Genomic DNA, 54731 nt, shown 5'->3' on the forward strand with positions numbered 1-54731 from the left:
AGCCCTGTCCTTCGGCAGGGCTGCCACCCCGCATCCCGCCCAACGCAGGCGTGGGCAGAAGGGGGGAGGCTGGGGAACAGCCAACAGCCAACAGCCAACAGCCAACAGCCAACAGCCAACAGCCAACAGCCAACAGCCAACCGGGTCAGGGCTGGATCGGCGTGATCACCACGCCGGTGCCTGCGGGGGCGTCTTCGCCGCCGGGCAGGGCGGGTGTGGCGAGGGGGGCTTCCTGCACTGCGCGCTGGTCCGTGGGGCCCAGCGTGCCCTGGGTGAGTGGGATGCTGGGTGCGGGCAGGGCGGGGGTGCTTTCTATGATTTCCTCGCCGGGTGACAGGCCCGGGCCGGGTGGCTCCGTGGGCTCGGGTGCGGGTTCTGGAGCCGGTGCTGGCTCCGGGGTGGTGGGTTGGCCGGGCTGTGCGGGCGGCGGCTGGTCAGGCCACCAGTCCTGCATGCGTTCGCGCAGGCGGCCGACCATGTCGGACCACCAGTGGCTTTGTTCGGGCGGCTCGAAGCGGGCCTTGGCGTCGATGACGGGGCTGCGCAGGGCGCGGGACATGAAGTCTCCCACCATGGGCAGGGCGCTGCGCGAGCCCTGGCCCCAGCGGTCGCTGCGCAGGGTGATGCGCGGGTCGTTGAAGCCTGCCCAGGCGCCGGTGACGATTTCCGGGTGCATGAGGATGAACCAGCCGTCGGCATTGCCCTGGGTGGTGCCGGTCTTGCCGGCCACGTCTGCGTGGATGCCGTAGCGCTGGCGCACGGCCACGGCCGTGCCTTTGTCCACCACGGCGCGCAGCATGTCCACCAGGGCGTAGGCGTGGTCTTCGTCCAGCGCGCGCTCGGGCTTGGGCGGGCTGAATTCGGCAATGACTTTGCCCTCGGCGTCCTCGATGCGCGTGACCATCATGGGCGGCAGCCAGCGGCCACCGTGGGCCAGGCTGGCATAGGCGTTGACCATTTCCAGAAGCGACACCGGGCTGCTGCCCAGGGCCAGGGCGGGTACTTCGTCCAGCGGGCTTTGGCGCACACCCAGGGCGCGCGCCAGGCGCGCCACGCGGGCGGGGCCCACGGACTGCATGACTTCGGCGGTGATGGTGTTCTTGGAATAGGCCAGGGCGTCGCGCAGCGTCATCTCGCGGCCCGAGGGTGGCGTGGCGTCGGTGGGGCGCCAGACTTCGCCGCCGGGCAGCTTGATTTCCACGGGGCCGTCCACGCGCTTGTCGTCGGGGGTGGCGCCCTGCTGCAGCGCGGCGCCATAGACAAAGGGCTTGAAGGTCGATCCGGGCTGTCGCCGTGCCTGCTGCACATGGTCGTAGGCGTCCTGCGTGAAGTCGCGGCTGCCCACCCAGGCCAGCACTTCGGAGGTGGCCGGGTTCAGCGCCACAAAGCCTGCCTGCACGCGGGTCTTGTCCTCGCGCAGCTGCTTCATGAAGGCCTTGTCGGCCAGCAGGGCCTTGAGGGTGTCTTCCTCGCTGTCCTTGTCCGTTGCCTTGTCCTTGCCTTGGCCGTCCGCGCGTTTGCGCGCCGCGCGCCAGGCGGGGGTCTCTCGCACCAGCTGTTGCACCAGCGGGTTGGCGGCATTCCAGCCGTCGCGCTGGCTCCAGGCGCCGTTGGCCACGCCCTGCAGCGTGCGCGTCTGGCGCGCCACGGCCTGGTTGGCCCAGTTCTGCAGGCGCGAGTCGATGGTGGTGTGCACCACCAGGCCGTCGGTGTAGATGTTGTAGTCGTTGCGGTCGGCCCAGTCGATCAGCCACTTGCGCAGCTGCTGCGCGAAGTGGGGCGCCATGCCCAGGGGCTCTTCCTGGCGCTCGAAATTGATGCGCATGGGGCGCTTCTTGAGCTGGGCGAACTCGGCCTCCTGCAGCACGCCGCGCTTGACCATTTGCGACAGCACCGTGTTGCGGCGGTACAGCGCGCGGTCGGGGTTGAGCACCGGGTTGTAGTAGCTCGTGCCCTTGAGCATGCCCACCAGCGTGGCGCTTTCCAGCACCGTCAGCCGCGCGGCCGGTTTGTCGAAATAGGTGCGCGCCGCCATCTCTATGCCGAAGGCGTTGTAGAGGAAGGGGACGGTATTCAGATAGGTTTCGAGGATCTCGTCCTTGGTGTAGAGCGCCTCGATCTTGAAGGCCGTGATCGCCTCCTTGAGCTTGCGGTTGAGCGTGGGCGCGCGGCCGATTTCGGTCGGGTACAGATTGCGTGCGAGCTGCTGGGTGAGGGTGGAGCCGCCCTGCGGATCGCCACGCAGCGTGTGCACCACCGAGCCCAGCGTGCGCCGCCAGTCCATGCCGTGGTGCTCGTAGAAGCGGTGGTCCTCCGTGGCGATCAGCGCCTTGATCACCGAGGGCGACATCTCGTCGAGCTTCACCCACTGCCGGTTGCTGCGCTTGAACTGCGCGAGCTGCTTGCCATCCGCGCTCATGATCTGGGCGGGCTGCTCCAGCTTGGCCTTGCGTATGTCGCGGATGCCGGGCGTGAACGGGATCAGGGCCAGCACATAGAGCGCGAACAGCAGCGGCAGCGCGGCGGCGAACAGCAGCCATTCACGCCGCGTGGGCCAGCGGTGCCACCAGGGCAGGGCCGCCACGCGCTGGCCGATGCGGCTGGCCAGCAGCCTTTGCCAGGCTGCGAGCACAGCGTCGGGCAGCTTCAAGTCATTGAAAGAAAAGCGCATATTGCAAGACGGCCCTGATGACAGGACATCAGGGCCGATAGGGCGGGACCATTTCCGCGAAGCCGAGAGAATGCCCAAAAAAACGGCACCCCGCTCGCGCGGGGTGCCTTGCCTATGGGCCAAGCCCCGGTATTGTCGGGCTGGCGGGTACTGGCGGGAAGTGCTTATTTCTCCAGCCAGTCGGACAGCTCGTCCGCATGCTCCTGCTCCTGCTCCAGGATGGATTCGATCAGCCGGCGCGTGGTCGGGTCCTTGTCGCCGATCAGGTCGATCATCTGGCTGTAGGCCTCGATGGCCACGCGCTCGGCGATCAGGTTGGTGCGGATCATGGCCTTCAGGTCCATCTCGCCGTTGTAGTCGGCATGGCTGCGCTGGGTCAGCGTCTGGGGGTTGAAGTCGGGCTCGCCGCCCAACTGCACGATGCGCTGGGCCAGCTTGTCGGCGTGGGCCATTTCCTCGTTGGCATGGACCAGAAACTCGTCGGCAATGGCGGGCGAAGCCAGGCCCACGGCGGTGAAGTGGTGGCGCTTGTAGCGCATCACGCACACCAGCTCGGTGGCCAGCGAGTCATTGAGCAGCTTGATGATGTCCTCGCGCCAGGGCCCGAAGTGCGGGGTCACGGCGCCATCGTCCAGGCTGTGCTTGGCGGCCTCCAGGGCCTTGGGGTCCAGCGCCAGATGGCCGTTGCCGGCGTTGGATTTGGCTTGCTTCGTGGGGGTGCTGTTGGGGTTCATACGTGGTCTCTTCATCGTGGGACGGAAACTACGGCAGGCATGCGCCTATGCGGCTTGTAAACACCTGCCAGCGAAACGGGACCAGGCGGGCCGATGTGCCCGCCTGTTGCCTTCCAAGGTAAGTTTTTGGCCGCCTGCTGTCTGTGAGACAAGTCCGCATCCCCATGCCCGGCCAGCGCGCCCCTGGGTGTCCCGGCGCTACCATGGGCGCTCCACTCCAGGAGCACCCGCATGAATGACACCGCCGCCGCGCCCCGCTCGGCCTACGACTTCGAGGCCACCTCCATCACGGGCCAGGCCGTCCCCCTGTCGGACTACCGCGGCAAGGTGCTGCTCATCGTCAACACCGCCAGCGCCTGCGGCTTCACGCCGCAGTACGCCGGCCTGCAGGCGCTGCATGAGCAGTACGGCGAGCGCGGCTTGGTGGTGCTGGGCTTTCCGTGCAACCAGTTCGGTTCCCAGGAAAAGGGCAGCGAATCGGAAATTGCCAGCTTCTGCGACCTGAACTTTGGCGTGCGCTTTCCGCTCATGGGCAAGATCGACGTCAACGGCGCCAACGCCCACCCGCTGTACCGCTGGCTCACGGCCGAGGCGCCGGGCGTGCTCGGCACCAAGGCCATCAAGTGGAACTTCACCAAATTCCTCGTTGGCCGCGACGGCCAGGTCATCCGCCGCTATGCGCCGCAGGATGCGCCGGCCAAGCTGTCCACGGACATCGAGGCCGCGCTGGCGCTTTGATGCGTTGATGCGCGTTGATGTGCGCTGATCGCGCCTGTCCATCAGGGTTTCACGCAGGGCCGGCAGCGCGGGCCGGCCGCACGCCATGGTTAGCATGCTCCTTGACATCACAACAAGGAGACAACACCCGTGAAAGCCTTCCGCCGCACCGCCCTCGCCCTGCTCACTGCCTGCACATTGCCCATGATTGCTACCAGCGCCGCCGCCCAGGAAAAGCCCGTGGTCCAGTTCATCGCCACGGGCGGCACCATCGCCATGAAGATCGACCCGGTCAAGAACGCGCCCGTGCCCGCGATCTCGGGCGACGACCTGCTGGCCACCGTGCCCGACGTGGGCAAGTACGCGCGCATCCAGGTCAACAACCTGTCCAACGTGCCCTCCGACTACATGGACCCGGCCCGCTGGGTGCAGCTCACCCAGGCCGTACAGGCCGCGCTGGCCCGCCCTGAGGTGGCTGGCGCCATCGTCTCGCACGGCACGGACACGCTGGAGGAAACCGCCTTCTGGCTGGACCTGACCGTGCAGTCGTCCAAGCCCATCGTGCTCATAGGCGCGCAGCGCAATGCCTCGGTGTCCGACTTCGACGGGCCGCGCAACCTGCTCAACGCCGTGCGCATCGCCGTGGACCCCAAGGCGCGCGACAAGGGCGCCATGCTGGCCATGAACAACCAGATCAACGCCGCGCGCTACGTCACCAAGACACACACGGCCAACGTGGAGACCTTCCGCTCGGGTGAATTCGGCTTTCTGGGCGAGGTCTACCCGGACCGCGTGAACTTCGCCTCCGCCCCCGCGCGCCGCCAGCACCTGCCCATCCAGGCGCAGACCATGCCCGAGGTGGAGATCTTTCCCATGTACGGCGGCGCCAACGGCCAGGCCGTGCGCCAGGCGGTGGACCGTGGCGTCAAGGGCATCGTCATCGACGCCCTGGGCATGGGCAACATGAACATCGCCATGCTCGATGCCGCCAAGTACGCCATCGGCAAGAACGTGCCCGTGGTCGTCAGCACGCGCGTGCACAACGGCCGCGTCATGCCCAGCTACGGCTTCGAGGGCGGCGGCAAGACCTCGTTCGAGGCCGGCGCCGTCATGGCCGACGATCTGCGCGCGCCCAAGGCGCGGATCCTGCTGATGCTGGCGCTGCAGTCCGGCGTGACGGGGCAGAAGGACCTGCAGGCGGTATTTGATCGATAGTTCGACCGACAGGCCGCCGCAACCCTGCCGCGCAGGCCCTGGCCTTGCGCGGCATTTCTGACGGGGCACCGAGGTGGCACACTGGCAGCCTCATATGCCAACCAGGGCGCACCATGCAGGATGACGATCTCGAATACGTGGGCTTCTGGGCCCGCACCGGCGCCGCGCTGATCGACACCGTGATCCTGCTCGTGCTCATGCTTCCGGCCCTGATCTCCATCTATGGCTGGGAATACCTGGAGTCCGAAAAACTGCTGCACGGCCCGGCCGATTTCGTCATCTCCTGGGTGCTGCCTGCCATTGCCGTCGTCATCTTCTGGATCAAGAAACAGGCCACGCCGGGCAAGATGCTCATCGCCGCCAGGATCGTGGACGCGCAGACCGGCGCGGACATGAGCACACGGCAGGCCATCATTCGCTACCTGGCCTACTTCGTGTCCATCATCCCGCTGTGCCTGGGGCTGATCTGGGTGGCCTTTGACCCGCGCAAGCAGGGCTGGCACGACAAGATTGCGGGCACCGTGGTGGTCAGGCCTAAGCACCGGGGCGTGCAGCCGGTGAAGTTCCGCTGACACGCACCTCAGGCGCGCCCGCATCGGGCGCTCCGTGCTATTTCAACGGCAGCTCGGATGTGGCGTCGCGCAGCTGCGCGGCTCGCCCGAAGTTCAGTGCTGCAGCACAGGACAGGCGCCTGATCTCCGTCGCGTTGCCGGCTGCGCCGCCAGCCAGAGAAGCAAGCCAGCTGCATTGGGCATCGCGGTACTGCGTGAATTCCTTGCCGGAGGCGGACAGCCTGGCCTTGGCCTGTGCGGCATATTTGGCATCCTCATCCCATTGCCCCAGTGCGCTGGCTGCCTGTTCCTCGGCCTGCTTCAGGGCCTTGTGGCTGTCTGCGAGCCTGCGCGCCAGGCAGTCTCGCATTCCGGCCTGGGAGTGGGCACTGCATTCCTCGCGCAAGGCGCGTTCATCGGGTTGAGAAATGATTTCCGTGGCGAGGCTCCACAGAGGAATGCAGGCTGCCAGTGCCAGGATTGTCAGCTTTATTGTGCGCATGCGACCGCCTTTGCGCTGCGAACCAGCGATAGGGTGTGGTTGAGTTTACGTGCGTAGTTGGGATCGCCGCCGCCGTTGTAGCGTTGCGCCACCATGTTGGCGGAAATGGAGCGCCAGCCTGTAATGACGCGCTGGACGGACGCCTTCTGGTACCTCAAAACCTGCCCCGGCTGTAGCGTGGCCGCTTTGGGGTTGAGTCTCTTGAGTGTCTCTGGGGTGCTGCCCTGCGCCTTTGCAATCTTTTCCAGGCTGTCACCGCGTTTGACTGTGACTTCGTACATCTTCGGATCTGAAGCAGGCACAGCCTGGAACTCGAAATTGGCCATGCGCATGAGCAGATAGCCAATGCCTGCATGAATATTGTGCGTGGGTATGGAGCGAACAGATCCCGTGGTCAGACGGCCCTTCCAGGCGGGCGGCAGAATCAGGTCGCTGCCTTCGTCATTCGACAGAAATGATGACAGCCCAGGATCTCCCGTGACACCGATTTGCATGGGCTTGGAGTTCCATTGTGAGTTATTGGCGCCAGTTTCAACCCATAGCATAGCCTTGATGAGTTGCCAGTCGAGGGACACGTATCCTGCTGTACTGGAAAGATGGCGGTTGTACTCGTTGACTGCCATTTGAATGTCACAGTCCCAGGCGTTCCACTTTGGGTCACCGACAGCTTTCGTAATGCCTTCTTTCCATTGCTCAAAATCCATTTTTTGAGGTGCTTGAGTCGCCATATAAGTCCTGCCTAAGAGTTTCCCGGTTGGTGTCCGGTATTCTGGCATACAGGAGTTGAGGCCCTTCATTGCAATCCGCGGCGATATGCTGCGGGTGGAGCTATAGCTGCTCATGATCTGGTTGTTGTTTCAATTAAATACATATTGATCTGCTGGTTTTATTGATCCTTTGAGTCCGGCGGCAAGCAAAGGTCTTTCGAGTAAAGATGAACTTCCACCGTTGCATCGGTTGGTATACGAAGCGCAGGCCGTGGCCGTCAACTGTGCTGTTGCTGCGGTCCTGCCAAGAGACCCGCATTCCAGCGTCCATGCCTTGTTCTGCGGCTCGGTCGATGGGGGTCTTTGGTGATGCCTGAAGACAGGAGCGGCACGAAGTGAGAGTCTGCGTGCAGACCTTGGACCAGGAGTACGGCCGCCCAGCAGAGTTCAGTTGGGTCAAGACCAAGCCGCAGCGATGCTGATGGCTTTGGTGGAAGGCGCCGGGTGCTATTGAGGCTCAGATCAGCGAACTGCTACTCAATCAGTTGACCATCGGTGTGTGCATGCTGGCTGCCGCGCTATTTCGAGTTGGTAGCGCCGGGCAGCACCCGTCCGCTCCCCGTGGCTCAATCCTCTTCCAACCCCGGCTCGTCCACCACGAAGCCCGAGCCGTCCTCGTCGCAGAACACGCATTGCTGCACGAAGCTGTCCATGCTGCTGGCGTGGAACCAGATCAGGCCCTGGTCTTCGTCGCAAAGCATGTCGGTCTGCTCGTCCACGCTGGCGGCGGCAAAGCCACTCAGTTCCATTTCTTCGAGGAACTGCTCCAGGTCCTCGCAGCCTGCAAACAGTTCATGGTCCAGGCTGCCGATGCGGCCCTTGAAGGCGCCGTGCAGCACTTCCACGAAGGGGTTGCCGCCGGGGTCATGGCCAATGACCATGAAGTGCGCGGCAAACAGGTTCTCGCGCTGGTGGTCCTCCACGTCGCAGTGCTCCGAGCCTGCGCGGAAGTGGTGCAGGGTGCGCAGCCAGGCGTGGTTGTCGCCGGTCTCGTCGTCGGCCTGCAGGTAGTCCTCGCGGTCGGGCGCCGCTTCGAGCCGGTCGAAGTCCAGGCCGTTCTGAGTGATCAGGAACTGCGCGTAGGCGTCGGAGAAGCCTTGCGCAGCCTGGTACTCGCGCACCGCCTGGGCGTCGGGCAGGGCCAGGCCGAAGGGATTGGGAAAGTGCACTTGCATGGAACGGTCCTTGAAAAGGAGTGAACGGCGGCCAGGCAGGCCGTGCCCGCAGGATGGTGCAGGCGTTGGGAGGCAGTTTGGTGACAGTTCTGTAGTGACTCACAGCCCCGCAAGCAGAGTCGGGCGAAGCGGTAGCACGCAACAACTTACCGGCAGAAATCGAAAGAGCCTTTTTCGGTACGTTTCTCAAAAAACCAGAAACGTACCGAAATTCTTTTAAAAACAACAACCTAAGAGATTTTGAAACGCTTCGGATCACGAAGAAACCACCAGCCTCGAATGCCCCACGCCACCGCCTTTCTCCACCCGCACCTGCACGGCGATGCGCTCCTTGAGCGCCTCCACGTGGCTGATGATGCCGATCATCTTGCCGCTGTCGTTGAGCCGGTCGAGTGCGTCGAGCGCGATCTCCAGCGTGTCGGCATCGAGCGTGCCAAAGCCTTCGTCGAGGAACAGGGAGTCGATGGAGGTCTTGTGGCTGACCAGATCGGACAGCGCCAGGGCCAGGGCCAGGCTGACGAGGAAGGCTTCGCCCCCCGACAGCGTGCGCGTGTCGCGCGGGGTGTCGCCCTGCCAGCTGTCGACGATGTCCAGTTCCAGCTCGCCCTCGGGCTTGCGGCGCAGCAGGTAGCGGCCGTGCAGGCGCGCCAGGTGGAGGTTGGCCAGGTGCAGCAGGTGGTCCAGGGTGAGGCCCTGGGCGAAGCGCCGGTATTTGTCGCCCTTGGCCGAGCCGATGAGGCCGTCCAGGTGCTGCCACAGGTCGCTGTCGCTGGCCTGGGCGGCGATGTGCTCGAACAGGGCCTGCTGACCCTGGCGGCGGCGCTGGTCGTCGGCCAGCTGGGCGCGGGCGCCGCCCAGCTGTTCGCTGAGTGCCGTATGGCGCTCCTGCAGTGTTTGCAGCAGGGCCTGGATGGCTTCGGGTGCCAGGTCGGTCAGGGCCTGGGCCTGCAGATCCGCGTGCTCGCGCTGTGCGGCTTCCAGCAGGGTGGCCGCGCGCTGTTGTGCCGCCTGCAGTTGCTGGCGCAGCGCGGCCAGGCGCTGGCGTTCGGGTGCGGGCAGCAGGGCCTGCAGGAAGGCGGGCTCGTCAGCAAAGGGGCTGGCGGCCAGGGCGGCCTGCCATACGGATTCGGCCTGGGCCGCTTCCTCGCGCTGGCGGGCCAGCGTGGCCTGGGCCTGTTTCTGCTGGCCTTGCAGGGCATCCTGCTGGCGCGTGAGAGCGGCGATGTCGCTGGCGCATTCGGCCAGGGCCTGCGGCAGCTGTTCCACGGGCGGCAAGGGCAGGGAAGGTGGCTCTGCCACAGCCGTATCGGCGGGATGGTGCTGCGCCGTTCTCTGTACCTCCCACTGCGCCTCCCACTGTGTTTCCCACTGTTTTTTCCAGCGCTGCGCATCGGCCTCGGCCGCCTCACATTCCTTGCGCTGCAAGGCCATGGATTGGGCCAGTTGCTGCAGGTCGTGCCGGGCCTGTTGCCAGTGCTGCCATTCGGCTTCGCGCGCTTCAAGCCAGGGCTGGGCCTCATCGGGCACCGTGTGGCCGGCCTCGCCGAGTGAAGCCTGCAACTGCGTGTTCAGCGCCTGGGCTTCGGCCAGCAGGCCGGCGATGGATTGCTGCAGTTCTTCGCGGCGTGCGCTGTGGTCGGCCAGGGCCTGCTGCTGCAGCGCAAGCTGGCCTTGCGCGGTCTGCAGTGACTGGCGGCTGTGCTGGGCGGCGTCCTTGGCCTGTTGCACGGCCTGCTCGCCCTGCTCGGCGGCCTGCACGGCGCGCTTGAGCGTGTCCAGCTGGCGGGCGCAGGCCTGGGCCGATGCGGCGAGGGTGTCGGCCTGTTGCCAACTGTCTGGCGCGAGTTGCAGGGGTTGCGTGAGGCCCTGCCATGTGTCGTTCCATGTGCCGTGCCAGCGTGCGATGTCTTGTTCCAGTTCGTCGGCCTGGCGCTGGCGCGCAGCCTGTGCGGCCGTGGTGGCGGCCAGCGTGGCGCGGGCGGTTTCGCCCTGGGTTTGCAGGGCGTCGAGTTCATCCTGCTTGCGGCGCAGCGCGGCTTCGGTGGCCGAAGCGTCCAGCGCTTCGTAGGCGGCCACGGCCGGGTGCTCTTGCGCGCCGCACAGCGGGCAGGGCTGGCCGGGCTGCAGGGCGTGGCGGTGCTCGGACAGGCTTTGGATGCGCTGCTCCTGGGCCAGCAGTTTTTGCTTGTCGCGGACCTGTTCTCGCACGTCTATGTAGCGCGTGCGCAGTGCTTGCCAGGTGTCCGTCTGCTGCTGCGCCAGTGCTGTGCCTTCGCGCAATTCCCGGGCCAGTGTCTGTTGCTGGCGCGCAAGTTCGCGGCGCTGCGCGGCCTGGGTTTCTGCCTGGCGCCACAGGTGCAGGCGGTCCTGCTCTGCCTGCTCGCGCGCGCGCAACTCGGCCATGCCGCCGCTGCCTTGAAGGCGCTGCGCCTGTTCGTCCTGCGCGTGCTGGAGTGCGGCGCTGGCGCGGGCCTGGGCGTCTGTGGCGGCCTGGACCTGGGCCGCGCCGGCTTCGGCGCTTTGCGCCATGCGGGCCTGTTCGGCATCCAGCTTGCGCAGGGCCTGCTGCTGGCTGGCCGCTTGCTGTTGCTGGCTGGCGCGCAGCTTGAACTGCTGGCGCCAGCTGCCCAGGCGCTCGCCCAGCAGGGCATGGGCTGCATGGTGGGTGCAGAACTGTTCCAGCGTTTGGTGCTCGGCCTGCTGGCGGGCCAGGGTGTCTTGCGCGGCCTGGGCCAGGCGGGCGGACAGGGCCTGGGCATGGCGGTGCTGCAGCAGCAGCCGGGCCTGGGTTTGCTGTTCGTGCTCGCGCAGTTGCTGCAGTTGCTGGCGGCTGTCATCGCAGGCGGCGGTGTTGCGCTGCCAGGTCTGGTGCAGCGGCTGCAGCGCCTGCGCGGGCTCGTCATGGGCCAGGCTTTCCAGTTCGGGCGCGGCCTGCTCCAGTGCCTGGGCGGCGTCTGCGCAGCCGGTGCGGGCGGCCTGCAGTGTCTGGGTGGCCTGGGCCAGTTGCTGCTGCCATTGGTGCTGGGCCTGGGTGCGCAGATAGTCGGCCTGCAATGTGGCCTGCTCCGTCACCAGGCTGTCGGCCTGGGCCTGCAGGGCATCGCGCGCCTCGGGCGTCAGCAACTCCACGCCATCGGCCTGGGCCTTGAGCTGGTCCAGGCGCTGGCGCGCATCGCGGGCGCGTTCGAAGACTTTCTGCGAGATGAGGCCGTAGATCTCGGTGCCTGTCAGCTCTTCCAGCAGGCCGGCGCGCTCATTGGCATTGGCTTGCAGAAAAGCCGCAAAGCCGCCCTGGGCCAGCAGCATGGACTTGGTGAAGCGCTCGAAGTCCAGGCCGGTGATGGCGGCGGTCTGCTCCAGCTTGTCGCGCGTCTGGCTGCTGAGGATGCTGCCGTCGCCACGGGCCAGTTCCACCTTGGGCGCCTGCAGTGCGCCATCGAGCCTGTCGCGTGCGCGGCGCTGGCTCCAGAAGGCGCGGTAGACCTGCCCCTTGACCTCGAATTCGACCTCGGCCAGGCAGTCGGCCGTGTGGCGCGTCATGAGGTCGTTGGCCGATGCCGAGATGTTGTTCAGCCTGGGTGTCTGGTGGTACAGCGCCAGGCAGATGGCATCGAGCAGGGTGGACTTGCCCGCGCCTGTGGCCCCGGTGATGGCGAACAGGCCGTTGCCCGCGAACGGTGCCTGCGTGAAGTCGATGCGCCATTCGCCCTTGAGCGAGTTGAGGTTCTTGAGCCGCAGCGTAAGGATCTTCATGCGCGGGCCTCCTCGCCGTGTTCGCCGGCGCCTGGCTGGGGCGCATCAAGCCCGGCCACCACTTCCTGGTAGCGCCGGGTAAGGGCCCGGGCCAGACCGGGCTCCAGTGTTTCCAGCGCCAGGCGGCGCTCGAAGACGTCGGCGGGGCTGATCTCGTGCAGCGACTCGCCAGCGGCGGCGGCCATGCCGGCCACCGCCCGGCCGCGCTGGCGCCGCACGCGCAGCAGTTCCACGGGCAGCTCATCGGCCAGGGCCTGCACGCGGTCGGTGAGCTGGGGCAGGTAGTCGTCCTGCTCCACCACCACCTCCAACCACACGGGCCGTGCAGGGCTGCCGGCCTGGGCGGTGGCGCGCATCAGATCCGTCAATGCGGTCAGGCTGCCTGCCACCGATGCCATGGGCTGAAAGCAGGGCACGGGCAGCGGCGTGACGGCCTGCAGCCCTTCGGGGCCCAGGTCCACCAGCAGCATCTGCTTGGACTGGCGGGCCTCGTCAAAGCTCAGCGCAATGGGCGAGCCGCTGTAGCGGATGTGCTCCAGGCCGCCCACTTTCTGCGGCTGGTGGATGTGGCCCAGCGCCACGTAGTCGGCGGGCGGAAAGGCCGAGGTGGGGAAGGCGTCCAGCGATCCCACGTAGATCTCGCGCACGGACTCGCTGCTGCTGGCGCCCACGGTGGTGAGATGGCCCGTGGCGATGATGGGCAGGCGCTGGCCGGATGCGGCGGCCAGCGCGTCACGGCGTGCCATGGCGGCGTCGTGCACGCTGCGGTAGCAGGACTCGATGGCGGCCTGCAGCGCCTGCTGCTTTTGCTCGGCGCTTTGGCCGGGCTGGCTCAGCACCAGATCGCGCGGGCGCATGAAGGGCAGGGCGCAGACGATGCAGCCGGGCGCGGCCGGCTGCCCCGGCCGGCGCCGCAGCGGCAGCTCGACCACGTGGCTGGCCGTCTCGCCCACGGCGGCAACCACGGTGGTGTCCAGGCAGGCCAGCAGCTCGCGGTTCTCTGCCAGCGTGGCCACGGAGTCGTGGTTGCCGCCCAGCAGCAACAGGGCCACGCCCGCCGCATGCAGGCGCACCACCAACTGGCTGTACAGCTCGCGCGCATAGCTGGGCGGCGCGCCGGTGTCGAAGATATCGCCCGCGATGAGCACGGCATCCACCGCCTGGGCATCAACCTGCTCCAGCAGCCAGTCGATGAGCGCAGCGTGCTCGGCCTGGCGGCTCTTGCCCATGAAGTGCTGGCCCAGGTGCCAGTCGGAAGTGTGAAGAAGGCGCATGGTTTCGGTATCGCGGTATCGGTGCAATGTCCGCCGGCTGTGGCGGGGGCGACAGTATGGTCGCTGGCGCGCATGGGTGACAGCAGGACGGCGTGCCGCAGCTAACATCCCGGTTCGCATCAACCAAGGAGACACAGGCATGTTCAGCCACGTCATGGTCGGGGTCAACGACCTCGAAAAATCCAAGCAGTTCTACGACGCATTCCTGGGAGCGCTCGGCATTGCGCCGGGCATGGCCAACAAGAACCGCTATTTCTACCGCAGCGCGGGCGGCACGTTTGCCATTTCCACACCGATCAACGGCGAGTCTGCCTGCCACGGCAATGGCGCGACCATCGGCTTTGCGACGCAGTCGCCCGAGCAGGCCGACGCGGCCCATGCCGCCGCCGTGGCAGCCGGGGGCGTGACCTGCGAGGATCCGCCCGGCTGGCGCGAGGCTTCGCCCGGTGGCCGGCTGTACCTGGCCTATGTGCGGGATCTGGATGGCAACAAGCTGTGCCTGTTGCATCGGCCGCCGAAGGCCTAAGTTTCTGACCGTGCCGGACGGTGTTTTTTCGGGGCTGGAGCCCTGACGTCGAAACGCCAAAATGCAAACAGCCGATGTGCCATAGCTGCACTCGGCCGTTTTTTATTGCGGTTGGCCAACGTGGTCCACGCCAGAATAATCACCATTGAAATGGCTTGAACTTGCATTTTGGGCAGTGCAATACCGTCTTGTCCCTGCCCTCCAGGAACAGCGCACCGCCCCGGAACTGGTTGATGCTCCAACTTCCACGGCTGCCATCGCTGAATGCGATTTCGCCGCTTGCATAGCAGGGCGACCAGTCTAGCGTGTAGTGTGCGTCGTTTTCGTTGGTGGTTTTTGCCTGTTGAAAATAACGGCGCACCTGGGAGATGGTCAGGACAAAGTTGGCGCAACTCACCGCTGGGTCTTTTTCGACGGGCGATTTGGCCGCGTTTTCCTGGATGGTGATCTGGCTGATCTTGGGAAGTATCAGTGGGCACAGTGGCGGCTCGAACTCTGAGCCTTTTGTGCATTGATTGGCGGCGGAGGCGGTGCTAGCCATAACAACTAGCAGGGGTAAGGTTAATAGTGATCTCACCATTTTGCTGAAATCGCTTCCGTAGGATTTTTTCTAGAGACTTCTGGGTGCCTGAAAACTTCGCTCATAGATATTCTTAGTGTCAGCGTTAATTCCGCGATAAGCCACTGTAGTGCATTATTCTGCTCGCTTGTAACGGCCTGATAAGTTTTCTTTTCGTCTGGTATGTTCCCGCCACGAGGAAGTGCTTCACCTACCAATTCAATGCCAATGCTGTCTTGGTTGGCCGGAAATCGTGCTGGAACCTTTTTAAGCATCTCGCGCTTGTTCTCTTGGGTTGGATTGAAGCGTTGTAACGATTTTAATTCAACTGGCGTGCATCGCTTTTCCAGTAAACAACGCGCTTTTATTTTGCCAATGTGCCATGTTTGTTTGTAAAGGGAAGCGGTTTGATATATTGTTCCATCTTTCTCTATCAGGAAATGTGCTCCATTTGCTGATGGGTTTTTGTAACTATCAATTGAAGACTGTGCTGTCGATCCTCCAGTTTGATGAACAATGATGCCATGAATTTCCTTCATTTCACCACGTTCAATGGTGGGTGCGATGGCTCGCTTTATAAGGGAGTGGATTGCTATTCCATTTCTATCAATTATTAGCATTTTAGTACCGATGATGTAGGCCTGCCGATGGCCCATGGATGTTAATTTAGTATTTTGCTGGATATCGTAATTGCCGTTGATATGTTAGCCATGATGGGTATTGAGTGGGTGGGTTGAATTTGTAAAATTATGCAATCCTGATCTTTTTGTCATATCTCGCAATTTTTTAGATGTTTGGGCGGCTGTTGTTGTGATCTGATATGCAAATCAGTCTGTCTGACGGAGTAGCAACTGTCTTGGCTTATGCGGGCGATCAAGAAATTGGTCGACAACTGGACAGGCCCGGCCTCGGAAAAAGCATCACCCGGCAGGGGCAAAAAACACGCGTGCCCATACCCACTGCCCTCTGCGCCATACTCCCGCCCGAACGCGCCCGCCGGGCGCTCACCCCCAAGGAGAATGCGTGCAATCAGCAAGTGACCAGTGGTTCGACGAGGCGTACTACCAGCGCTACTACTTCGACAAGAAGACCAGCGTGGTCGATACCGAGCATGTGAACCGTCTGGGCGCTTTCGTCTGTTCCTACCTGAGTTATGTGCGCGTGCCCGTGCGCCGCGTGCTGGATGTAGGCTGCGGCATCGGTCTGTGGCGCGAGGCGGTGCAGCGCCACTTCCCCGGTGCCAGCTACCACGGCGTGGAGTTCAGCGAGTACCTGTGCGGGCGCTTCGGTTGGGAGCGCGGCTCGGTGGTGGACTATGCGGCGCATGATCCTGCAGAGCCCTTCGATCTGGTGATCTGCCAGGGCGTGCTGCCCTATCTGAGCCCGCCGGATCTCAAGCGCGCGCTGGCCAATCTGGGGCGGTTGAGCCGAGGCGGTCTGTATGTGGAGGCGGTGGCGCGCGAGGATTACGAACGCGGCGTGATCGATGAGGATCTGACCGATCCGCGCCTGTTCCGCCACCGGGCCGATCTGTACCGGCGCGGGCTGGCCGAGCATTTCAAGGAGCTGGGCGGCGGCGTGTGGCTGAGCCGCCGCGCCGAGCTGCCGCTGTTCGAGCTGGAAAGCGTGGGATGAGCCTGGAAATGTCAGCTGTGCCTGCTTCGGCGCAGGATGCCTGCGTGCCTCTGTCCTATCTGCGCGGCGTGGACTCCGGCGTGGCGCCGCATGCGGTCTCGCGGCTGCGCACGCAGCGGCTGGCGCGCAGCACGCGGCCCTTTCTGTCACGCGGCGGGCCGCGCGGCGAGCGCTGCGAGGGTTGCCGGCTGCGGCCTTCGCACTGCCTTTGCGCGCTGCGGCCCATGCTGCCGACGCGGGCGGGCTTTTGCCTGTTGATGCACGATGCCGAGCCGCTCAAGCCCAGCAATACGGGTTGGCTGATCGCCGATGTGGTGGAGCAGACGCATGCCTTCGGCTGGGCGCGCACCGAGGCCGATGCGGGCCTGCTGGCCTTGCTCGATGATCCGCAGTGGCAGCCCTATGTGGTGTTTCCCGGCGAGTTCGTGGAGCCGCCGCAGCGCGTGGTGCATGCGCTGCCGGCGCCCCGAGCCGGGGTCGAACCGAACCAAGGCCGGCGCCCGCTGTTCATCCTGCTGGACGCGACCTGGCCCGAGGCGCGCAAGATGTTCCGCAAGAGCCCTTACCTGGACCGCTTTCCGGTGCTGAGCCTGCACCCGGACCAGGTCTCGCAGTACCGTCTGCGCCGCTCCCAGCGCGAAGACCATTTCTGCACCAGCGAGGTGGCGGCCCTGTGCCTGGAGCTGACGGGCGACGGCGGGGACCGGCGCGCAGGCCGCGCGCTGGAGAGCTACCTGGCGCTGTTCACCGAGCACTATCTGCGGGCCAAGAACCAGCAGCCGGTGCAGACAGACAGTGACGCGCGCCGTGGTCTGCAGGACGCGATCTCTTCCGTTTGTCCGCCTGCTTGTTAAAAACGATAGCGGAAGAAGCTGGTGTTCATTGGGATTGGTGGCGTTTTGTTCCAAATTGTTGACGGCGCATCCAACACCCCTTGCCCTGTGTTCGCCATTGGCTCAACAGGGCGGCGCAGGGCGACGTGAGGCCGGGCGCAGCAGCGTCGGCGACAACTTCCTGTTACGTTCCGGCCGCGGTGCGCTGCCCATACTCGCGGCGTGCGATGAGAGGTGGACAGGCGGCGGGGCGGGGTGACCCAGGACTCCAGGCCGAATGTCCATCGAACCTGGCCCGCAGGCGGTGATGGCTAAAATCGGATTTCGCTGAAATTCATCAGCCATTGCCCTGCACTGCAGGGCATGTTCGTGCACGCAGGGCCGCCCGTAGAGGCGGCCCGCATCCTCCAGGTGCGCCGCAGCCGCGGCTCGCGGATTGCTGGTCACAGCATCCGCCGGGAACCTTGGGGCGTGCCGTCTCTCTTATCGCGCTGGACCATGCGTTGCGACCCTCCCGGGGACGGCTGCGCCATGTCCGCGTGCTCCATTTTTCATGGGGTTTGTTCATGGCCCGGGGCGTATGCCCCGGCGTTGGAAAGGTGTCCGGTTTTGGTGGTCAAGGATTTCAAACTGCACTACAACCCCGCCCTTGACGGGCTGCGGGGCGTGGCGATCCTGTTGGTGATCTTGTCGCACTCCCATGCGCCTTTGTTCGATGGCGCATTCTTCGGGGTGGACCTGTTCTTCGTGCTCAGCGGCTATCTGATCACCTCGCTGCTGCTGATGGAGAACGAATCCGAAGGCCGCATCGGCTTCTGGCGCTTCTATCGCCGCCGCTTCTATCGCCTGATGCCGGCGCTGGCCCTGTTCCTGGGCGCGTACTGCATCTTCGCGCCCTTTCTGTGGCCGGACCTGAACGACATCTACACCGATGCGCTGGTCTCCATCCTCTATCTGGCCGACTACGGCATCGCCTTCTTCGACAGCCCGGACACGCTGCTGCACATGTGGTCGCTGTCGGTGGAGGAGCATTTCTACCTGATCTGGCCGCCGCTGCTGGTGCTGCTGCTGCGCTTTTCCAAGCCGGGCCGTCTGTGGCGCCCGATTGCCCTGCTGTGGGCGCTGAGCTGGCTGTGGCGCGTGTACTGGGTGGACCAGGGCCAGCACTTCTATGAGATCTTCTTTCGCTTCGACACCCGTGCCTCGGGCCTGTTCGCCGGTGCGCTGCTGGCGGCGGTGATGATCGAGCGGCCCGACTTCATCGCTGCACTGAAGGCGCGCATGCACCACGCCATGTGGGTGCCACTGGCCGTGCCGCTGTTGATGGCGCTGCAATGGGACAACCAGGACGCCATGGTCTGGGGCATCACCGTGGTGGAATGCGCCGCCGTGGTGCTGCTGGTGGCGGCAAGCCAGGGCTCGGGCCTGGTCTTCGACATGCTGTCGTCGCCCACGCTGGTGAAGCTGGGCCGCCTGTCCTATGGCGTCTACCTCTGGCACTACCCGGTGGTGCGCTATCTGCGCGCCGACTTCTCGTGGCCCGTGGTGGTGGCGCTGGGCCTGGCGATCTCGGTGGCGCTGTCGGCGCTGTCGTTCTACACGATCGAGCGCTGGGCGCTGCGCATGCGCGATGGCGAGCGCAAGGGCGGCGAGCGCCAGCCGCAGGCGCAGCCGGCCTGAATGCCGGCAGCGCGCCGAAAGCAAAAAAGGGAAAGTTGGCACGTTCCCTTTTTTGTGGGTGAAGGAGATCCGCTGCGCTCTCAGAACCCTGAGCCGGGCTGGGACAGGTACTGCAGTTCCTCGGGCGTGCTGGTGCGCCCCAGGATGGCATTGCGGTGCGGAAAGCGGCCGTAGCGCACGATGACGTCGCGGTGCCGGTGGGCGTAGTCCAGCGTGCCGGCGAGGAACTCGCGCACGCCCTCGCCGCCAGCGTCACCGGCCTGGTCGGCCAGGGCCTGGAAGGCAGCCACGCTGCGGTCCTGCAGGGCCAGGTCTTCGGCATGCTCCAGCGGCAGGTAGCAGAAGATGCGCGCCACGGCTGGCAGGTCGGCATGGCGGTCATGGCCCAGGGCGATGCCGTCCAGCGCCAGTTGCAGCGCCTGCGGGTCGCCTGCAAAGCTGCGTGCCGTGCCCCGGAACAGGTTGCGCGTGAACTGGTCCAGCAACACGATCAGCGCCAGCCGCCCCAGCGCCGTGCCGGCCCAGCCGTCCAGTTGGCCGGCCAGTGCATCTTCGACCAGGGCGCCGAAGCGCTCGCGGATCTGGTCGTCAGTGGCATCGGACTTGATGAACCACAGGTTCTTGCAGGCCAGGGCGCCCGCGTTGTCGGGATGCGCGGAGCCCAGCCAGTAGCTGAGCACGTCGGCGATGCGCGGGTCTGCGGCGTGAGAAGGGGCAATGCTTGTCATCGGTGGCCAGGCTCTTGTCGGATGAGGAAGCCTTCGATTGTGCAGGCGGTGGCGTACTGCCCTTGTGGATGGCAGGTTTTGCGCAGAAAAAGCACAGCTTGTGCAAATGCTTTTCAATAGAATGTGCACAGGTTTTTCAAGAGAAATTACCGGTGTTATCCACAGATTTGTGTTCGGATTTCATTGATGGTGCCTGTCAATCAGGCACTCATGAATTCAAGATTTCGCGCAGCGATGCTGCGAAATTCCCCGGAGATGCGCGCATCCTGCGCCACGGTCTGCCAGAAGCGGTGTGCCAGCGCCTGGGCATGCGGCCATTCGGCCAGCGTGGCGGCCGTGGGTCGCTGGGACTGGGCGCCGAAGTCGCGCTCCACGATCTCGCCGTTGATGGGCATGTAGAGCATGGGCAGCATGTCGTAGGTGGGCGACAGCGCCCAGTCGCCATGGGGCTGCGGCAGCACGAAGGAGATGTTGCCGTAGTGCCGGTCGGTGTTGGCGATGAGCTGGCCGTAGGCTTCGAGCAGGCGCAGGCTGCGCGCGTCGGCCTCGGTGATGAGGCCGCGTGCGGCCAGGCGGTTGGCCGTGGCTGCCCAGTTGTCCACCTCGCCCACGTACTGGGCATTGAGCACCTGCAGGGACACCATGCCGATGCGTCCAGGGTTGCTGCCCGGGTGGGCCTGTGAGACGGGCATATCGCCCGGCACAACGCTTGGCACATCGCCCGGCGCCGGCTGGCTGCGGTCGAACCGCTCCGATTCGAGGAAGGCGCGGCCGCCATCGAGGAACAGCCGCGTGCGCGCTGCGGGCAGGCCGTCTTCGGCCAGGGTCTGCAGTGCCAGGTGCTCGCAGACCAGCAGGTCGCGGATGCGCTGCTCGGCCGGCGCGTTGCCTGCCGGGGAGAACTTGACGATGACGCTGCGCCCGGCCGTGATGCAGCAGAACTTGGGCTGCTCGCCGCCCGCCGACGAGCCCGGATGCGTGCCCTGCATGGCCTGCATGGCCAGGCGCGGATAGTCGGCCGCAGAGGCGGCGCGCAGCGTGCGCGCGGGCAGGGAGTGGAAGCGCTCGAAGGCGGCTTCGCCCACGATGAGGTTGCCCGGCAGGTCTTCGCCAAAGCGGGCCAGGGCGCGCAGCACATCGTCCTCGCCCCACTGGCGCGGGTCGCCGCCCAGCTGCAGTTCGGGGTGGCTGTGCGCAAAGCTGCGGCCGATGAAGCCCTGGGGCCGCATGTCGTCCAGGAACCAGGGCAGGCCGTCGTGCTGCTCGCTGAGGCCGTCGGCCTCATCCACCCAGAAGCCGCCGCCGTGCAGGGCGATCATGCGGCCGAAGGGCGATGCATGGCCTTCGGTGTCCACGCGCATGATGGCCACCTCGGCGCCCACGCCCGCCACCTGGCGCGGCAGCACATAGCGCTGCGTGCGCGCCGCCCCCACCTTGCGCACCTGGCCCGACTGGATCAGCGGTGCCAGCGCGCGCGACACCGTGGGCTGGCTCACGCCCAGCATCTGCTGCAACTCGCGCGCCGCCAGCGCACCGCCCTGGCGGCGCAGCGCTGCCAGCACCTGCAGGGAGAGGTCTTCAGTGGGCATGGGGAATCAATTCATGAATGGATGAAACAAGGGGTTAATTTATTGAAAATCAAGGATTTATGCAAATCCATGAATGGATATATGAATAGATAAAAAAACCGCGCCCAAGGGCGCGGCAAAGCTGGATTTCGCGGCGGCTTGCAGGTCTGCGAATCACGATCACAGCCTGTGAAACTGGCGTGCTCCAACTCAGAGACGCCGAGCAAGAGCCGCCTCGCGGCGGGGGCGCCTAGCCGAGGGCGTCGTCCCCTGGGGGAAGCGGCGCCAGCCGCTCAGGGGGTCAGAAATTGTGCGTGATACCCAGGCTGATGCCGCTGGCGCGTGTCTTGTTGCCTGCGCCCTGGTAACCGTTCTTCCACTTGGTCGTGTCCAGTTCCAGGAACAGGCTGGTGCGCTTGGACAGCTGGTAGTCCACAAAGCCGATCAGGCGCTGGAAGGCGTCGTCTCCCTGGCCCGTGCGCTCGCGGTCCACCTTGTAGTAGCCGCCATTCAGACCGATGACGGGCGTGACGGCGTAGCGCGCGCCCAGGGCCAGGATCTTGTTCGTGGTTTTCGCGGTGTCGCTGGTCTCGGCCTTGTTGCGGCCGTAGTTGAGCATCAGGCGCAGGTCGCCACGGCTCCAGGCGCCACCGATGTTGGCGGCGTCCAGCGTGCGTCCGCTGGCGTCGTGGAACTGGGTGTAGGCGCTGGTCAGCACCAGGTCGTCCTGGCGCCAGTCCAGGCCCAGGCCGCGCGTGTCCAGGCGCGAGGCCGACACGCCGGTCTCCCCGAAGCTGTACATGGCGCGCGCCGTGAGGCCGCCAAAGCTGCCCGAGTACTTGATGGAGTTGTTGACGCGGTTGGAGCCCACCTTGGTGTTGGTGGCGCCCCATTCGTTGTTGAGGCCGTGGCCCGTGAGGCTGGTGACCTGGATGTTGGGGTTCAGGCCCGCAAAGCGCAGGGCGATGGGATCGACCAGGCCCACGGAGTCGGAGATCAGCGTGTTCTGCCGGCCAGCCGTGACCGCGCCCCAGTGGCCGGCCAGGCCCACGATGGCCGCCCGGTCGAAGGTGCCGGCCACGCCGCCGATGCCGCCCACGTCGGCGCCCAGCGTGGATTCGAGGTTGAAGATGGCGCGCAGGCCGCCTCCCAGGTCCTCGCTGCCGCGTATGCCCCAGCGGCTGGTGGGACCCACGCCGCTGTTGACCGAGCCCATGCTGCCCGCAGCCGGCGCATTGGCGCCCGACAGGCCGCTTTGCGCGCGCACCGACACGTCGATGATGCCGTACAGGCTCACGCTGCTGGTGGACTGCGCCAGGGCGGGGCCGGCCGCGCAGCCTGTGGCCAGCAGGGTGAGGGCGATGTTCTTCTTCATGGTGTCTCCTTGATTTCTTCTGGAAGGCGGGAACTTTGCGAGCGGCCGAGTTTCCGTATGGGAGCCGGTACTGCCTATGTCCGGCGGGCACTAGCTGCTATGTCGTTTCGTTCTCGAAGTGGCTGCGCGCAGGTGCCGGGCAACACCCACTGCCGGGACAGGGAATAGCCCCTGGCGGGACAATGTCGCTCTCAAAAAACATAGCGCCATGCGTATGGCATGCATGGTGCTTCAGGGTTTCGTGTCGGGCTTTCTGAGGCTTGTGCTGTCGTGATGAATCGCCGCTTTTTGTTGATGGTCGTGGCAGCGGGCTGGAGCCTGGCCGCGACCGGATGTTCGGGAAAGTCCGGACCTGGGAATGTCTCGGTTTCGCGGCAAAGGCTGCAGGAGGTGGTGGCCCAGCGCTTTCCCCGGCAGTTCCCCGTGGCCGGCATGCTGCAGCTCAAGCTGCATTCGCCGGTGCTGGGATTGCTGCCCGAGCGCAACGCGCTCAATGCGGTGCTGCAGGCCGATCTGTCGGGGCCCGTGCTCAAGCAGGGCTATGGCGGCCATCTGAACCTGGACTTCGCGCTGCGCTACGAGCCCACGGACCGCACGCTGCGCGCCCACCAGATCAAGGTCAACAGCCTGGTCATCAATGACCTGGCGCCCGCCATGAGCGACATGCTCACCACCTACGCCAGCGCGCTGGCCGAGCAGGCGCTGGGCCAGCTCGTGCTCTACCAGCTGCAGGACAAGGAACTGGCCCTGATGGACTCGCTGAACATGGAGCCCGGCGCCATCACGGTGACGCCGGACGGCCTGAGCGTGGCCCTGGTCCAGAAGCCCGTCGCGCCGCGCTGAGCGCAGCGGCGCACCTTCGTCCTTCCCTTCACCTGCGCCTCAGTCCGCGCGGATATTGGCGGCGCGAATCACCTCGCCCAGCTCGGCACTCTCGGCCTGAATGAAGGCGCCGAACTCGGCCGGCGTGCCGCCCATGGGCGATGCGCCGATGTCGGCCAGCTTCTGCTGCACGGCGGGCTGGGCCAGGCTTTTGTTCAAAGCCTGGTTCAGCGCCTGCACCACGGCCGGCGGCGTGCCGGCCGGCGCCACCAGGCCCCACCACACGGTGGCCTGCACGTTCACGCCCAGCGAACGTGCCGTGGGCACGCCCGGCAACAGGCGCGAACCATTGTGGTTGAGCACCGCCAGGGCGCGCAGCGCGCCGCTGCCCACATGGCCTGCCACCTCCAGCGGGTTGATGGCCATGAAGTCCAGCCGCCCGCCCAGCAGGTCGGTCACGGCCGCCGAGCCGCCCTTGTAGGGGATGTGCACGGCCTGGAAGCCGCCTGCGCGCTCCAGCAGGGCGCTGGCCATGTGGCCCGAGCTGCCCACGCCAGCCGTGCCATAGGACAGGGCGCCGGCCTTGGCCTTGCCGGCGGCGATCAGCTCGGCAAAACTTTTGTGGGGCGACTTGGCGTTGACCACCACGACCAGCGGCGCCTCGCCGATGCGGCCCACCGGGATGAGGTCCTTGAGCGGATCGAAATTGAGCTTGGCGTACAGCGCCTTGTTGGTGGTCAGCGTGTTGGAGGCCGTCAGCAGCAGGTAGCCGTCGGCCGCGCCGCGTGCCACCGCGCCCATGCCGATGTTGGTGCCGCCGCCGGGCTTGTTGTCCACCACCAGGGACTGGCCCAGCAGCTCGGCCATGGGCGGCGTGACCAGGCGCGTGATGATGTCCACGCCGCCGCCGGGCGAGTAGGGCACGACCACGGTCACGGGGCGCTCGGGGTAGCCGGCCGCTGTGGCGACCAGGGGCAGGGCCGCCCAGGCGGCGGCGGTGGTGCCGAGCAGGGCCAGTGCGTGGCGGCGGGTGGAATGTCTTGTCATGCATGTCTCCGTTGATTGTTATGACCCGGCGGCAGGGCCGGGTCTGCCATTATTTAGCGTGCCAAGCATGGCTGGGCGCCGAACGTTACGATGCAGCGGCCATCGATTTCTTGGCGAACCCGTCCAGCCTTCAAGGTGCCCCATGACTTCACAGAATCCGCTTTCCGCCTTTTCCGTCACGCGCAAGTGGCCGGCCACGCAGCCGGACCGCATCCAGCTGTATTCCCTGCCCACGCCCAACGGCGTCAAGGTGTCGATCGCTCTGGAGGAGATGGGCCTGCCGTATGAGGCGCACCGCGTGGGCTTCGAGAGCAATGACCAGCTCTCGCCCGAGTTCGTTGGCACCTTTCCCAACAACAAGATCCCGGCCATCCTGGACCCGCAAGGCCCGGGCGGGAAGCCGCTGGCGCTGTTCGAGTCGGGCGCCATCCTGGTCTACCTGGCCGAGAAGTCCGGCAGCCCGCTGCTGCCCGCCGACCCGGCCGCGCGCTATGAAACGCTGCAGTGGCTGATGTTCCAGATGGGTGGCGTCGGCCCCATGTTCGGCCAGCTGGGGTTCTTCCACAAATTCGCGGGCAAGGACTTCGAGGACAAGCGCCCGCGCGACCGCTACGTGAACGAGTCCGTGCGCCTGCTGGGTGTGCTGGAGCGCCGCCTCGCAGGCCGCGCCTGGGTGATGGGCGAGCAGTTCACCATTGCCGACATCGCCCTGTGGCCCTGGGTGCGCAACATGGTGGTGGAGCAGGGCTACAACGCGGCCGAACTGCTGGGCTGGGAGCGCTTTCCCGAGCTGCAGCGCGTGCTGGCCGCCTTCGTGGCGCGCCCGGCCGTGCAAAAGGGCCTGGTGACTCCGCCGCGCAACTGACCTGGCGGGCGTTGCATTCCTGGGCCGCACTGTCCCAGCCATGGTGGCTTTCAAAACCGGCGCGGGGGCCGCATCTGTCCGAGAATGCAGCGCCCCCTTTTTTCTTGCGGGCGCAGCCTCACAGGAGCCACGATGACCGCAGCCACCACCCCCGTCCTCCAGAGCCAGCCGCTGGGCCCGCTGTGGCCCACCATGGACCCTTTCCTGTTCTGTGCCCACCATGACGATGCCTATCCGCCCAGCGATGGCCGCCTGGGCGTGCAGGCCGTGGACCTGGAGGGCCGCCAGATGGGCAGCGACTTCAGCCGCAAGGACGGCTTTTCCATGTACCACGGCGATGGCGTGCCGGGCTTTCCCGGCCACCCGCACCGCGGCTTCGAGACCGTGACCCTGGTGCGCAAGGGCCTGATCGACCATTCCGATTCGCTGGGCGCGGCCGCGCGCTTTGGCGGGGGCGACGTGCAGTGGCTGACGGCCGGCAAGGGAATCCAGCATTCGGAGATGTTTCCTCTGCTCAACAGCGACGCGGCCAATCCGCTGGAACTGTTCCAGATCTGGCTGAACCTGCCTGCGCGCTCCAAGATGGTGGAGCCGCACTTCACCATGTTCTGGAACGAGCGCATCCCGCGCCTGGAGCACGCAGACGACGCAGGCCGCAGGACCGTGGTCACCGTGGTGGCAGGCAGCCTGCCCGGCACGGCGGCCGCCCTGCCGCCGCCGCCCGAATCCTGGGCCTCGCAACCCGAGGGCGATGTGGCCATCTGGACGCTGCGCCTGGAGCCCGGCGCGCGCTGGACGTTGCCGCGCGCGGCCGGTGCGGACACGCAGCGCATGCTGTATTTCTTTGCAGGCCAGGCACTGCAGGTCGGGCCCACGGCGCTGGCACAGCATGCGGCCCTGCATGTGGATGCCACGCAGGACTGGGAGCTGCACAACAGCGGCGCCGACGTCGTGGAATGCCTGGTGCTGCAGGGCCGCCCCATTGGCGAGAGCGTGGCGCAGTACGGCCCCTTCGTGATGAACACGCAGCAGGAAATCATGCAGGCCATGCAGGACTACCGGCGCACCCAGTTCGGCGGGTGGCCCTGGGCCGAGCAGGACCCGGTGCATGGCGCAGAGAGCCGGCGCTTTGCGCGCTACCCGGGCGCTGCGGCCGAGGAGCAGCCGCCGGCCGCCTGAGTCCGGTCAGGCCGCGTCAGGTCGCGTCAGGTCGCGTCTGCGGGTGGATGAAAGCTGGCCGGCGCGGGCGTGCGCCCCAGCTCCTTGAGGATCTTCAGCGTGATGGCCATGCCGGTGTTGCCTGCGGGCACGCCGGCATAGACGGCGGTCTGCAGCAGCACTTCGCGGATGGTGTCCAGATCCAGCGGCGCGGCCTCGGCGTCGGCCGGGTCGGCCAGCAGGCCCGTGCGGATGTGCAGCTCGAACTCTTCCCAGCGGCCCATGGAGGCCGTGATGGCCAGCACCATGATGCGGCGCGTGCGGCGCTCCAGGCCGGGGCGGCTCCAGATGCCGTCCCAGGCATAGGCCGTGATCATGCGCTGGAACTCCACATTCAGTTCGTTGGCGCGCGCCACGGATTGGTCCACCCATTCATCGCCCAGCACGCGGCGGCGGTTGGCAAGGCCGCGCTGCAGGGCGTCGGCGGAAGGTTCGGTCATGGCGGGGGTTCCTGTGTCAAGCATGGGAATGGGCATTGGCGTGGGTCTGCGGCGCTGCCAGCAGCGCCAGGCACGCATCATGCGATGCCTGCACGGCGCGTGCCGGGTCGCAGGCCCGGGCCAGCGCATCTTGCAGCGCCTGCAGGGCCGCTGCGTCCAGCCGGGGCGCGGCCCATTCCGCCAGCAGCAGGCGCAGCTCGCGCCTCTGCTCCAGCGCCTGCGGGGCCAGCAGCTCCACGGCGGCCAGGGCCTCGGGCTTGCCCGTCCAGGGTGCCATGGCGTGCACGCAGGCCTCTGAAAACACCAGTCCGTGCAGGCCCCGCACATGGCCCAGCATGCGCTGCGGATGCACCTGCAGCGACTGCGCGGCCTGGCGCAATGCGGCGGCGGCGCCATGCACATGGCGCCACAGGTCGGGCCAGTGCGCGACCTCGGCCTGCCACTCGCCCAGCGCGCGCTCATGGGCCTGGGCCATGCAGCCCAGCAGCAGGGCCGCAAGCTGGGGCACGGCCTGGGCCTGTGCCACCGCCTGCATCAGGTGCACGGGATTGCGCTTGTGCGGCATGGCGCTGGAGGTGCTGCCGCGCGGCGCCTCGCTGACCTCGCCCACCTCGTACTGCGCCATCAGCGACCAGTCCTTGGCCAGCTTGGCCAGGCTGCCGCCGCATACGGCGGCCTCCATGGCCAGGCGCATCCAGTCGTCGCGCTGGGTATGCCAGCTGCGGCCGCAGGCCGACAGGCCCAGGCGCCGGGCCAGTGCCTGCTCCACCTCGGCACGGCGGTTTCCCAGCACGGCGCCATTGCCCACGGCGCCGCCCAATTGCACGCACAGCGCAGCGGTGGCAAGCCTTTCGAGCTGTTCGATGCTGCGCCCCACGGCGGCAGCCGACTGCGCGCACTTGAAGCCGAAGCTGGTGATCTGCGCGGGCTGCAGCAGGCTGCGCGCCAGCATGGGCGTGGCCGCGTGCGTGCGAGCCAGGGCCTGCAGTGCGGACTGCAGCGCGCCCAGCTCGGCCAGCAGCGCCTGCAGGGCCTGCTGCGTGAGCAGGGCCTGCGCCGTGTCCACGGCGTCCTGCGTGGTCGCGCCCCAGTGCAGCCAGGGCAGGCCTTCCGGGGCGTGGGCCTGCAGCCACTGCTGCAGCGGCCGCATCACGGCCAGGCCCAGCGCGCCGCTGGCGCGCGCCTGCTCCACCACGCCTTCGCACGTGAGCGGCGCCTGCGCGCAGGCGCGCGCAATGGCCTCGGCGGCCGGGCGCGGCACCAGGCCGCAGTCGGCCTGGGCCTGGGCCAGCGCGCTCTCGAAGCGCAGCAGCGCGTCCAGCCAGCGCGCGTCTGCAAACCAGTGGCCGCTGTCGGCCGGGCCCAGATAGTCCTTCACCAATGACATGCTGTCCTTGCCGGTCTCAGGCCGTGGCGCCCGAGGCCTTGATCACGGCGGCCCACTTGGCGCTCTCCACCTGGATGCGGGCCGCGTACTGCGCGCCATCGCCCAGCAGCGGCACGGCGCCCTCGATGCCCAGGCGCGACTGGAAGGACTCGGCAGACGCCACCTTGAGGATGTCGCGCCCCAGCGCGCGCACCGTCTCGGCAGGCGTGCCCCTGGGCGCGAGGATGCCGTAGGTCAGCGAGCTCTCGAAGTCGGCCAGCGCACGCACGCCGGACTCGGCCACCGTGGGCACGTCGGGCAGCTGGGGCTGGCGTTTGGCGCCGGTCACGGCCAGGGCGCGCAGCTTGCCGGCCTTCACCAGGGCCATGGCCGCGGGAATCACGCCAAAGCTGAAGTCCACATTGCCGCCCACCAGGTCGGTCAGCGACGGTGCCGTGCCCTTGTACGGCACGTGGATGGCCTTGGCGCCCAGCGCGTGGGCGAACATCTCGCCCGTCAGGTGGCCGCCCGTGCCCGAGCCGCTGGAGGCGTAGTTCATCTCGCCGCTGCGCTTGCGCATCTGCTCGGCCAGATCGGCCACGCTGCGCGCAGGCGAGGAAGCCGGCACCACCAGCAGCAGGGCCGACGAGGCGAACATGGCCACCGGCTGCAGATCGGTGGCCGCATTGAACTTGAGGCCCGGATACAGCGAGGGATTGATGGACACCGTGCCCGTGTGGCCCAGCAGCCAGGTGCTGCCGTCGCCGGCCGAGCGCACCACGGCTTCCGTGCCCAGGTTGCCGCCCGCGCCGGCCTTGTTCTCCACGATCATCCCGTAGCCGAAGGACTCGTTGAGGCCATGCGCCATCTGCCGCGCAAACACATCGTTGCCGCCGCCCGGCGCAAACGGCACCACCAGGCGGCTGCCGCGCTTTTGGGCCCAGGCCGGCAGCGCACAGGCGGCCAGCGCGGCGGCGGCGGTGGACAGCCACATCCGGCGCGGCAAAGAGGTCTGAGAGGCTTGAGAGGTTTGAGAGGTTTGAGAGGTGGGCCGGGAATCCATGCGTCTGTCTCCTGAAATAGTCGTTGTCACGCAGTGTGGTGCAGCGCAGCCTGGGAAAACAGCAGTTGCATCTGCGTTGTGATTCAAGAAAATGTGTGAAATGGACGTGAGATACATACACAATTTCTTGAGAGTGGTGGACACCGGCTCCATGTCCGAAGCCGCTCGCCAGCTGGATCTGAGCCCCTCGGCCATTGCCCAGCAGATGCGCGTGCTGGAGGGCGAGCTGGGTGCGCCGCTGCTGGTGCGCCATGGCCGCAGCGTGCGCGCCACCGAGGCGGGCGAGCGGCTGTTCGAGCGTGGCCGCCAATTGCTGCAGGACTTCGAGGGCCTGCGCGAATGGGTGGCCTCGGACGCGGACGGCGGCGAGCTGCGGCTGGGCACCGTGAACACGGCGCTGCACGGCTTTGTGCCCGCCGTGATGCGGGCCTTCGTGGCGCGCCACGCCGAGGTGCGCATCAGCGTGCGCGCCGGCCTCACGCCCGAGCTGTACACGGCCCTGGTCCAGTCCGAGCTGGACGTGCTGATCTGCCTGCAACCCTCATTCGACCTGCCCAAGACCGTGTGCTGGGCCGAGCTGCGCCAGGAGCCTTTGGTCGTGCTGTGCCGCGCCCGGGATGCGCAGCAGGACCCGCTGGCCCTGCTGCGCACCCGGCCCCTGGTGCGCTACGACCGCTCCCTGGCCGGTGGCCGGCTGGCCGACCGCTACCTGCGCGCCCAGGGCATTGCGCCGCTGGAGCGCATGGAGCTGAACTCGGTGCTGGCCGTGGCCATGATGGTGGACCAGGGCCTGGGCGTGGGCCTGGTGCCCGACATCGGCCCCGTGCTCTCCCAGGGCCGCGACGTGCGCGTGCTGGCGCTGCCCGAGCAGGGCGCCGCTGCGGACGGCGCCGGCTCCCGCCCCGCCGATGCGCGCAAGGTGGGCCTGCTGTGGCTCAACACCTCGGCCCGCGCGCGCTGGGCGCGCAGCCTGCTCGAATGCGCGCGCGAGTGCCTGGCTTGAGGTCGGGCGGCCGGTGAACCCACGGCCGCGACGCTGGAATGCCCCAGGTCGCCGACAATGGCAGCTTTGCGCGGCGCGCCTTCTGCGCTGCGGTTTTCCAAGGCCTTTGCCATGAACATCACCAAAGACACCGCCGTCACCATCAACTACAAGATCACCGACAAGCTGGGCAAACTGCTCGACAAGGGCGACGTGGCCTATCTGCACGGCGGCTACGACAACATCTTCGCCAAGGTGGAAGCCGCCCTGGACGGCAAGGCCGTGGGCGACACGCTGACCGTGGACCTGGCCGTGGAAGACGCCTTCGGCGCGCGCGACGAGAGCCTGACGCGCACCATTCCCAAGGGCGAGTTCCCGCCCGGCGTGAAGGTCGGCGGCCAGCTGCGCGGCACCGATGACCAGGGCCAGCCCCAGATCTTCCACGTGGTCAAGATCAAGGGCCCCGTGGTGCTGCTGGACGGCAACCACCCGCTGGCCGGCATGGCGCTGCACTTTGCCTGCAAGGTGACGGAAGTGCGCGCGGCCAAGCCCGAGGAAATCGAGCACCGCCACGTGCACGGCGGCCACGGCCACCACCATTGAGAGGCAGGGCCGGGATTACACCCGGTCCGCACGGCTCCGCAAAGCACAAAGGCCGCCTGGCATGCCCGGCGGCCTTTGTGCTTTCCGACTAGACCGCCTCCAGCGCCAGCAGCGCCGTGGCGGTGTTGGAGATCGGTATGTGGTAGTTGCCGTGCACGCGGCGCACGCCGGGCGCAGCCGCGGACAGGGCGCCGCGCATGGCCAGCCACATCAGCAGTTCCACGCCCTGGGTGCCGGTCTTTTCCACCAGTTCATGCACGCTGAACTGCGTGGCCCATTCGGGATTGGTGGCCATGCTTTCAAGGAACTGCAGGTCGAAGGCCTTGTTGATGAAGCCCGCGCGCTCGCCATCGAGCTGGTGCGACAGGCCTCCTGAGGCAATGACGGCCACGCGCTGGTCGCTGTTCCAGCGCGCGATGGCCCGGCCCACGGCCTGGCCCAGCGCATAGCAGCGGCGTGCCGAGGGCAGCGGGAACTGCACGGTGTTGATGCACACCGGCACGACGGCCACAGGGCAGTCGCCCTCGGGCCAGAACAGCTTGAGCGGCAGCGTGCAGGCGTGGTCCACCAGCATCCCCTGGCAGCTGACCACGTCGAAGTCCTCGCCCACCAGGGACTCGATCAGGTGCCATGACAGCTCCGTGTGGCCGCGCAGCGGTGCCAGCGTGGGAATGCCCCAGCCTTCGTCGGCGTTGCAGTAGCGCTCGGCCGCGCCCACGGCGAAGGTGGGCATCTTGTCGAGGAAGAAGTTCAGGCCGTGGTCGTTGTAGAACATCACCACCACGTCGGGGCGCTGGGCGGACAGCCATTCGCGGATGGGCGGGAAGCCGTCGAAGAAGGGCTTCCAGTAGGGCTCGTTCTGCAGGCCCCTGTGGATGGCGTTGCCGATGGCGGGAATGTGCGAGGTGCCGAGGCCGCCGATGAGATGTGCCATGGTGGGTGTCTCCTGTGCTGTGTCTTGCGTGTGGTCTGCGGCGGGGCTCAGGCGTGCGAGCGCAGCAGGGCCTGGAACTCGGCCTTGGTCATGCCGGTCTGCTGGGCGCCTATGTCCTGCATGTCCAGATGGAAGATGCCGGCCAGCTTGGCCAGGTAGTAGGCGTTGCCGCCGGCCGCGATCATCTGCAGCACGTTGCGCGCGCGCACGGCATCGGCCTGCTCCTGGTTCAGCCCGTAGCTGCGCATATAGGCCTCCTCGTCGGCCAGGAAGGCCTGGCGGTTGGCCAGCTCGTTGAAGGAAAAGCACATGCTGTTGAGCGCATAGCCCTTGCGGGCCTGACTGCCGTCGAACAGGGTGGTGCCGGGAATCTGCGGCTGATCGGCCATGTTTTGTCTCCGGTATTTGCGTTGGATCAGCGGCAGTGTCCGGTCCGCGTTGCCAAAGATAAAGCGGCGGCCAATCATGGAATGCATGAGACAAATCGATGGATCGCAGCTCGATGGCAGGCTGCTGCAACTGCTGCTGGCCGTGCTGGAGACGGGCAGCGTCACGGCGGCGGCGCAGCGCCTGGGCGTGACGCAATCGGCCGTCAGCCATCTGCTGGACAAGCTGCGCGCCATCACGGGCGACCGATTGTTCGTGCGGCAGGGGCGGGGCATTGCGCCCACGGCCCATGCACTGGCGCTGCAGGACCCGGCGCGCGAGCTGCTGCGGCAGATGCAGCAGTTCGGCCAGGGGCCCAGCTTTGACCCCGCGCACTGGCGTGCCGAGATCACCATTGCCGCCAACGACCTGCAGCGCGAACTGCTGCTGCCCGCGCTGGCCCGGCGCCTGCGCACGCAAGCGCCCGCAGCCATGCTGCGCGTGATCGACAGCGGCGCGCCGGATGCCGAACTGCTGCGCTCGGATGCCTGCCTGCTGGCCATCAGCCCGCGCCCGCCCGATGCCACGGACATCGTGCAAAAGCGCCTGTTCAGCGATGAGTACGCAGTCTTCTATGACAGCGCCATGCGACAGCCGCCGGCCAGCCTGGCCGACTATCTGCAGGCCGACCACGCCACCGTGGCCTATGCCGACCGCCAGGCGCTGGACCTGGACCTGCAACTGCAGGCGCGCGGGCTGGAGCGCCGCTTTGCCGTGCGCGTGCCGGGCTTTGCGGCGCTGGCCGCCTTTGTGCGCGGCACGCCGCTGCTGGCGACGGCGCCGTCGCTGCTGGGACGCACGGCCCTGTCATCGCTGGCCAGCTTTGCCGTACCCGTGGACTGTCCGCCGCTGCCCATGTTCATGATCTGGCACGCGCGCCACCAGGCCGATCCCGCCCATGCGTGGCTGCGCGGGCAGTTGCAGCAGGTGGTGGCGCAGGCGCTTGGCGGCGCCGGGCCGTCAATGCCTGCGAAGCAAGGCGCGGCGCAGCAGGCGCGCGGCGCGGTTGCGGATCTGGAAGGGGCTGTGGCTCACGGCGGGGCTCACGCGGGCGCGTGAGCAGGCAGCCAGGAAGTCGCGCAGCAGCACGCTGTCATCCAGCGTGCTGGTGTCCGGGTTGCGGAACTGGAATTCGGGGTGCCACTGCGTGGCGGCGATATAGCTCTTGAGCGTGCCGGGCTTGCGGAAGATGGCCTCGGGAATGCGGTCGGGCAGGCTCCAGGCCTCCACATCGAACTCGGGCGCCACGTCCTTGATGCCCTGGTGGTGGATGCTGTTCACGCGTGCGCGGTCCAGCGTGGGGTACAGCGCCTCCAGCCGGCTGCCGGGCACGATGGCGATGTCGTGGTAGTGGCGGTCGTACTCGGTGGGATTGCGGTGCAGCTGCGAGCCGGGCACCTGGGTCTCGATGTCCTGGTAGAGCGTTCCGCCGAAGGCCACGTTGATCAGCTGCAGACCGCGGCAGACGCCGAAGATGGGCTTGCCGGCCTGGGAAAACGCCTCGACCACGGCCAGGTCGTAGAGGTCGCGCACGCGGTCGCCCAGCCATTCGGGGCGCATGGGCTCCTCGCCATAGCTGCCGGGCCAGACATCGGCGCCGCCGTGCATGACCACGCCGTCCAGCCACTCGGCATAGTGCTCCAGCGTCACGTCGCCGCGCGCGGTCTCTCCTGTGGGGCAGGGCACCATCACCACCATGGCGCCGGCCGACATGATCCAGTGCGCTATCGATTGCTCCACGTACTGCAGCGTCTTGCCCGTGAAAAGCGGACGCTGCGGGTCCGCATGGGAGAAACAGGCCGAAAGGCCGATCTTGAGGCGGCGTGAGGCAAGTGGGCTCATGGGGTGGTGGGCAAGGGGAAAGTCCTGATGACCACGTTGTAAGCCCAATCGTGCCTGCGACCTGTAGGAAGGGGTTGAACGCCCGCGACCGGCGCAGGGCCATCACTGCAAATAGGTGTAGGCGAATGCAAGAGTTGTCTTGAGGCATCTCAAGCTTTTTCGGTCCATGCGTGCAGGCGCCCCGCCCGCGGGTGTAGCCTGTAGGCAGGGGTTGGGGCTGCGGATGCTGCAGCGCGAAAAACCTGACGACGCAGGGTGCGACTTGCTGTGCAGGCAGCCCGCATGGCGTTACGATGGATTCGCCAGTTCATCAATGGCCCCGACAACCCCGCCGCGCCGGTGGTGCGGCTTTTGGCGACTAGGAGGATATGCATGCAAGTTCAGGTTCATGCCGACGATTCGATCCAGGGTGGCGAGTCCTTGGCGCAATGGGCGCAGGAAGAGATCAACGCCAAGCTGGCGAGATTCAAGGACTACGTGGTACGCGTGGAGGTTTTCCTCACCGGCGTCGATGCGCTCAAGACCTCCGGCGCTCCCGGCAAGCGCTGCGTTCTGGAGACCCGGGCCAATGGCCGCCCGCCGATCGCCGTGAACGCCGAGGCTGAAAAGGTCAAGGATGCCTTCAACGCGGCCATTGAAAAGCTGAAGCGGGCCGTGGAGACCGACCTGGGCAAGCTCAAGGACAAGAACGGCCGCGAGAGCGTTCGCGGCGTGGAAGATGGCACCGAGGTGGATGCGGCCAGCCCGGCCTGACCCTCGAAATTCCCGCAACACAAACGGCAAGGCGCCCCATTGGGGCGCCTTTTTGTTGGGCAGGGCCATGGCTGCAGGTCGATCGCCGCAGCAAGCGTGTTCAGCGCGAGGCGCGCAGCACCACGCCGTCCAGCGAAGGCGCATGCAGCGGCGCCAGGGGCGAAGCCAGCGGCGGTCCGAAGCGGCGCGCCGCAGTGGCGGGCTGCCGGGTCTCGGCCTCCCACTGCGCGCGGGCCTCGGCGATTTCCTCTCCCGTGCGCGCCACGAAGTTCCACCACAGCAAGATGGCTTCATCCATGGGCTCGCCGCCAATGACCAGCAGGCGGCTGCCGGGCGCCGCTTCGATGGCGACCGAGGGCGTGCCCAGGGGCAGGTAGAGCAATTCCTCCACCGGCAGCGGCTGGCCGTTCACGCGCACGTCGCCTTCCAGGCTGAGCACGGCATGCTCGAAATCGGCGCGCAGCGGCAACGTGGCGACGGCATTGGCGCTGCGTGCGCTGTCCGCATGCAGGTCCACGCTCATCAGGGGCGTGTGCACCTCGGCGGGCGACGTCAGGCCCAGCGCCTCGCCGGCCAGCACCGTGGCCGTGAAGTCCCCCACCGTGGTCCTGGGCAGCTCGGGGTAGTGCTGGAAGCGCGGCGGACCGTTGCGGTGCGACTCGGGCAGCGCAATCCACAGCTGCGCGGCGTGGATGTGCGAGGGCGTCTGGCTTTCCTCGGAATGGGCGATGCCGTGGCCGGCCGTCATCAGGTTGACCTGGCCGGGGCGGATGATCTGGGTGTGGCCCAGGCTGTCGCGGTGCAGCACTTCGCCGCGGATCATCCAGGTGAAGGTCTGCAGGCCGATGTGCGGATGCGGGCCGACCTGCATGCCCGGTGGCGCGGGGTCGGCAGGACCGGCGTGGTCGAGAAAGCACCAGGCGCCGACCTTGCGCAGGGCGCGCTGGGGAATGGCGCGCTGGATGGGAATGCCGCCCACATCGGCGGTGCGGGTGGGCAGGTGCTGGGGTTGGGTCTGGGGCTGGGACGTGTCGGACATGGTCGGATCGGCCTGTTTCGTGGGGGAAGCCACCAGTGTCGTGCAGCGCGGCGCAGCAGGCAAACGCGGCTCGCATCGATTGGGCCTGTTCGCTGACAGCGCGTTCTCAGGAACATTGTTTACATTCGAAGAACGGACCGGCGCCCGCCATTTTGGCGGGCGCCGGCCTCACTCTTACAGGAGAAAACGCCATGAATACATCCGTACAGACGCAAGCCGAAGCCGCTGAAGAGGCGGTCCAGAGCGCCGTGGAAGTCCAGCGATTCCCCGAGAAGTTCGAAGCCACGGTCACCGGCAATGTGCAGCACCGGGTAGGCGACGGCCCCCTGGAAGACATTCCGCGTGGCACCCGTGTGCAGGTGGCCACGGCCATCGGAAGCTATGTGCTGTCCTGGACCCAGGACGAGCAGCCGATCACCGTGTCGCTGGCCAAGCGCGAGTTCGAGCTCTATGTCGATACCGGGGAGATCGAGGTCAGCCAAGCCTGACGCCGGCCATGTCCCCATCCACTCCAAAAGCCCTGCGGCCTGACAGCTGCAGGGCTTTTTGCATGGTGGCCCGGCCCGCGCTCAGGCCGGCAGCTGCAGCGCGGTCTGGATGTGCACCTCGCCGGCCAGCAGCTTGTGCACGGGGCAGGCCTCGGCCACCTGCAGCAGGCGCTGGCGCTGCTCGTCGTCCAGCGCGCCTTGCAGCGTGATCTGGCGCTCGATCAGGTTGCCGCTGGCGGGCGTGCCTTCGGGGTTCAGGCGCAGTTGCACGTCCACCTGCTCCAGCTTCCACTGCTTGCGCGCCGCGTACATCTGCAGCGTGACCGTGGTGCAGGCGCCCAGGGCCGACAGCAGCAGCTGCAGCGGGTTGGGCGCCGTGTCGCCGCCGCCCTTGTCCGCCGGTTCGTCCACATGCCAGCGGTGGCCTTGGGGGTCGCCAAGCGTGACGCGATAGGGGGTGTCCGTGCTGGTGGCGTGGGCGCTGTGGATCATGGAAGGTCCTTTGTCCTGGGGTGTCGCAAGAGGGGTGGGAGAGGCAACGGACGACTCTACGCCTGCTTCGCGTCCGCTGCCTGGGGCCGGTGCTTCATGCGCAGCGGGATTTTGAGGTAGTGCACGCCATTGGCCTCGGCCGCAGGCCAATGGCCTGCGTGCATGTTGACCTGGATGGCGGGCAGCAGCAGGGCGGGCGCGGACAGCGTGGCGTCTCGCTGGTTGCGCATGGCCACGAAGCTTGCCTCGTCCACGCCCGTGTGCACATGCACATTGCCGGCGCGTTGCGCGTCCACCGTGGTTTCCCAGGCATGGCGGTCGCGGCCCGGCGCCTTGTAGTCATGGCACATGAACAACCGCGTTGCGGGCGGCAGGGCCAGCAGGCGCTGGATGGAGCGGAACAGCGTGCCCGCATCGCCGCCGGGGAAGTCGGCGCGCGCCGTGCCGTAGTCGGGCATGAACAGCGTGTCGCCCACGAAGACCGCGTCCGCGATGCGGTAGGACACGCAGGCCGGCGTATGGCCGGGCGTGTGCATCACCTCGATGCGCAGCCCGCCCAGCGGCAGGCTGTCGCCGTCGGCCAGCAGCCGGTCGAAGGGCTGGTCGCCGCCGGACGCGGGCAGGTTGAAGACGGGGCGGAAGATGCGCTGCACCTCGCGGATGTGCTCGCCCACGGCAATCGGGGCGCCCGTGCGCTCGCGCAGGTACGGGGCTGCGCTGAGGTGATCGGCATGGGCATGGGTTTCCAGAATCCAGCGCACTCGCAGGCCCTGGGCCTGCGCGGCGTCCAGCACGGCATCGGCCGAGCCGGTGTGGGCCTGGCCGCTGGCGTGGTCGTAGTCGAGCACGGGGTCGATGACGGCGGCCTCGGCCGTGTCCGCGTCCCAGGCCAGGTAGGTCACGGTGTGGGTGTTGGCGTCGAAGAACGGTGCAATGCGCAGCGGCGATGTCATGAGGGCACTCCTGGTTCGATGGCTCGTGTGCAGCCTGTCGGCAATTATATTAGAATTTGCTAAATTAGATTGTTCTTGATCAACCATGACCGAACCGACGCTCTCTCCCGAACAGGCCTTTTTGCAGCAGGGCGCTGCACGTGCCGCCGCGCTGCTGCGCGCCGTGGGCAACGAGAGGCGCCTGCTGGTGCTGTGCCTGCTGATCGAGCATGGCGAGCTTTCCGTGGGTGAATTGCTGCAGCAGATCCCGCTGAGCCAGTCGGCCCTGTCCCAGCATCTGGCCCGCATGCGCGAAGAGGGTCTGGTCGCCTACCGCCGCGAGTCGCAGACGCTGTACTACCGCATCGCCAATCCCGATGTGCAAAAGCTGGTGGCCACGCTCAAGAGCATCTTCTGCGCCTGAAATCCTCTGTTCCCAAGGAGCTGATCCATGTCCCTTTCCTCCGTCTCCTCCCAAGCCGCCCGCCAGATGCAGGAGCAGGGCGCCTGGCTCATCGACATCCGCGCGCCGGACGAACATGCGCGCGAACGCATAGGCGGCGCCCGCAGCATGCCCATGGACCGCCTGGCGGCGGGGGGCCTTGCCGGCGCGCCCGCCGCCGTGGTCTTTCACTGCCGCTCCGGCCACCGCACGCGCCTCAACGCCCAGGCCCTGGCGGCAGCCTTGCCGCCCGGCTGTGCCGGCCATGTGCTCGACGGCGGCCTGGACGCCTGGAAGGCACAAGGCCTGCCCGTGCTGCGCGACAGCCGCCAGCCGCTGGAGCTGCAGCGCCAGGTGCAACTGGGTGCGGGCGGGCTGGCGCTGCTGGGCGCCGTGCTCGGCGCCACGGTGTCCCCGTGGTGGCACCTGCTGTCGGCCTTCGTGGGCTGCGGCCTGATCGTGGCCGGTGCCACGGGCTTTTGCGGATTGGCGCGCGTTCTGATGAAGGCGCCCTGGAACCGGCGCGCCCTGGGGCAGTGACGGCGCCTGCACTGAATCCAGCCTGACGCCTGATGTCCGACCCCCAAGTTCCCCTGTTCAGGGGACTGTGGAGAACCCCGGACGGCAGTACGATAGCTGTATGACATCTGTTTACGCTCAACGCCGCGCACGCTTGGCCGCCCAGTTGGGCGCTGGCGGCATCGCCATCATTCCCACCGCTCCCGAGCGCCAGCGCAACCGGGACACCGGCTACCTGTACCGCCACGACAGCTACTTCTACTACCTGACCGGCTTTGCCGAGCCCAATGCCTGCCTGGTGCTGGCCGCCGACGGCACCAGCGTGCTGTTCTGCCAGCCCAAGGACCTGGAGCGCGAAATCTGGGACGGCATCCGCCTGGGCCCCGAGGCCGCCGTGGCCACGCTGGGCGTGAGCCAGGCGTTCTCCAGCGCCGAGATCGATACGCGCCTGCCCCGCCTGCTGGAGAACCGGGGCCGCCTCTGGTATCCGTTCGCCACGCATGAAGGCCTGGCCGTGCGCGTGGAAGGCTGGCTGGGCCAGGTGCGCGCGCGCGTGCGCTTCGGCGCGCTGTGCCCGGCCGAGCAGGGCGACCTGTGCACGCTGCTGGACGAGATGCGCCTGGTCAAGGACGCGCATGAGCAGGACATCATGCGCCGCGCCGCCGCCATCAGCGCCCAGGCCCATATCCGCGCCATGCAGCGCTCGGCACGCATGCTGCGCGCAGGCCAGGAGGTGCGCGAATACCACCTCGACGCCGAACTGCTGCATGAATTCCGCCAGCAGGGCTCGCAGTACGTGGCCTACGGCTCCATCGTGGCGGCCGGCGCCAACGCCTGCGTGCTGCACTACCAGGCCGACAAGGCGCCCGTGCATGCGGGCGAGCTGGTGCTGATCGACGCGGGCTGCGAGCTCGACGGCTACGCCAGCGACATCACGCGCACCTTCCCCGCCGATGGCCGCTTCACCGGCCCGCAGCGCGCGCTCTACGAGCTGGTGCTGGACAGCCAGAAGGCCGCCGTGGCGGCCACGCGGGCCGGCGCGCGTTTCAACGATCCGCACGACGCCACCGTGGCCGTGCTGGCGCAGGGCATGCTGGACCTGGGCCTGCTGGACAGAAAGGTCTATGGCAACGCCCAGGACGTGATCGAGCAGCGCGCCTTCTTCCAGTTCTACATGCACCGCACGGGCCACTGGCTGGGCATGGACGTGCACGACTGCGGCAGCTATGTGGAGCCTTCGGAGCTGGGTCAGTCGCACGAGCGCAAGGACCCGCTGTCGGGCGAGACCATCACCAACCGCCCCAGCCGCATCCTGCGCCCGGGAATGTGCACCACCATCGAGCCGGGCATCTACGTGCGCCCTGCGGCCGGCGTGCCCGAGCAGTTCCACAACATCGGCATCCGCATCGAGGACGATGCCATCGTCACCGAGACGGGCTGCGAGCTGATCACGCGCGGCGTGCCCGTGGAGCCCGACGAGATAGAAGCCTTGATGCGTGACTGACAACGCCAGCCTGCCCACCACCGGCCCCGTGTCCACCCTCATGCCCGCCCCATCGGCCTATGTCCCGCCCGCGTTGCCACGGCTGAGTTGGCGCATCTTCACGGTGCTCTGGCTGCTGGGCCTGCCCGGCGTGGCGGCCATGGCCTGGTTCGTGCTGCCCGACTGGATGCGCCTGCTGGGCCTGCCTGTGGAGCCGCTGGCCACGCCGCTCGCCGGCATTGGCGTGATGGCCGCGCTGCTGGCCCTGCCCGTGGGCGTCGGGGTGTGGCTGGGGCCAAGGCTGGGCCTGTCCGCACCGCTGCTGACCACCTGGGTGGCCGGGCGTTCGCCCCAGCGCGCCGTGCGCTACCTCACGTTGCCGGGGCTGGCCGGCGGCGTGGTCGGCGCGGCCTGGCTGGTGACCCTGGCCCTGGCCTGGCCCGACGACCTGACCCTGATCGACCCCGTCTACGCCATGCCGCTGGGCGCCAAGATCCTGTACGCGGGCATCACGGCCGAGCTGGTGATGCGCCTGGGCGGCATGACGCTGGTGATGTGGCTGCTGTGGCGGCTGAGCGGGCGCACCGATCGCCGCCCGGGCTGGATGCTGGGCTGGTGGTCGGTGATGCTGTCGGCCCTGCTCTGGGGCTTGCTGCAGCTGGCGCTGGCCTGGGGTACCTGGGGCGGCCTGTCGGACGCGCTGGTGCTGCAGCTGCTGCTGTTCGAAATCGTCCACGGCGCCGTGGGCGGCTTCCTGTTCTGGCGCTATGGCCTGGAGGCGGCCATGGTGGCCCATGCGATCACCTATCTGCTCTCGCACGGGCTGGTGTGACTCTAGCCAAACCTCAGCGAGCCGAACAAGCCTTCGGTCTCATCCTTGGGGCCGGCCGCGAAGTACAGGGCATTGCTGTCGCCCAGGGCCACACCGTTGCCGAACTGCAGCGCCCACAGGCCGGGTATGGCGACCGGGCGATCCTGGCCATCGCGCAGTTCGTCCACGTAGCTGCCGCTGTCCAGGTCAAAGGCGCAGATGCGGCCCGCGCCGCCGAAGTTGCCCACCAGCAACCGGCCCGATAGCGGCCCGAAGTCGGGCGGTGCGATGGCCACGCCCCAGGGCGCGTTGAGCCTGCCATCGTCTGAATAGATCCGCTGCAGGCGGCCGTCCAGATCGAACTCGGCCAGCTTGCCGCGCGCGGGGCGGTTGCCGGTTGCAGCCTCGCGCTCTGCATCCATGGCATCTTCCTCACCCGCGAAGAAGGCGCTGGCGTCCTCGGGGTCGGGCTGGCTCATGGCGTAGAGCACGAAGACGCGGTCTCTTGAGCCGTCGTTGACAACCTGGATGTTGAACGGCACGGGATCGCCAGGTCTGGCAACGCCGGCAGGGCCGCTGGCGAAGGGGTTGACGAAGCCCTGGGTGGGGGTGAGCTGCCACTGCGCGTCCAGTGTGCGGATCTGAGGCTGGTCGCCGAAATCGGCCAGCCACAGACGGTCCCAGCGGCCCGTATGCAGGGCCGCGCCGAAGAAGGCCATGCCTCGGCCCGTGCCATCGAAGACCTCGACGGCTGGGCCGTCCACGCGCACGATGGCGCCCGTCTCGGCGTCGCGCTCGGTCCAGGCGCTGACGCTGCCGCTGTCGGTCACGAAGACGAAGCGCGCCGCGCCGTCGAGCAGGCGCCCGCCTGCGGGCTGGCTGCGCACGCGGAACAGGTGGGATTCCAGGGGCGCGCCGTGGTAGACCACGCCAGTGACCTTGCCTGCGCTGCCGTCGTCGATCCGGGAGTCCGACTGGGGCACGGCCACCTTGCGAAGGCCGTCCTGGCGCAGTGTGCGCAGGCTTGGCTCGGACGAGCGCGAGACGTCACCCAGGTATTGCCAGGAAGTGCCACCGCCGCCAATCCAGAAATGGCCGCCTGCGCCGGCCGGGCGGATGGCAATGCCCCAGCCGTTGACGAAGTCGGGTTCCGTGAAGAGCGCGCCGTAGCCGGCATGGCTGGCGAGCAGGGGTGTCTGGAGGTAGCGGTTGGCGGGTGCGCCGCCGCTGCAGGCGGTCAGCGCCGAGGAGGCGAGGGCGCTCAGAACAAAATGTCGCCGGTCGAGCATGTTGGATTTTCTGGTGGCATGGCAAAGCGGTGGACGGGTTGGCTGAGCATGCGAAACCAAGGGGCACCGGATGTTCTGGCTGCTGCCTGCGAACCCGGGGGGGCGCAGATATGAACAGGCGATGCTAGAGAGGGGCCGCCTGCCGGGTCAATGCGGCCCCGTCTGATTTTGCAGAGCGATGCAGGAGGACTCAGCGCAGCTGCCTGCGCAGAATCTTTCCGGTCACTGTCTTGGGCAGTTCCTCGCGCAGCTCGACGATGCGCGGCACCTTGTAGGCGGCCATGTGTGCCTTGCAATGGGCGATGAGTTCCTCGGGCGCGGCCTGCCGGCCCGCTTTCAGCGAGACCACGGCCTTGACGGTCTCGCCCCGGTAGTCGTCTGGCACGCCGATGACGGCGGCCTCGCGCACGGCGGGGTGGGTGTAGAGCACGTCCTCGACTTCGCGCGGCCAGACCTTGTAGCCGGCGGCGTTGATCATGTCCTTCTTGCGGTCCACCAGGTAGAACCAGCCGCGCTCGTCCATGAAGCCCACGTCGCCCGTGCGCAGTCCGCCCTCGAACATGGCGTCGGCCGTGGCTTCGGGCAGGTTCCAGTAGCCGGACATGATCTGCGGGCCGGCCGAGACGATCTCGCCGATCTCGCCCGGCGCGGCCTCGCGGTGCTGGTCGTCGATGATGCGCACCACCGTGCCATAGACCGGCACGCCGATGGACAGCGCACCCGATGCCGGGTCCACCGGCGCCCGCGCGCCCAGCGGCACGAAGTGCGTGGGCGAGCAGGTCTCGGTCATGCCGAAGGCGTTGTGGATGACCAGGCCCGACAGCTGCTCGAAGGCCTGGATCACGGCCGGCGCAATGGGCGCGCCGCCCGAGTACAAGGCCTTGAAGCTGCGGAAATCTTCGCGCGAGACGCCCGGGTGGTTCATCAGCGCCACGAAGGCGGTGATGGCGCCGATGGTGAAGCTGGGTCGGTGCTCGCGCATGGATTCGAGCATGGTCTCGGGATGGAAGCGGTGGCTGAGCACCAGCGGGCAGGGCACCAGCAGGGCCAGGGCCACATGGCCGACCAGGCCGGTGATGTGGAACAGCGGCGCCAGGCCCAGCACGCTGTCGTCCGCCGTGATGCCTATCCAGTCGCGGTAGGTCTGGGCGTTGAAGGCCAGGTTGCCATGCGTGTTCATGGCGCCCTTGGGCTGGCCCGTGGTGCCCGATGTGTAGGTGATCACGGCCGTATCGCCCGCCGCGGGCCGGCGCGCCAGCGGCGCGGGCTGGCCGCCGGCCTGCACCAGCGCAAGCAGGTCCAGCGTGCCATCGGCCACGGGCAGGCGCGGACCGTCGCCGAGCACGCGCGCATCGCCGCGCGTCTGCCAGTCCAGCGCCGATGTGGTGACCACGGTGGCCAGCGGCAGGCCGCCGGCCGCATGCACTTGGCGGGCCACGTCCAGGTACAGCTGGTCCAGGCACAGCAGGGCCTGGGCGCCCGCGTTGTGCAGGATGTAGTGCAGCTCGCGCTGCCGGTTCATGGGATTGACCGGCACGGCGATGCCGCCCAGCTTCCAGGCCGCCACCAAGCCGATGACGAAGGCCGGATTGTTCTGCGTATAGAGGGCCAGCCGGTCGCCGGCCGCAAAGCCCCGCGCCTGCAGCGCATGGGCCAGCGCGCTGGCGGCCTGGTCGAGTTCGCGCAGGTTCAGTCCGCCGTCGAAGTAGCGCACGATGGCGCAGCCGGGTGCCGCAGCCAGCGAGGCTTCGAACAGGTCGAGCATGCTGCTGAACTGCGGCCGCATCTCGGCCGGCTGGCCCGGCGCGTAAAGGCCCAGCCAGGGCCTGTCGTGCGATGGGGCTGCGCTCATTTGATCACCACGGGATTGACGGGCGAGCCCGTGGCGCGGTGGATCTTCAGCGGCGCGGCCACGTACAGAAAGGTGTAGCGGCCGTCGTGCGCGCAGCTGTCTGCCAGGGCCTCCAGGTCGCAGATCTCGGTCAGCGTCACGCCCAGGTTGCGCATCAGCGCGCAGTGCAGCGGCAGGGCCACGCCGTGCACGGGGTCCATGGTGACTTCGTTGGCGATGGTGTCGGTGACCAGGTTGGGGATCTCCATCGCATGGAACCAGTCCACGAGTTCGGGCGAGTAGGTCAGGCCGGGCTCGCAGAAGTCGTTGTAGAAGCTCGCCTGGTCTTCGTAGAAGCCCGACAGGAAATTGGTGCGCACGATCAGGATGTCGTGCTTTTCTATGGTGTGTCCCTGGGCCTTGGCGCAGGCCATCAGGTCTTCGTGCGTGAAGGTCTCGGCACGCTCCAGCGCTGCCTTGCCGCGGTGGCGCGCCATGTCCAGCAGCACGCCGCGCCCCACGATGCCGCGCGCGCCCAGCGCCTCCACGCTGGCCTTGTCCAGCCCGCCGATGGTGGTGCGTGCGTCATAGCCATTCCAGATGCGCCCGCCGTACCAGACATGGCCCAGCGCGTCGTACTGGGTCGATCCCTGCAGGAAGGCGTCCAGCTTGTCATCGGCATAGTGCAGGCCGCCGGGGAACCGGGGTGCATCGGGGCCGTCCCAGCTGGACTCGTCAAACACCATGGTGCGCTCGGCCGGTGTGCGGCCGGGCCAGACCGGATCGCCGCGCGGGTCGCCGATCAGGCGCTGCAGCGTGAAGGTCTCGCCCGAGCGGATGTGGGACACGCCGCGCAGCACCTCGGCGGGCGTGAGGAAGTTCAGCGCCCCGACCTCGTCGTCGGGTCCCCAGCGGCCCCAGTTGCTGGGGGCGTTCCTGAGCAGATCCTCCATCAGCGGGGCGTCGTCGTGCGTGTGTCCATGGTCGTGGGCATGTCCCATGTCTGTCTCCTGTCGTTGGTTTGTCGAACAAGGCGCGCAGGGCATTCAAACGCCAGGAGGGGCGCGAGGCTGTCGCGGGTTCGACACGCGGGCGGCAGGCATTGCGAACGTCCCGGGCAAAACTGCTTTCACAGGCGGCAGGCATGGCGGCGTGCCTGCGCCGGCGATGCTGCGCTGCAGCATCAAAACCCATAGCGGCAAAGGCCAGGCGCCACAGTGCTTTGCGATGCGCTGCGTGCCGCGCCTGCGCGATCTGCGGGGTGCCTGGGGCCTGGCTTTCAGCCCCTGGCCACATGCCGGAATGTTGCCTTCATGTAACCGCATTCGTGTGAGAATTGAAACCCGATTACAAACCCTGAGCGAGAGACATTCCATGCAAGTCCGCCGTGCCACCAAGATCGTCGCCACCCTGGGCCCCGCTTCCAGCGACCCGCAACTGCTGGAACAGATGGTGCGTGAAGGCGTCAACGTGGTGCGCCTGAATTTCAGCCACGGCAAGGCGCAGGACCACATCGACCGCGCCACCATGGTGCGCGAGGCGGCCCAGCGCGCAGGCCGCGAGGTGGCCATCATGGCCGACCTGCAGGGCCCCAAGATCCGCGTCGGCAAGTTCGCCGAAGGCAAGGTCATGCTGGAGCCCGGCGCGCGCTTCGTGCTCGACGCATCGCGCACCGCGCCCGGCGACCTGGGCGGCGTGGGCCTTGACTACAAGGAGCTGCCGCGCGACGTGAAGCCCGGCGATGTGCTGCTGCTCAACGACGGCCTGATCGTGCTCACCGTGGACCATGTGCGCGGCGACGAGGTGCACACCACCGTCAAGCTGGGCGGCGAGCTGTCCAACAACAAGGGCATCAACAAGCAGGGCGGCGGCCTGACGGCCCCGGCGCTGACGGCCAAGGACATGGAGGACATCAAGACCGCCATGAGCTTCCAGGCCGACTACGTGGCCGTGAGCTTTCCCAAGAACGCCACCGACATGGAGATGGCGCGCCAGCTGTGCAACGTGGCTGCGGCCCAGTACGGCCACAAGCCCGGCCTGATCGCCAAGATCGAGCGCGCCGAGGCCATTCCGCGCCTGGAAGAGATCCTGCATGTCTCCGACGGCATCATGGTCGCCCGTGGCGATCTGGCCGTGGAAGTGGGCAACGCGGCCGTGCCCGCGCTGCAAAAGAAGATGATCCGCATGGCGCGCGACATGGACAAGTTCGTGATCACCGCCACGCAGATGATGGAGAGCATGATCACCAACCCCGTGCCCACGCGCGCCGAGGTCAGCGACGTGGCCAACGCCGTGCTGGACGGCACGGACGCCGTCATGCTCAGCGCCGAGACCGCCGCCGGCAAGTACCCGCTGGAGACCGTGCAGGAAATGGCCAAGATCTGCGCCGCCGCAGAAGCCGCCGAAGATCCGGACAGCGATGCCGAGTTCACCGGCCGCCAGTTCTCGCGCATCGACCAGTCGATCGCCATCGGCGCGCTGTTCACGGCCCACCACCTGGGTGCCAAGGCCATCGTCGCCATGACGGACAGCGGCTCCACCGCGCTGTGGATGAGCCGCCACCGCATCCACATCCCCATCTACGCGCTCACGCCCAAGATCTCCACGCAGCGCAAGATGGCCATGTACCGCAATGTGCGCCCCCTGCTCATGGACACCAGCGCCGACCGCGACACCGCGCTGGACCAGGCCGAAGGCCATCTGCGCGCGCGCAACATCGTGCAAAGCGGCGATGTCTACGCCATCACTTGCGGCGAGCCCATGGGCCAGCCCGGTGGCACCAACATGCTGAAGATATGTCGTGTGAACTAACCCCCTGAGGCGCTTCGCGCCTTCCCCCTCTCGCTACGCGGGGGGGACGACACCCTCGCGGCGGGGCGGCCCTTGCTCGGTGCCCCTCGTTTTGGGGAGCGCCAGTTTTATGTGCGGTGCGCTATGCCTTCGCCATGGTCTATTGGGGCCTGCCTGAGTGGGTTCGTGCGTTGTAGGGCAGCAGGTTGGGCATGACGGCAAGGCGGCGCCACAGCGCGGCATGCCAGACCAGGGTGGCGCTGCAGATGCCCACGATGGCACCGCCGACCACATCGGACGGGAAGTGCACGCCCAGGTGCACGCGGCTCCAGGCCATGCCCAGGGCCAGCGACCAGGCTGACACCATGACCCAGCGACGGTGGCGCGTGCAGCCCAGGGTTAGCGCCTGGGCCAGGGCAAAGGCGCCCGTGGCGTGCATGCTCGGGAAGCTGGACCGCAGCGCGTGTTCCACCCATTGCACGCCCATGCCCAGCTGGGCAGGACGCGGCGCCGGAAAGCCCCAGCGGATCAGCCGCGCCACGGCCCAGGCGGCCAGCATGGACAGCAGGGCCAGCACCAGGGTGCGGCGCAGGGCGGGCGAGCCGCGCAGCAGCCCGGCCATCACAGGAAGGGCGCACAGCGAGGGAAGCCAGGACGAGATGGCGCGCGCCGCCTCGATCGAGATGGCGGGCGTTTGCGCGTTGGCGTTCAGCAGCGTGAACAGGGCGGGGTCCAGGGGCAGCATGGCAATGCTCGATCAGGGTGCGGAAGGCGGAAGGCTGGCGGCGGGCCACAGGGAGTCAGGCGCGCTGTCCCGGGTGCGCAGCGTACGCGTGACCGCCAGGTCGAAGAGCCAGCCCGCCGTCCAGCACAGCCAGCCGGTCCACAGCGTGTGGCTCATGAAATGGGCGCCGCGCACCTGCTGGGCCAGGCCCATCGACAGGCCTGCGGCCAGCGAGACGGCCAGCCAGATCCAGGCTGCGCGCGGTGCATGGCGGCGCAGCGCGAAATAGCCGGCCAGAAAGGCAAAGCCCGCCGAGGCATGGCCTGCGGGAAAGCAGCGGCCCGGGCCGCCATCGGCCAGGCCCAGCGACCAGTGCGAGACATGGCGCGCCACGCCGCCGAACTCGGCCAGGTCCCAAGGGCAGCTGGTCGCGCTGGTGTACTTGAGCAGCGAGATCAGGGCCAGCGACAGCAAGATGCCCGCCACCAGCTGCACGCGCCGCCCATGGGGCAGCAGGCGCAGCGGGCCCACGGGCCGCCAGACGCACAGCGTCAGGCCCAGCACCACCAGCCAGGCCAGGCGGCGTGCGCTTTCGTGGGCGATGTTCACGAAGAACCAGTCCGAACGCAGCGCAAAGCCATCGGCGTCGCCAAACCAGCGGGCCATGGCCAGGTCCAGGGCGCTGGCATCCCAGGCCAGGACCACGGCCAGCGCCGCCAGGGTCCACAGCAGGGTGCTTTTGAAGGAGGGGCCCTGCGCGGGGGCTGCGGAGAAATCTCGGGGTTCAGGTGTCGGCATGGCCGGCAGCATGAGAAGCGCGGCTTAAACCCGTCTTAACGCATGCCTCGGCGTGCGGCCATCGTCTGGCACCGCAGCCGGCAGCGGTCATTGCACAATGCGCGCATGCGAATACTGGTCGTCGAAGACAACGCGGGCATTGCCGCAGGCCTGCAGGCCAATCTGCAACAGCGCCGCTACGCGGTCGATGTCTGCACCACCGTGGCCGAGGCCTGGCATGCGCTGGAGATGGAGCGCTTCGATGCCGTGCTGCTGGACCTGGGCCTGCCCGATGGCGACGGCAGCGAAATCCTGCGCCGCCTGCGGGGCCCGCGCCGCCCGGGTGGCGACAGCCAGGCCCTGCCGGACCCCAACACGCCCGTGCTCATCCTGACCGCGCGCGACCAGGTGCGCGAGCGCATCGCCGGGCTGGACCTGGGTGCCGACGATTACCTGGTCAAGCCCTTCGACATCGACGAGCTGGAGGCGCGGCTGCGCGCCATGCTGCGCCGCGCAGGCGGGCAGGCGGCACCCGTGATCCGTCATGGCGAGCTGGAGGTCGACCCGGCCGCGCGCACCGTGCGCCGCGACGGAAAGCTGGTGGAGATGTCGCCGCGCGAGTTCTCCGTGCTCTGGGTGCTGCTGCAGGCGCGCGGGCGCGTGCTCTCGCGCCAGCAGATCGAAGAGCACCTCTACAGCTGGGGCACGGCCGTGGAAAGCAATGCCGTCGAAGTCCACATCCACCACCTGCGCAAGAAGCTGGGCAATGCCAGCATCGTCACCATGCGTGGCGTGGGCTATTTCCTGCCCGTGGAGAACACATGAGCACCGCGCCGGACCGCCGCCCCTCGCTGATCTGGCATCTGATGGCCTGGATGCTGGGCGCGCTGGTCGTGGTCTGGGCCAGCTTCGTGGCGCTGGGCTACCAGACCGGCGTGCACGAGGCCGACGAGCTCACCGACGGCCACCTGGCCGGTGTGGCCGCACTGGTGCTCAACCTCCACGTGGATGGCGCGGTGGACCACGGCGAGGCCACGCCCGTGCACGAGCCGCCGGGCCTCATGGCCCACGACTACCAGCAGTCGCTGAGCGTGGCCCTGTGGGATGGCTCGGGCCGGCTCATCTCGCGCACGGGCGATGCGCCCGAGCCCTCCTTCGACACCGAGCAGGGCTTTGCCACGCTGCGCCTGGGCCCGGAGCGCCGCGCCTGGCGCAGCTTCACCCAGTGGAGCCGCGACCATGCGCGCAAGGTCAGCGTGATGATCGAGCTGCAGGAGCGCGACGAACTGGCCGACGACATTGCGGGCCAGATGGTCGAGCCCGGCCTGTGGCTGCTGCCCGTGGTGGCGCTGGCGCTGGGGCTGGCCATTCGCCGGGGCATGCGGCCGCTCAACGAACTCTCGCGCGAGGTGGAGCGCCTGGACCTGGCCCAGGCCGAGCGCGTCTCGCACCGCCACGCGCTGCGGGAATTCATGCCCGTGGTGAACTCCATCAACACCTTGCTGGACCGCCAGCAGGAGGCGCTGGAGCGAGAGCGCAGCCTGGCCAACGAAGTGGCCCATGAACTGCGCACGCCGCTGGCCTCCATCGCCTTGCAGGCGCGGGCCCTGGGCGATGCGCCGGCTGGTGCCATGGACGCCCCGGCCCAACGCCAGGCGCTGGCGCAGATAGGCCGGGACGCGCTGCACGCCGGCCATGTGCTCAACCAGCTGCTGGCGCTGGCGCGCGCCGGCCGCGCCATGCTGGCCGAGCCGCCCGTGCCCGTGGACCTGGCCGCGCTGGCCCGGCAGGTGGTGGCCGCCCATGCGCAGGCGGCATGGCAGCGCGACTGCAGCCTGTCCGTGCAGGCGCCTGAGGCACTGGGCGTGATGGGCAATGCCGTGCTGCTGGAGCTGGCGCTGCGCAATCTGGTGGAAAACGCCCTTAAGCACACGCCGCACGGCACGCAGATCGAAGTGCAGGCCGGGCAGGGGCCGGATGGCGAGGTCTGGCTGCAGGTCTGCGACGACGGCCGCCGTGACGGCGCAGAGCGCGCGGCAGCGCCCGTGGACAGCCTGCACCTGGGCCACGAGATCGTGGCGCGCGTGCTGCGCGCCCACCAGGGAAGCTTTGGCGAGGCCGCGCCGCCCGAAGGCTTCACGACCTGCTACCGCATGGGAATGCCCGGGACAGGGTTGGCGGCAGCTGGTTAAAATCGCCAGTTACCAAGCGGTTACTGCCGCGATCCCCCGGCCGTGGCCCCGCAGCGCACCCATGACGCAGCGGCGGCTGCCATGCGGCAGGGGCATCCCCCTCTCAACAACTTGATACGGACCCTACACATGCCTCTCGTTTCGATGCGCGAACTGCTGGACCACGCTGCCGAAAACGGCTACGGTCTTCCCGCCTTCAACGTCAACAACCTGGAGCAGGTGCAAGCCGTGATGTCGGCCGCTGACGAAGTGGGCGCGCCCGTCATCCTGCAGGCCAGCGCAGGCGCCCGCAAGTACGCCGGCGAGCCCTTCATCAAGCACCTGATCCAGGCCGCTGCCGAGCAGTATCCCCACATCCCCCTGGTCATGCACCAGGACCACGGCACCTCGCCCGCCATCTGCCAGGGCGCGCTGAACCTGGGCTTCGGCTCGGTGATGATGGACGGCTCGCTGATGGAAGACGGCAAGACGCCTTCCTCCTTCGAATACAACGTGGACGTGACCCGCAAGGTCGTGGAAATGGCCCACAAGCTGGGCGCCACCGTCGAAGGTGAGCTCGGCTGCCTGGGTTCGCTGGAAACCGGCATGGCTGGCGAGGAAGACGGCGTGGGCGCCGAAGGCGTGCTCGACCACTCGGCCCTGCTGACCGACCCCGAGGAAGCGGCCCAGTTCGTCAAGGCCACGCAGCTGGACGCGTTGGCCATTGCCATCGGCACCAGCCACGGCGCCTACAAGTTCACGCGCAAGCCCACGGGCGACATCCTGTCCATCCAGCGCGTCAAGGAAATCCACGCCCGCCTGCCCAACACCCACCTGGTCATGCACGGTTCCTCCTCCGTGCCCCAGGAACTGCTGGAAATCATCCGCCAGTACGGCGGCGCCATGAAGGAAACCTACGGCGTGCCCGTCGAGGAAATCCAGGAAGCCATCAAGCACGGCGTGCGCAAGATCAACATCGACACCGACATCCGCCTGGCGATGACCGGCGCCGTGCGCAAGTTCCTGGCCGAGAACCCCGAGAAGTTCGACGCCCGCGAATGGCTCAAGCCTGCCCGCGAAGCCGCCAAGCAGATCTGCAAGGCCCGCTACATCGAGTTCGGCTGCGAAGGCCAGGGCGCCAAGATCAAGGGCTACACGCTGGAGCAGATGGCCGCCAAGTACGCTGCCGGTTCGCTGCAGCAGGTCGTGAACTGATCGGTTCCTTCCCCTTCAAAGAAAGCCCGCCGGTCCGCCCGGCGGGCTTTTTTGTTGTCAGCGCGGCGCGGGGGCCGCAGCCTGGGACCGCTGGGGTACGGCCATGGCCATCTCGTCATCGGGCACCACGGGCTGGGGGTGGCTGGCGTTCCAGCCCGACACCAGCAGGCTGGTGCCCGACAGCACCAGCAGCAGGCAGACCATCCATTCGACCAGCCGCTTGGGCAGGGCGGGCGGATGGCGCATGTGCAGCCAGGTCACCACCGTCACCACGGGAAAGGCCAGGGCCGCCGCCAGCAGCACGCTGGCGGTGATCTCGCCCTCCCAGGCCACCATCACCAGGCGCAGCAGCGCGCAGGTGAGGAACATGGCAAACAGGCACTGGCGCACCACCAGGCGGTCCAGCGGCTGGCGGTACAGGTGGTAGACCATGGGCGGGCCCGGCGTGGCAAACAGCCCGCCCAGCACCCCCGATGCCACACCGGCCACCCACAGCGACACCGGTCCCGACACCTGCGCGTTGACCTGCTTTTGCAGCAACAGCAACAGCGCGCAGGCCACGATGGCCAGGCCCAGCAGCATGCGCAGCCCGCTCAGCGCATTGCCGCTGAGCCACTGCAGCAGCAGCACGCCGCCGATCACGCCGATGACGCTGCTGATCAGCATGGGCTTGAGCAGGGACCACTGCGGCACCTGGCGGTGGGCGCGCAGGTAGGCCACGCCGTTGACCACGGACAGCAGGCAGGCCACGTTGGCCGCATCGCCAATGCCCATCAGGTGCGTGGCACCGGCCACGCCCACGAAGATCAGCCCGAAGGCAAAGCCCGTCAGGTTCTGGCAAAACGTCGCCAGGCCACCAGGGCCAGGAACATCACATACTGGATCACGCTCATCGAAAGGCTTTCTGGCGCGCCGCTGCGCCGAACCGGCGAAGCTATCACGAAGCGCGAGCCGCTGCCTGCAGGTGCAGGGGGCAGGGCGCCAAGCCGCCGATCGCCAGGCCGCACTCACCGACGCACGGTGTCTCAGCCCGGCGCGTTGAGGCGTTCCAGCCGCTCGGGCGTGCCCACGTCGGTCCAGCGGCCCGTGTACAGGCTGGCCCCCACCTGGCCGGCCGCCATGGCGCGGCGCAGCAGCAATACCAGCGGCACGCGCCATCCCTCGGGGTTGCCGGGCGGGATGTCGCACCAGGGCGCGGCAAACAGCTCGGCGCGCAGCAGCGCAATGGTGCCGTAGGTCTGGCGCGGGCGGGCATCGCCCTCGGGCCAGTCGCAGGCCAGGCCCAGTTCGTCCACGCCGAAGTCGCCACGCGTATGGTGCTCGGGGTTGGGCACCAGCCACAGATGGGCCAGGCGGCCGCTGGCGGCAAATTCGCGGGCCGCCTCGAACGGAAAATCGAAGTCGGGCGCGTAGACGTCGCCGGCCGCCAGCCAGAACACCTCGCCCAGCAGCGGCAGCGCGCGCGCAATGCCGCCGGCGGTCTCCAGCGCCTGCTCGGGCTCGGGGGAATAGGCCAGTTGCAGCGGCTCGCCCCCGTTGTCAGGCACGAATTGGGGGCCGAATCGCGCCGGAATCTGCGCGCCCAGCCAGCCCGTGTTGACCACCGCGCGGCGCACGCCCGCCCGGGCCAGCGCCTGCATGTGGTGCTGCAGCAGCGGCTGGCCCTGCACCTGCAGCAGGGGCTTGGGGGTGGTGTCGGTCAGCGGCCGCATGCGCTCGCCACGGCCTGCGGCCAGCAGCATGGCAGGCGGCTGTTCGGTGAGGGAAAGCGCCTTGGCGGCGGGGAACGGCGGGATGGGCTGGGCGGTCATGGAGGGCAACTGTAGACCATTGCCAGCGGCCATTGCCCCGCGCCCGGGAGCCGAAAACCCCAGTCCTTTAAAATGGCCGGCTTATTCTGATTACCCCCTCCTTCACGGAGCGCCCTGATGGCCAACACTCAACAAATGGCGAATGCGATCCGCGCACTCGCAATGGATGCCGTTCAACAAGCCAACTCCGGCCACCCCGGCGCCCCCATGGGCATGGCCGACATGGCCGTGGCACTGTGGAGCCGTCACCTCAAGCACAACCCCGTCAACCCGCAATGGGCTGACCGTGACCGCTTCATCCTGTCCAACGGCCATGGCTCCATGCTGATCTACGCGCTGCTGCACCTCACGGGCTACGCGCTGCCGATCGACGAGCTCAAGAACTTCCGCCAGCTGCACAGCAAGACGGCCGGCCACCCCGAAGTGGGCATCACCCCCGGCGTGGAAACCACCACCGGCCCGCTGGGCCAGGGCATCACCAATGCCGTGGGCTTCGCGCTGGCAGAAAAGCTGCTGGCTGCCGAATTCAACCGTCCCGGCCACGCCATCGTCGACCACCACACCTACGTGTTCCTGGGTGACGGCTGCCTGATGGAAGGCATCAGCCACGAGGCCGCGGCCCTGGCCGGCGCCTGGAAGCTGGGCAAGCTGGTGGCGCTGTACGACGACAACGGCATCTCCATCGACGGCAAGGTCGCCCCCTGGTTCATCGACAACACGCCCGCCCGCTTCGAAGCCTATGGCTGGAACGTGATCCGCGACGTGGACGGCCACAACGTCCAGGCCCTCGATGCCGCCATCGCCGCTGCCAAGAAGAACAGCTCCAAGCCCACGCTGATCTGCTGCAAGACCAGCATCGGCAAGGGCTCGCCCAACCGCCAGGACACGGCCAAGGCCCACGGCGAGCCCCTGGGCGCCGAGGAAATCGCGCTGACCCGCGCGGCCCTGGGCTGGGAGCACGGCCCCTTCGACATCCCCGCCAGCGTCTACGGCGACTGGGATGCCAAGGCCGCCGGCGCCAAGGCCGAAGCGGCCTGGAACAAGAAGTTCGCCGCCTACGCCAAGGCCTTCCCCGAACTGGCTGCCGACTTCACGCGCCGCATGGCCGGCGACCTGCCTGCCAACTTCGGCGAGATCGCCGCGCAGATCGCCTCCGACGCGCATGACGCAGGCGCCACCGTGGCCAGCCGCAAGGCCAGCCAGCTGGCCCTGGAAGGCCTGACCGCAGCCCTGCCCGAACTGCTGGGCGGCTCGGCCGACCTGACCGGCTCCAACCTGACCAACACCAAGAGC

At 67.5% G+C, this 54731-nt stretch carries 52 protein-coding genes and 1 pseudogene (1 of these 53 running past the window's edge); 24 read left to right on the forward strand and 29 right to left on the reverse strand.

Annotated features, from left to right (window positions below; all coding sequences use genetic code 11):
• Positions 1-145 precede the first annotated feature (145 nt).
• Together ACM14_RS17305 and ACM14_RS17310 are read right to left on the reverse strand one after the other, a co-directional pair.
• Positions 146-2671 (reverse strand): penicillin-binding protein 1A, encoded by a 2526-nt coding sequence (locus tag ACM14_RS17305; protein WP_065346839.1) that lies wholly within the window; start codon positions 2669-2671, stop codon positions 146-148.
• Between the two features lie 164 nt (positions 2672-2835).
• Positions 2836-3405 carry a bacterioferritin gene (locus ACM14_RS17310; RefSeq protein ID WP_013804567.1) on the reverse strand — a complete coding sequence of 190 codons (570 nt, stop codon included), beginning with the start codon at positions 3403-3405 and terminating at the stop codon, positions 2836-2838.
• A 231-nt stretch (positions 3406-3636) separates the two neighbouring features.
• Here ACM14_RS17310 and ACM14_RS17315 point away from each other — a divergent pair, with 231 nt between their 5' ends.
• The 3 genes from ACM14_RS17315 to ACM14_RS17325 all read left to right on the forward strand — a co-directional run bounded on the left by ACM14_RS17315 (position 3637) and on the right by ACM14_RS17325 (position 5909).
• Positions 3637-4143 (forward strand): glutathione peroxidase, encoded by a 507-nt coding sequence (locus ACM14_RS17315; protein ID WP_013804566.1) that lies wholly within the window; start codon positions 3637-3639, stop codon positions 4141-4143.
• A gap of 129 nt (positions 4144-4272) precedes the next feature.
• Complete coding sequence (locus tag ACM14_RS17320; protein ID WP_065346840.1) at positions 4273-5337, forward strand: asparaginase; 1065 nt, start codon at positions 4273-4275, stop codon at positions 5335-5337.
• 113 nt (positions 5338-5450) lie between these two features.
• Positions 5451-5909 (forward strand): RDD family protein, encoded by a 459-nt coding sequence (locus tag ACM14_RS17325; protein WP_012202823.1) that lies wholly within the window; start codon positions 5451-5453, stop codon positions 5907-5909.
• A gap of 37 nt (positions 5910-5946) precedes the next feature.
• Here ACM14_RS17325 and ACM14_RS17330 read toward each other — a convergent pair whose 3' ends face one another.
• From ACM14_RS17330 to sbcD, 5 genes are all read right to left on the reverse strand, one after another.
• On the reverse strand, positions 5947-6390 hold the full coding sequence (locus ACM14_RS17330; protein ID WP_065346841.1) for a lysozyme inhibitor LprI family protein: 444 nt from the start codon (positions 6388-6390) through the stop codon (positions 5947-5949).
• Positions 6378-7232 (reverse strand): LysM peptidoglycan-binding domain-containing protein, encoded by an 855-nt coding sequence (locus tag ACM14_RS17335; RefSeq protein ID WP_368072936.1) that lies wholly within the window; start codon positions 7230-7232, stop codon positions 6378-6380. The genes ACM14_RS17330 and ACM14_RS17335 overlap by 13 nt, the downstream gene beginning before the upstream one ends.
• Before the next feature lie 491 nt (positions 7233-7723).
• Complete coding sequence (locus ACM14_RS17340; protein WP_065346843.1) at positions 7724-8332, reverse strand: hypothetical protein; 609 nt, start codon at positions 8330-8332, stop codon at positions 7724-7726.
• A 255-nt stretch (positions 8333-8587) separates the two neighbouring features.
• Complete coding sequence (locus ACM14_RS32635) at positions 8588-12085, reverse strand: AAA family ATPase (protein ID WP_065346844.1); 3498 nt, start codon at positions 12083-12085, stop codon at positions 8588-8590.
• Entirely contained in the window at positions 12082-13359 is a 1278-nt protein-coding gene (gene sbcD, locus ACM14_RS17350; protein ID WP_065346845.1) for an exonuclease subunit SbcD, read from the reverse strand. The genes ACM14_RS32635 and sbcD overlap by 4 nt, the downstream gene beginning before the upstream one ends.
• Before the next feature lie 139 nt (positions 13360-13498).
• Between sbcD and ACM14_RS17355 the strand changes: the two genes are divergently transcribed.
• Positions 13499-13885, forward strand: a complete 387-nt coding sequence (locus tag ACM14_RS17355) for a VOC family protein (protein ID WP_047326371.1) — start codon at positions 13499-13501, stop codon at positions 13883-13885.
• 139 nt (positions 13886-14024) lie between these two features.
• Here ACM14_RS17355 and ACM14_RS17360 read toward each other — a convergent pair whose 3' ends face one another.
• Both ACM14_RS17360 and ACM14_RS30770 read right to left on the reverse strand, forming a co-directional pair.
• Entirely contained in the window at positions 14025-14426 is a 402-nt protein-coding gene (locus ACM14_RS17360) for a hypothetical protein (RefSeq protein WP_016449868.1), read from the reverse strand.
• Positions 14427-14458: 32 nt separating this feature from the next.
• A complete protein-coding gene (locus ACM14_RS30770) occupies positions 14459-15100 on the reverse strand; it encodes a peptidoglycan recognition family protein (RefSeq protein WP_016452080.1) in 642 nt (213 codons plus the stop codon).
• 367 nt (positions 15101-15467) lie between these two features.
• Between ACM14_RS30770 and ACM14_RS17365 the strand changes: the two genes are divergently transcribed.
• From ACM14_RS17365 to ACM14_RS17375, 3 genes are all read left to right on the forward strand, one after another.
• Positions 15468-16079, forward strand: coding sequence for a class I SAM-dependent methyltransferase (locus ACM14_RS17365; protein WP_013804555.1), 612 nt, complete (start codon positions 15468-15470; stop codon positions 16077-16079).
• Between the two features lie 8 nt (positions 16080-16087).
• Positions 16088-16933 (forward strand): tRNA-uridine aminocarboxypropyltransferase, encoded by an 846-nt coding sequence (locus ACM14_RS17370; protein ID WP_139093450.1) that lies wholly within the window; start codon positions 16088-16090, stop codon positions 16931-16933.
• A gap of 510 nt (positions 16934-17443) precedes the next feature.
• Positions 17444-18592, forward strand: coding sequence for an acyltransferase (locus ACM14_RS17375; protein WP_012202833.1), 1149 nt, complete (start codon positions 17444-17446; stop codon positions 18590-18592).
• A gap of 80 nt (positions 18593-18672) precedes the next feature.
• Here the strand turns inward: ACM14_RS17375 and ACM14_RS17380 are convergent, their stop codons facing one another.
• The 3 genes from ACM14_RS17380 to ACM14_RS17390 all read right to left on the reverse strand — a co-directional run bounded on the left by ACM14_RS17380 (position 18673) and on the right by ACM14_RS17390 (position 22263).
• Positions 18673-19320 carry a DUF924 family protein gene (locus ACM14_RS17380; RefSeq protein ID WP_065346846.1) on the reverse strand — a complete coding sequence of 216 codons (648 nt, stop codon included), beginning with the start codon at positions 19318-19320 and terminating at the stop codon, positions 18673-18675.
• 200 nt (positions 19321-19520) lie between these two features.
• The gene (gene yjjJ / locus ACM14_RS17385) at positions 19521-20909 is read right to left on the reverse strand and encodes a type II toxin-antitoxin system HipA family toxin YjjJ (RefSeq protein ID WP_065346847.1); all 1389 of its coding nucleotides are present in this window, start codon (positions 20907-20909) and stop codon (positions 19521-19523) included.
• 280 nt (positions 20910-21189) lie between these two features.
• Complete coding sequence (locus ACM14_RS17390) at positions 21190-22263, reverse strand: porin (protein WP_065346848.1); 1074 nt, start codon at positions 22261-22263, stop codon at positions 21190-21192.
• A 273-nt stretch (positions 22264-22536) separates the two neighbouring features.
• On the opposite strand from ACM14_RS17390, the gene ACM14_RS17395 reads away from it, so the two are divergent.
• The gene (locus ACM14_RS17395; RefSeq protein ID WP_065346849.1) at positions 22537-23106 is read left to right on the forward strand and encodes a DUF1439 domain-containing protein; all 570 of its coding nucleotides are present in this window, start codon (positions 22537-22539) and stop codon (positions 23104-23106) included.
• A gap of 39 nt (positions 23107-23145) precedes the next feature.
• On the opposite strand, the gene ACM14_RS17400 is transcribed toward ACM14_RS17395, so the two are convergent.
• Positions 23146-24132, reverse strand: a complete 987-nt coding sequence (locus ACM14_RS17400; RefSeq protein ID WP_065346850.1) for a tripartite tricarboxylate transporter substrate binding protein — start codon at positions 24130-24132, stop codon at positions 23146-23148.
• Positions 24133-24274: 142 nt separating this feature from the next.
• Here ACM14_RS17400 and ACM14_RS17405 point away from each other — a divergent pair, with 142 nt between their 5' ends.
• Positions 24275-24997, forward strand: coding sequence for a glutathione S-transferase C-terminal domain-containing protein (locus ACM14_RS17405; protein ID WP_065346851.1), 723 nt, complete (start codon positions 24275-24277; stop codon positions 24995-24997).
• Positions 24998-25129: 132 nt separating this feature from the next.
• Positions 25130-26176 (forward strand): pirin family protein, encoded by a 1047-nt coding sequence (locus ACM14_RS17410; protein ID WP_065346852.1) that lies wholly within the window; start codon positions 25130-25132, stop codon positions 26174-26176.
• 26 nt (positions 26177-26202) lie between these two features.
• Here the strand turns inward: ACM14_RS17410 and ACM14_RS17415 are convergent, their stop codons facing one another.
• Genes ACM14_RS17415 through ACM14_RS17425 form a run of 3 tightly spaced genes read right to left on the reverse strand, consistent with a single transcriptional unit; the run spans position 26203 to position 29084 of the window.
• Positions 26203-26655: a carboxymuconolactone decarboxylase family protein gene (locus ACM14_RS17415; RefSeq protein ID WP_065346853.1), complete on the reverse strand. Its 453-nt coding sequence runs from the start codon at positions 26653-26655 to the stop codon at positions 26203-26205.
• A 16-nt stretch (positions 26656-26671) separates the two neighbouring features.
• Positions 26672-28042 (reverse strand): lyase family protein, encoded by a 1371-nt coding sequence (locus ACM14_RS17420; protein WP_065346854.1) that lies wholly within the window; start codon positions 28040-28042, stop codon positions 26672-26674.
• Between the two features lie 16 nt (positions 28043-28058).
• Positions 28059-29084, reverse strand: a complete 1026-nt coding sequence (locus tag ACM14_RS17425) for a tripartite tricarboxylate transporter substrate binding protein (RefSeq protein WP_065346855.1) — start codon at positions 29082-29084, stop codon at positions 28059-28061.
• Positions 29085-29184: 100 nt separating this feature from the next.
• Here ACM14_RS17425 and ACM14_RS17430 point away from each other — a divergent pair, with 100 nt between their 5' ends.
• Both ACM14_RS17430 and ACM14_RS17435 read left to right on the forward strand, forming a co-directional pair.
• A complete protein-coding gene (locus ACM14_RS17430) occupies positions 29185-30087 on the forward strand; it encodes a LysR family transcriptional regulator (RefSeq protein ID WP_043825400.1) in 903 nt (300 codons plus the stop codon).
• A 111-nt stretch (positions 30088-30198) separates the two neighbouring features.
• Positions 30199-30669, forward strand: coding sequence for a peptidylprolyl isomerase (locus ACM14_RS17435; protein WP_065346877.1), 471 nt, complete (start codon positions 30199-30201; stop codon positions 30667-30669).
• 88 nt (positions 30670-30757) lie between these two features.
• On the opposite strand, the gene ACM14_RS17440 is transcribed toward ACM14_RS17435, so the two are convergent.
• Together ACM14_RS17440 and ACM14_RS17445 are read right to left on the reverse strand one after the other, a co-directional pair.
• Positions 30758-31603, reverse strand: a complete 846-nt coding sequence (locus ACM14_RS17440) for a class III extradiol dioxygenase family protein (RefSeq protein ID WP_065346856.1) — start codon at positions 31601-31603, stop codon at positions 30758-30760.
• Between the two features lie 47 nt (positions 31604-31650).
• The gene (locus ACM14_RS17445; RefSeq protein WP_065346878.1) at positions 31651-31992 is read right to left on the reverse strand and encodes a protocatechuate 4,5-dioxygenase subunit alpha; all 342 of its coding nucleotides are present in this window, start codon (positions 31990-31992) and stop codon (positions 31651-31653) included.
• Between the two features lie 76 nt (positions 31993-32068).
• Here ACM14_RS17445 and ACM14_RS17450 point away from each other — a divergent pair, with 76 nt between their 5' ends.
• Positions 32069-33088: a LysR family transcriptional regulator gene (locus ACM14_RS17450; RefSeq protein WP_065346857.1), complete on the forward strand. Its 1020-nt coding sequence runs from the start codon at positions 32069-32071 to the stop codon at positions 33086-33088.
• On the opposite strand, the gene ACM14_RS30775 is transcribed toward ACM14_RS17450, so the two are convergent.
• Positions 32990-33871 carry a gamma-glutamyl-gamma-aminobutyrate hydrolase family protein gene (locus ACM14_RS30775; RefSeq protein ID WP_012202849.1) on the reverse strand — a complete coding sequence of 294 codons (882 nt, stop codon included), beginning with the start codon at positions 33869-33871 and terminating at the stop codon, positions 32990-32992. The two genes, ACM14_RS17450 and ACM14_RS30775, sit on opposite strands and share 99 nt — an antisense overlap.
• A gap of 372 nt (positions 33872-34243) precedes the next feature.
• Between ACM14_RS30775 and ACM14_RS17460 the strand changes: the two genes are divergently transcribed.
• Positions 34244-34624 (forward strand): HPF/RaiA family ribosome-associated protein, encoded by a 381-nt coding sequence (locus ACM14_RS17460; protein WP_012202850.1) that lies wholly within the window; start codon positions 34244-34246, stop codon positions 34622-34624.
• Between the two features lie 100 nt (positions 34625-34724).
• Here the strand turns inward: ACM14_RS17460 and ACM14_RS17465 are convergent, their stop codons facing one another.
• The gene (locus tag ACM14_RS17465; protein WP_065346859.1) at positions 34725-35663 is read right to left on the reverse strand and encodes a pirin family protein; all 939 of its coding nucleotides are present in this window, start codon (positions 35661-35663) and stop codon (positions 34725-34727) included.
• A gap of 191 nt (positions 35664-35854) precedes the next feature.
• On the opposite strand from ACM14_RS17465, the gene ACM14_RS17470 reads away from it, so the two are divergent.
• On the forward strand, positions 35855-36151 hold the full coding sequence (locus ACM14_RS17470; RefSeq protein ID WP_012202852.1) for a hypothetical protein: 297 nt from the start codon (positions 35855-35857) through the stop codon (positions 36149-36151).
• A gap of 81 nt (positions 36152-36232) precedes the next feature.
• Here ACM14_RS17470 and ACM14_RS17475 read toward each other — a convergent pair whose 3' ends face one another.
• A complete protein-coding gene (locus ACM14_RS17475) occupies positions 36233-36643 on the reverse strand; it encodes an OsmC family protein (protein ID WP_065346860.1) in 411 nt (136 codons plus the stop codon).
• 56 nt (positions 36644-36699) lie between these two features.
• Positions 36700-37596 carry an MBL fold metallo-hydrolase gene (locus ACM14_RS17480; RefSeq protein WP_065346861.1) on the reverse strand — a complete coding sequence of 299 codons (897 nt, stop codon included), beginning with the start codon at positions 37594-37596 and terminating at the stop codon, positions 36700-36702.
• An 85-nt stretch (positions 37597-37681) separates the two neighbouring features.
• Between ACM14_RS17480 and ACM14_RS17485 the strand changes: the two genes are divergently transcribed.
• The 4 genes from ACM14_RS17485 (at position 37682) to ACM14_RS17500 (ending at position 40851) form a co-directional block, all read left to right on the forward strand.
• Positions 37682-37999 carry a helix-turn-helix transcriptional regulator gene (locus tag ACM14_RS17485; protein WP_012202855.1) on the forward strand — a complete coding sequence of 106 codons (318 nt, stop codon included), beginning with the start codon at positions 37682-37684 and terminating at the stop codon, positions 37997-37999.
• A 27-nt stretch (positions 38000-38026) separates the two neighbouring features.
• On the forward strand, positions 38027-38557 hold the full coding sequence (locus ACM14_RS17490) for a rhodanese family protein (protein ID WP_034389843.1): 531 nt from the start codon (positions 38027-38029) through the stop codon (positions 38555-38557).
• A 100-nt stretch (positions 38558-38657) separates the two neighbouring features.
• Positions 38658-40040 (forward strand): aminopeptidase P N-terminal domain-containing protein, encoded by a 1383-nt coding sequence (locus ACM14_RS17495; protein WP_012202857.1) that lies wholly within the window; start codon positions 38658-38660, stop codon positions 40038-40040.
• Entirely contained in the window at positions 40033-40851 is an 819-nt protein-coding gene (locus tag ACM14_RS17500; protein WP_065346862.1) for an abortive infection protein, read from the forward strand. Before ACM14_RS17495 ends, ACM14_RS17500 begins: the two co-directional genes overlap by 8 nt.
• A gap of 2 nt (positions 40852-40853) precedes the next feature.
• Here ACM14_RS17500 and ACM14_RS17505 read toward each other — a convergent pair whose 3' ends face one another.
• The 3 genes from ACM14_RS17505 to ACM14_RS17515 all read right to left on the reverse strand — a co-directional run bounded on the left by ACM14_RS17505 (position 40854) and on the right by ACM14_RS17515 (position 44951).
• Positions 40854-42119, reverse strand: a complete 1266-nt coding sequence (locus ACM14_RS17505) for a TIGR03118 family protein (RefSeq protein WP_065346863.1) — start codon at positions 42117-42119, stop codon at positions 40854-40856.
• Positions 42120-42309: 190 nt separating this feature from the next.
• On the reverse strand, positions 42310-43971 hold the full coding sequence (locus tag ACM14_RS17510; RefSeq protein ID WP_065346864.1) for an AMP-binding protein: 1662 nt from the start codon (positions 43969-43971) through the stop codon (positions 42310-42312).
• Complete coding sequence (locus tag ACM14_RS17515) at positions 43968-44951, reverse strand: cyclase family protein (RefSeq protein ID WP_065346865.1); 984 nt, start codon at positions 44949-44951, stop codon at positions 43968-43970. The genes ACM14_RS17510 and ACM14_RS17515 overlap by 4 nt, the downstream gene beginning before the upstream one ends.
• Before the next feature lie 373 nt (positions 44952-45324).
• Here ACM14_RS17515 and pyk point away from each other — a divergent pair, with 373 nt between their 5' ends.
• On the forward strand, positions 45325-46761 hold the full coding sequence (gene pyk, locus ACM14_RS17520; RefSeq protein WP_012202862.1) for a pyruvate kinase: 1437 nt from the start codon (positions 45325-45327) through the stop codon (positions 46759-46761).
• Positions 46762-46900: 139 nt separating this feature from the next.
• On the opposite strand, the gene ACM14_RS17525 is transcribed toward pyk, so the two are convergent.
• A complete protein-coding gene (locus ACM14_RS17525; protein ID WP_065346866.1) occupies positions 46901-47485 on the reverse strand; it encodes a phosphatase PAP2 family protein in 585 nt (194 codons plus the stop codon).
• 12 nt (positions 47486-47497) lie between these two features.
• Positions 47498-48274, reverse strand: a complete 777-nt coding sequence (locus ACM14_RS17530; protein WP_065346867.1) for a phosphatase PAP2 family protein — start codon at positions 48272-48274, stop codon at positions 47498-47500.
• Positions 48275-48367: 93 nt separating this feature from the next.
• Between ACM14_RS17530 and ACM14_RS17535 the strand changes: the two genes are divergently transcribed.
• The 3 genes from ACM14_RS17535 to fba all read left to right on the forward strand — a co-directional run bounded on the left by ACM14_RS17535 (position 48368) and on the right by fba (position 51627).
• On the forward strand, positions 48368-49066 hold the full coding sequence (locus ACM14_RS17535; protein WP_013804530.1) for a response regulator transcription factor: 699 nt from the start codon (positions 48368-48370) through the stop codon (positions 49064-49066).
• Complete coding sequence (locus ACM14_RS17540) at positions 49063-50433, forward strand: two-component sensor histidine kinase (protein WP_012202866.1); 1371 nt, start codon at positions 49063-49065, stop codon at positions 50431-50433. The genes ACM14_RS17535 and ACM14_RS17540 overlap by 4 nt, the downstream gene beginning before the upstream one ends.
• A gap of 129 nt (positions 50434-50562) precedes the next feature.
• Complete coding sequence (fba, locus tag ACM14_RS17545; RefSeq protein WP_013804528.1) at positions 50563-51627, forward strand: class II fructose-bisphosphate aldolase; 1065 nt, start codon at positions 50563-50565, stop codon at positions 51625-51627.
• 57 nt (positions 51628-51684) lie between these two features.
• Here fba and ACM14_RS17550 read toward each other — a convergent pair.
• Positions 51685-52520: pseudogene (locus tag ACM14_RS17550) on the reverse strand (TSUP family transporter).
• 132 nt (positions 52521-52652) lie between these two features.
• Entirely contained in the window at positions 52653-53438 is a 786-nt protein-coding gene (locus tag ACM14_RS17555; protein ID WP_065346868.1) for a nucleotidyltransferase family protein, read from the reverse strand.
• Positions 53439-53555: 117 nt separating this feature from the next.
• Here ACM14_RS17555 and tkt point away from each other — a divergent pair, with 117 nt between their 5' ends.
• A protein-coding gene (gene tkt / locus ACM14_RS17560; protein WP_012202870.1) for a transketolase crosses the window boundary here: on the forward strand, positions 53556-54731 show its 5' portion. It continues 870 nt past the right edge of the window; the window shows 1176 of its 2046 coding nt (coding positions 1-1176); its start codon is at positions 53556-53558; the stop codon falls past the right edge of the window.

This window comes from Delftia sp. JD2, assembly GCF_001682645.1.
GTDB classification, from domain to species: Bacteria; Pseudomonadota; Gammaproteobacteria; order Burkholderiales; family Burkholderiaceae_C; genus Comamonas; species Comamonas acidovorans.

Coding starts and splice junctions, on each gene's coding strand:
- ACM14_RS17325 (WP_012202823.1), top strand. CDS start 5,451: ATGCAGGATGACGATCTCGAATACGTGGGCTTCTGGGCCCGCACCGGC.
- ACM14_RS17430 (WP_043825400.1), top strand. CDS start 29,185: ATGGACGTGAGATACATACACAATTTCTTGAGAGTGGTGGACACCGGC.
- ACM14_RS17440 (WP_065346856.1), bottom strand. CDS start 31,603: ATGGCACATCTCATCGGCGGCCTCGGCACCTCGCACATTCCCGCCATC.
- yjjJ (WP_065346847.1), bottom strand. CDS start 20,909: ATGCCCACTGAAGACCTCTCCCTGCAGGTGCTGGCAGCGCTGCGCCGC.
- ACM14_RS17555 (WP_065346868.1), bottom strand. CDS start 53,438: ATGACCGCCCAGCCCATCCCGCCGTTCCCCGCCGCCAAGGCGCTTTCC.
- ACM14_RS17410 (WP_065346852.1), top strand. CDS start 25,130: ATGACCGCAGCCACCACCCCCGTCCTCCAGAGCCAGCCGCTGGGCCCG.
- ACM14_RS17480 (WP_065346861.1), bottom strand. CDS start 37,596: ATGACATCGCCGCTGCGCATTGCACCGTTCTTCGACGCCAACACCCAC.
- ACM14_RS17310 (WP_013804567.1), bottom strand. CDS start 3,405: ATGAACCCCAACAGCACCCCCACGAAGCAAGCCAAATCCAACGCCGGC.
- ACM14_RS30775 (WP_012202849.1), bottom strand. CDS start 33,871: ATGAGCCCACTTGCCTCACGCCGCCTCAAGATCGGCCTTTCGGCCTGT.
- ACM14_RS17445 (WP_065346878.1), bottom strand. CDS start 31,992: ATGGCCGATCAGCCGCAGATTCCCGGCACCACCCTGTTCGACGGCAGT.
- ACM14_RS17530 (WP_065346867.1), bottom strand. CDS start 48,274: ATGCTGCCGGCCATGCCGACACCTGAACCCCGAGATTTCTCCGCAGCC.
- ACM14_RS17510 (WP_065346864.1), bottom strand. CDS start 43,971: ATGAGCGCAGCCCCATCGCACGACAGGCCCTGGCTGGGCCTTTACGCG.
- ACM14_RS17400 (WP_065346850.1), bottom strand. CDS start 24,132: ATGACAAGACATTCCACCCGCCGCCACGCACTGGCCCTGCTCGGCACC.
- ACM14_RS17330 (WP_065346841.1), bottom strand. CDS start 6,390: ATGCGCACAATAAAGCTGACAATCCTGGCACTGGCAGCCTGCATTCCT.
- ACM14_RS17485 (WP_012202855.1), top strand. CDS start 37,682: ATGACCGAACCGACGCTCTCTCCCGAACAGGCCTTTTTGCAGCAGGGC.
- ACM14_RS17505 (WP_065346863.1), bottom strand. CDS start 42,119: ATGCTCGACCGGCGACATTTTGTTCTGAGCGCCCTCGCCTCCTCGGCG.
- ACM14_RS17360 (WP_016449868.1), bottom strand. CDS start 14,426: ATGGCTAGCACCGCCTCCGCCGCCAATCAATGCACAAAAGGCTCAGAG.
- ACM14_RS17375 (WP_012202833.1), top strand. CDS start 17,444: ATGTCCGCGTGCTCCATTTTTCATGGGGTTTGTTCATGGCCCGGGGCG.
- ACM14_RS17450 (WP_065346857.1), top strand. CDS start 32,069: ATGGAATGCATGAGACAAATCGATGGATCGCAGCTCGATGGCAGGCTG.
- ACM14_RS17465 (WP_065346859.1), bottom strand. CDS start 35,663: ATGTCCGACACGTCCCAGCCCCAGACCCAACCCCAGCACCTGCCCACC.
- ACM14_RS17315 (WP_013804566.1), top strand. CDS start 3,637: ATGAATGACACCGCCGCCGCGCCCCGCTCGGCCTACGACTTCGAGGCC.
- ACM14_RS17490 (WP_034389843.1), top strand. CDS start 38,027: ATGTCCCTTTCCTCCGTCTCCTCCCAAGCCGCCCGCCAGATGCAGGAG.
- ACM14_RS17540 (WP_012202866.1), top strand. CDS start 49,063: ATGAGCACCGCGCCGGACCGCCGCCCCTCGCTGATCTGGCATCTGATG.
- ACM14_RS17340 (WP_065346843.1), bottom strand. CDS start 8,332: ATGCAAGTGCACTTTCCCAATCCCTTCGGCCTGGCCCTGCCCGACGCC.
- sbcD (WP_065346845.1), bottom strand. CDS start 13,359: ATGCGCCTTCTTCACACTTCCGACTGGCACCTGGGCCAGCACTTCATG.
- ACM14_RS17395 (WP_065346849.1), top strand. CDS start 22,537: ATGAATCGCCGCTTTTTGTTGATGGTCGTGGCAGCGGGCTGGAGCCTG.
- ACM14_RS17470 (WP_012202852.1), top strand. CDS start 35,855: ATGAATACATCCGTACAGACGCAAGCCGAAGCCGCTGAAGAGGCGGTC.
- ACM14_RS17515 (WP_065346865.1), bottom strand. CDS start 44,951: ATGGGACATGCCCACGACCATGGACACACGCACGACGACGCCCCGCTG.
- ACM14_RS17405 (WP_065346851.1), top strand. CDS start 24,275: ATGACTTCACAGAATCCGCTTTCCGCCTTTTCCGTCACGCGCAAGTGG.
- ACM14_RS17535 (WP_013804530.1), top strand. CDS start 48,368: ATGCGAATACTGGTCGTCGAAGACAACGCGGGCATTGCCGCAGGCCTG.
- fba (WP_013804528.1), top strand. CDS start 50,563: ATGCCTCTCGTTTCGATGCGCGAACTGCTGGACCACGCTGCCGAAAAC.
- ACM14_RS17495 (WP_012202857.1), top strand. CDS start 38,658: ATGACATCTGTTTACGCTCAACGCCGCGCACGCTTGGCCGCCCAGTTG.
- ACM14_RS32635 (WP_065346844.1), bottom strand. CDS start 12,085: ATGAAGATCCTTACGCTGCGGCTCAAGAACCTCAACTCGCTCAAGGGC.
- ACM14_RS30770 (WP_016452080.1), bottom strand. CDS start 15,100: ATGGGCCATCGGCAGGCCTACATCATCGGTACTAAAATGCTAATAATT.
- ACM14_RS17415 (WP_065346853.1), bottom strand. CDS start 26,655: ATGACCGAACCTTCCGCCGACGCCCTGCAGCGCGGCCTTGCCAACCGC.
- ACM14_RS17475 (WP_065346860.1), bottom strand. CDS start 36,643: ATGATCCACAGCGCCCACGCCACCAGCACGGACACCCCCTATCGCGTC.
- ACM14_RS17425 (WP_065346855.1), bottom strand. CDS start 29,084: ATGGATTCCCGGCCCACCTCTCAAACCTCTCAAACCTCTCAAGCCTCT.
- ACM14_RS17335 (WP_368072936.1), bottom strand. CDS start 7,232: ATGAGCAGCTATAGCTCCACCCGCAGCATATCGCCGCGGATTGCAATG.
- ACM14_RS17525 (WP_065346866.1), bottom strand. CDS start 47,485: ATGCTGCCCCTGGACCCCGCCCTGTTCACGCTGCTGAACGCCAACGCG.
- ACM14_RS17460 (WP_012202850.1), top strand. CDS start 34,244: ATGCAAGTTCAGGTTCATGCCGACGATTCGATCCAGGGTGGCGAGTCC.
- ACM14_RS17435 (WP_065346877.1), top strand. CDS start 30,199: ATGAACATCACCAAAGACACCGCCGTCACCATCAACTACAAGATCACC.
- ACM14_RS17370 (WP_139093450.1), top strand. CDS start 16,088: ATGTCAGCTGTGCCTGCTTCGGCGCAGGATGCCTGCGTGCCTCTGTCC.
- ACM14_RS17355 (WP_047326371.1), top strand. CDS start 13,499: ATGTTCAGCCACGTCATGGTCGGGGTCAACGACCTCGAAAAATCCAAG.
- ACM14_RS17305 (WP_065346839.1), bottom strand. CDS start 2,671: ATGCGCTTTTCTTTCAATGACTTGAAGCTGCCCGACGCTGTGCTCGCA.
- pyk (WP_012202862.1), top strand. CDS start 45,325: ATGCAAGTCCGCCGTGCCACCAAGATCGTCGCCACCCTGGGCCCCGCT.
- ACM14_RS17390 (WP_065346848.1), bottom strand. CDS start 22,263: ATGAAGAAGAACATCGCCCTCACCCTGCTGGCCACAGGCTGCGCGGCC.
- ACM14_RS17420 (WP_065346854.1), bottom strand. CDS start 28,042: ATGTCATTGGTGAAGGACTATCTGGGCCCGGCCGACAGCGGCCACTGG.
- ACM14_RS17380 (WP_065346846.1), bottom strand. CDS start 19,320: ATGACAAGCATTGCCCCTTCTCACGCCGCAGACCCGCGCATCGCCGAC.